General features: G+C 67.1%; 50 protein-coding genes and 1 pseudogene (2 of these 51 cut by a window edge). 28 read left to right on the top strand and 23 right to left on the bottom strand.

The annotated features are described in order from the left end of the window. The 3 genes from OY559_RS01330 to arsN2 all read left to right on the top strand — a co-directional run. A protein-coding gene (locus OY559_RS01330) for an ArsJ-associated glyceraldehyde-3-phosphate dehydrogenase (protein ID WP_277728334.1) crosses the window boundary here: on the top strand, positions 1–15 show its end. The gene continues 990 nt to the left of window position 1, outside the view; the window shows 15 of its 1,005 coding nt (coding positions 991–1,005); its start codon lies off the left edge, out of view; its stop codon occupies positions 13–15. 5 nt (positions 16–20) lie between these two features. Continuing rightward, positions 21–1,241, top strand: coding sequence for an organoarsenical effux MFS transporter ArsJ (arsJ, locus tag OY559_RS01325; protein WP_277728332.1), 1,221 nt, complete (start codon positions 21–23; stop codon positions 1,239–1,241). Positions 1,242–1,318: 77 nt separating this feature from the next. After that, positions 1,319–1,750, top strand: coding sequence for an arsenic resistance N-acetyltransferase ArsN2 (gene arsN2 / locus OY559_RS01320; RefSeq protein WP_277728330.1), 432 nt, complete (start codon positions 1,319–1,321; stop codon positions 1,748–1,750). Between the two features lie 38 nt (positions 1,751–1,788). Here the strand turns inward: arsN2 and OY559_RS01315 are convergent, their stop codons facing one another. Next, a complete protein-coding gene (locus tag OY559_RS01315; RefSeq protein ID WP_277728328.1) occupies positions 1,789–3,153 on the bottom strand; it encodes a glutamate--cysteine ligase in 1,365 nt (454 codons plus the stop codon). A gap of 169 nt (positions 3,154–3,322) precedes the next feature. Between OY559_RS01315 and OY559_RS01310 the strand changes: the two genes are divergently transcribed. Further along, positions 3,323–4,039: a VIT1/CCC1 transporter family protein gene (locus tag OY559_RS01310; protein WP_277728326.1), complete on the top strand. Its 717-nt coding sequence runs from the start codon at positions 3,323–3,325 to the stop codon at positions 4,037–4,039. A gap of 3 nt (positions 4,040–4,042) precedes the next feature. On the opposite strand, the gene yihA is transcribed toward OY559_RS01310, so the two are convergent. Continuing rightward, positions 4,043–4,642, bottom strand: coding sequence for a ribosome biogenesis GTP-binding protein YihA/YsxC (gene yihA, locus OY559_RS01305; RefSeq protein ID WP_142123064.1), 600 nt, complete (start codon positions 4,640–4,642; stop codon positions 4,043–4,045). Between the two features lie 141 nt (positions 4,643–4,783). Between yihA and OY559_RS01300 the strand changes: the two genes are divergently transcribed. The 4 genes from OY559_RS01300 (at position 4,784) to OY559_RS01285 (ending at position 8,068) form a co-directional block, all read left to right on the top strand. Next, positions 4,784–5,566 (top strand): c-type cytochrome, encoded by a 783-nt coding sequence (locus OY559_RS01300; protein WP_142123063.1) that lies wholly within the window; start codon positions 4,784–4,786, stop codon positions 5,564–5,566. A 132-nt stretch (positions 5,567–5,698) separates the two neighbouring features. Next, the gene (locus tag OY559_RS01295) at positions 5,699–6,349 is read left to right on the top strand and encodes a thiol:disulfide interchange protein DsbA/DsbL (RefSeq protein ID WP_277728324.1); all 651 of its coding nucleotides are present in this window, start codon (positions 5,699–5,701) and stop codon (positions 6,347–6,349) included. Between the two features lie 97 nt (positions 6,350–6,446). Continuing rightward, entirely contained in the window at positions 6,447–7,274 is an 828-nt protein-coding gene (locus OY559_RS01290; protein ID WP_277728322.1) for a thiol:disulfide interchange protein DsbA/DsbL, read from the top strand. A 23-nt stretch (positions 7,275–7,297) separates the two neighbouring features. Then, positions 7,298–8,068: an endonuclease/exonuclease/phosphatase family protein gene (locus OY559_RS01285; protein ID WP_277728321.1), complete on the top strand. Its 771-nt coding sequence runs from the start codon at positions 7,298–7,300 to the stop codon at positions 8,066–8,068. Between the two features lie 93 nt (positions 8,069–8,161). Here the strand turns inward: OY559_RS01285 and OY559_RS01280 are convergent, their stop codons facing one another. After that, entirely contained in the window at positions 8,162–11,002 is a 2,841-nt protein-coding gene (locus OY559_RS01280; protein WP_277728319.1) for a TonB-dependent receptor plug domain-containing protein, read from the bottom strand. Between the two features lie 213 nt (positions 11,003–11,215). Then, positions 11,216–12,004, bottom strand: a complete 789-nt coding sequence (locus OY559_RS01275; protein WP_277728318.1) for a sulfite exporter TauE/SafE family protein — start codon at positions 12,002–12,004, stop codon at positions 11,216–11,218. 70 nt (positions 12,005–12,074) lie between these two features. On the opposite strand from OY559_RS01275, the gene OY559_RS01270 reads away from it, so the two are divergent. From OY559_RS01270 to OY559_RS01260, 3 genes are all read left to right on the top strand, one after another. Further along, positions 12,075–14,036 carry a transglycosylase SLT domain-containing protein gene (locus OY559_RS01270; protein ID WP_277728316.1) on the top strand — a complete coding sequence of 654 codons (1,962 nt, stop codon included), beginning with the start codon at positions 12,075–12,077 and terminating at the stop codon, positions 14,034–14,036. Positions 14,037–14,236: 200 nt separating this feature from the next. Beyond that, on the top strand, positions 14,237–15,466 hold the full coding sequence (locus tag OY559_RS01265; protein ID WP_277728315.1) for a multifunctional CCA addition/repair protein: 1,230 nt from the start codon (positions 14,237–14,239) through the stop codon (positions 15,464–15,466). A gap of 92 nt (positions 15,467–15,558) precedes the next feature. Further along, a complete protein-coding gene (locus tag OY559_RS01260; protein WP_277728313.1) occupies positions 15,559–16,224 on the top strand; it encodes a DUF3011 domain-containing protein in 666 nt (221 codons plus the stop codon). A 51-nt stretch (positions 16,225–16,275) separates the two neighbouring features. Here OY559_RS01260 and OY559_RS01255 read toward each other — a convergent pair whose 3' ends face one another. The 3 genes from OY559_RS01255 to OY559_RS01245 form a co-directional block, all read right to left on the bottom strand. After that, complete coding sequence (locus OY559_RS01255; RefSeq protein WP_277728312.1) at positions 16,276–16,929, bottom strand: MliC family protein; 654 nt, start codon at positions 16,927–16,929, stop codon at positions 16,276–16,278. 61 nt (positions 16,930–16,990) lie between these two features. Continuing rightward, the gene (locus tag OY559_RS01250; RefSeq protein ID WP_277728311.1) at positions 16,991–18,250 is read right to left on the bottom strand and encodes a sensor histidine kinase; all 1,260 of its coding nucleotides are present in this window, start codon (positions 18,248–18,250) and stop codon (positions 16,991–16,993) included. Next, positions 18,247–18,939: a response regulator transcription factor gene (locus tag OY559_RS01245; protein ID WP_277729881.1), complete on the bottom strand. Its 693-nt coding sequence runs from the start codon at positions 18,937–18,939 to the stop codon at positions 18,247–18,249. Before OY559_RS01245 ends, OY559_RS01250 begins: the two co-directional genes overlap by 4 nt. A gap of 136 nt (positions 18,940–19,075) precedes the next feature. Here OY559_RS01245 and OY559_RS01240 point away from each other — a divergent pair, with 136 nt between their 5' ends. From OY559_RS01240 to OY559_RS01220, 5 genes are all read left to right on the top strand, one after another. Next, positions 19,076–20,782 (top strand): ArnT family glycosyltransferase, encoded by a 1,707-nt coding sequence (locus OY559_RS01240; RefSeq protein WP_277729880.1) that lies wholly within the window; start codon positions 19,076–19,078, stop codon positions 20,780–20,782. Between the two features lie 197 nt (positions 20,783–20,979). After that, positions 20,980–21,633 carry a phosphatase PAP2 family protein gene (locus tag OY559_RS01235; protein WP_277728310.1) on the top strand — a complete coding sequence of 218 codons (654 nt, stop codon included), beginning with the start codon at positions 20,980–20,982 and terminating at the stop codon, positions 21,631–21,633. After that, positions 21,630–23,297: a phosphoethanolamine transferase gene (locus OY559_RS01230; RefSeq protein WP_277728308.1), complete on the top strand. Its 1,668-nt coding sequence runs from the start codon at positions 21,630–21,632 to the stop codon at positions 23,295–23,297. Before OY559_RS01235 ends, OY559_RS01230 begins: the two co-directional genes overlap by 4 nt. A 22-nt stretch (positions 23,298–23,319) precedes the next feature. After that, positions 23,320–24,054 carry a glycosyltransferase family 2 protein gene (locus OY559_RS01225; protein WP_277728305.1) on the top strand — a complete coding sequence of 245 codons (735 nt, stop codon included), beginning with the start codon at positions 23,320–23,322 and terminating at the stop codon, positions 24,052–24,054. Next, entirely contained in the window at positions 24,051–24,389 is a 339-nt protein-coding gene (locus OY559_RS01220; protein WP_277728304.1) for a lipid-A-disaccharide synthase N-terminal domain-containing protein, read from the top strand. Before OY559_RS01225 ends, OY559_RS01220 begins: the two co-directional genes overlap by 4 nt. Here the strand turns inward: OY559_RS01220 and OY559_RS01215 are convergent, their stop codons facing one another. From OY559_RS01215 to OY559_RS01190, 6 genes are all read right to left on the bottom strand, one after another. Beyond that, a complete protein-coding gene (locus tag OY559_RS01215; protein WP_277729879.1) occupies positions 24,390–25,469 on the bottom strand; it encodes a PQQ-dependent sugar dehydrogenase in 1,080 nt (359 codons plus the stop codon). A 265-nt stretch (positions 25,470–25,734) separates the two neighbouring features. After that, a complete protein-coding gene (locus OY559_RS01210; protein ID WP_277728303.1) occupies positions 25,735–26,805 on the bottom strand; it encodes an acyltransferase family protein in 1,071 nt (356 codons plus the stop codon). 10 nt (positions 26,806–26,815) lie between these two features. After that, positions 26,816–27,952, bottom strand: coding sequence for an N-acetylglucosamine-6-phosphate deacetylase (gene nagA, locus OY559_RS01205; RefSeq protein ID WP_277728302.1), 1,137 nt, complete (start codon positions 27,950–27,952; stop codon positions 26,816–26,818). Between the two features lie 123 nt (positions 27,953–28,075). Then, a complete protein-coding gene (locus OY559_RS01200) occupies positions 28,076–29,113 on the bottom strand; it encodes an SIS domain-containing protein (RefSeq protein WP_277728300.1) in 1,038 nt (345 codons plus the stop codon). Continuing rightward, positions 29,110–30,177 (bottom strand): LacI family DNA-binding transcriptional regulator, encoded by a 1,068-nt coding sequence (locus tag OY559_RS01195; protein ID WP_192199775.1) that lies wholly within the window; start codon positions 30,175–30,177, stop codon positions 29,110–29,112. The genes OY559_RS01200 and OY559_RS01195 overlap by 4 nt, the downstream gene beginning before the upstream one ends. An 11-nt stretch (positions 30,178–30,188) precedes the next feature. After that, the gene (locus OY559_RS01190) at positions 30,189–31,505 is read right to left on the bottom strand and encodes a sugar MFS transporter (RefSeq protein WP_277728296.1); all 1,317 of its coding nucleotides are present in this window, start codon (positions 31,503–31,505) and stop codon (positions 30,189–30,191) included. A 381-nt stretch (positions 31,506–31,886) separates the two neighbouring features. Here OY559_RS01190 and OY559_RS01185 point away from each other — a divergent pair, with 381 nt between their 5' ends. The 4 genes from OY559_RS01185 to OY559_RS01170 all read left to right on the top strand — a co-directional run bounded on the left by OY559_RS01185 (position 31,887) and on the right by OY559_RS01170 (position 41,166). After that, positions 31,887–32,921: a glucokinase family protein gene (locus OY559_RS01185; protein WP_277728294.1), complete on the top strand. Its 1,035-nt coding sequence runs from the start codon at positions 31,887–31,889 to the stop codon at positions 32,919–32,921. A 137-nt stretch (positions 32,922–33,058) separates the two neighbouring features. Continuing rightward, entirely contained in the window at positions 33,059–35,743 is a 2,685-nt protein-coding gene (locus OY559_RS01180; RefSeq protein ID WP_277728293.1) for a TonB-dependent receptor, read from the top strand. 201 nt (positions 35,744–35,944) lie between these two features. After that, positions 35,945–38,725 carry a TonB-dependent receptor gene (locus OY559_RS01175; protein ID WP_277728291.1) on the top strand — a complete coding sequence of 927 codons (2,781 nt, stop codon included), beginning with the start codon at positions 35,945–35,947 and terminating at the stop codon, positions 38,723–38,725. A 104-nt stretch (positions 38,726–38,829) separates the two neighbouring features. Further along, a complete protein-coding gene (locus tag OY559_RS01170) occupies positions 38,830–41,166 on the top strand; it encodes a beta-N-acetylhexosaminidase (RefSeq protein ID WP_277728290.1) in 2,337 nt (778 codons plus the stop codon). Positions 41,167–41,207: 41 nt separating this feature from the next. Here OY559_RS01170 and OY559_RS01165 read toward each other — a convergent pair whose 3' ends face one another. Further along, positions 41,208–41,591 (bottom strand): VanZ family protein, encoded by a 384-nt coding sequence (locus OY559_RS01165; protein ID WP_277729878.1) that lies wholly within the window; start codon positions 41,589–41,591, stop codon positions 41,208–41,210. Between the two features lie 5 nt (positions 41,592–41,596). Continuing rightward, positions 41,597–42,781: a class I SAM-dependent methyltransferase gene (locus OY559_RS01160; RefSeq protein ID WP_277728288.1), complete on the bottom strand. Its 1,185-nt coding sequence runs from the start codon at positions 42,779–42,781 to the stop codon at positions 41,597–41,599. Positions 42,782–42,900: 119 nt separating this feature from the next. On the opposite strand from OY559_RS01160, the gene OY559_RS01155 reads away from it, so the two are divergent. Further along, complete coding sequence (locus OY559_RS01155; RefSeq protein WP_277728287.1) at positions 42,901–43,731, top strand: proteasome-type protease; 831 nt, start codon at positions 42,901–42,903, stop codon at positions 43,729–43,731. Positions 43,732–43,901: 170 nt separating this feature from the next. On the opposite strand, the gene OY559_RS01150 is transcribed toward OY559_RS01155, so the two are convergent. Both OY559_RS01150 and OY559_RS01145 read right to left on the bottom strand, forming a co-directional pair. Then, a complete protein-coding gene (locus tag OY559_RS01150) occupies positions 43,902–44,843 on the bottom strand; it encodes an alpha-E domain-containing protein (protein ID WP_277728285.1) in 942 nt (313 codons plus the stop codon). Further along, positions 44,843–46,300: a circularly permuted type 2 ATP-grasp protein gene (locus tag OY559_RS01145; RefSeq protein WP_277728284.1), complete on the bottom strand. Its 1,458-nt coding sequence runs from the start codon at positions 46,298–46,300 to the stop codon at positions 44,843–44,845. Before OY559_RS01145 ends, OY559_RS01150 begins: the two co-directional genes overlap by 1 nt. Before the next feature lie 184 nt (positions 46,301–46,484). Here OY559_RS01145 and OY559_RS01140 point away from each other — a divergent pair, with 184 nt between their 5' ends. Beyond that, entirely contained in the window at positions 46,485–47,225 is a 741-nt protein-coding gene (locus OY559_RS01140) for a pteridine reductase (protein ID WP_277728282.1), read from the top strand. Between the two features lie 92 nt (positions 47,226–47,317). Here the strand turns inward: OY559_RS01140 and folK are convergent, their stop codons facing one another. The 3 genes from folK to tsaD form a co-directional block, all read right to left on the bottom strand. Beyond that, positions 47,318–47,815 (bottom strand): 2-amino-4-hydroxy-6-hydroxymethyldihydropteridine diphosphokinase, encoded by a 498-nt coding sequence (gene folK / locus OY559_RS01135; RefSeq protein WP_277728281.1) that lies wholly within the window; start codon positions 47,813–47,815, stop codon positions 47,318–47,320. 4 nt (positions 47,816–47,819) lie between these two features. Then, complete coding sequence (gene folB / locus OY559_RS01130; protein ID WP_277728279.1) at positions 47,820–48,179, bottom strand: dihydroneopterin aldolase; 360 nt, start codon at positions 48,177–48,179, stop codon at positions 47,820–47,822. 77 nt (positions 48,180–48,256) lie between these two features. Then, positions 48,257–49,294 (bottom strand): tRNA (adenosine(37)-N6)-threonylcarbamoyltransferase complex transferase subunit TsaD, encoded by a 1,038-nt coding sequence (tsaD, locus tag OY559_RS01125; RefSeq protein WP_277728278.1) that lies wholly within the window; start codon positions 49,292–49,294, stop codon positions 48,257–48,259. Between the two features lie 122 nt (positions 49,295–49,416). Between tsaD and rpsU the strand changes: the two genes are divergently transcribed. From rpsU to OY559_RS01105, 4 genes and pseudogenes are all read left to right on the top strand, one after another. Then, positions 49,417–49,632 carry a 30S ribosomal protein S21 gene (rpsU, locus tag OY559_RS01120; protein ID WP_002808376.1) on the top strand — a complete coding sequence of 72 codons (216 nt, stop codon included), beginning with the start codon at positions 49,417–49,419 and terminating at the stop codon, positions 49,630–49,632. Positions 49,633–49,741: 109 nt separating this feature from the next. Next, entirely contained in the window at positions 49,742–50,188 is a 447-nt protein-coding gene (locus OY559_RS01115; RefSeq protein WP_277728276.1) for a GatB/YqeY domain-containing protein, read from the top strand. Between the two features lie 59 nt (positions 50,189–50,247). Beyond that, positions 50,248–50,742, top strand: a complete 495-nt coding sequence (locus OY559_RS01110; RefSeq protein ID WP_277728275.1) for a GNAT family N-acetyltransferase — start codon at positions 50,248–50,250, stop codon at positions 50,740–50,742. A gap of 58 nt (positions 50,743–50,800) precedes the next feature. Beyond that, positions 50,801–51,652, top strand: a pseudogene (locus OY559_RS01105) (YihY/virulence factor BrkB family protein); the annotation flags it as partial. Between the two features lie 60 nt (positions 51,653–51,712). Here OY559_RS01105 and dld read toward each other — a convergent pair. Beyond that, positions 51,713–53,434: a D-lactate dehydrogenase gene (gene dld, locus OY559_RS01100; protein WP_277728273.1), complete on the bottom strand. Its 1,722-nt coding sequence runs from the start codon at positions 53,432–53,434 to the stop codon at positions 51,713–51,715. A 54-nt stretch (positions 53,435–53,488) separates the two neighbouring features. Between dld and dnaG the strand changes: the two genes are divergently transcribed. Next, entirely contained in the window at positions 53,489–55,216 is a 1,728-nt protein-coding gene (gene dnaG, locus OY559_RS01095; protein WP_277728272.1) for a DNA primase, read from the top strand. A 10-nt stretch (positions 55,217–55,226) separates the two neighbouring features. Next, on the top strand, positions 55,227–55,736 hold the full coding sequence (locus OY559_RS01090) for a protein tyrosine phosphatase family protein (protein WP_277728271.1): 510 nt from the start codon (positions 55,227–55,229) through the stop codon (positions 55,734–55,736). A 124-nt stretch (positions 55,737–55,860) separates the two neighbouring features. Here OY559_RS01090 and cyoE read toward each other — a convergent pair whose 3' ends face one another. Both cyoE and OY559_RS01080 read right to left on the bottom strand, forming a co-directional pair. Continuing rightward, the gene (gene cyoE, locus OY559_RS01085) at positions 55,861–56,799 is read right to left on the bottom strand and encodes a heme o synthase (protein WP_277728269.1); all 939 of its coding nucleotides are present in this window, start codon (positions 56,797–56,799) and stop codon (positions 55,861–55,863) included. Position 56,800: 1 nt separating this feature from the next. Further along, positions 56,801–57,671: the 3' portion of a COX15/CtaA family protein gene (locus OY559_RS01080; protein ID WP_277728267.1), read on the bottom strand. The gene runs 275 nt beyond the window's last position; 871 of the gene's 1,146 nt are visible here — the last part of the coding sequence; its start codon lies beyond the right edge, outside the window; it ends in the stop codon at positions 56,801–56,803.

The following is a 57,671-nucleotide window of genomic DNA, read 5'->3' as shown; positions in this document are numbered from 1 at the left end:
GGCAAGGCGGGCTGACCTACATGCTCGCGCGCCTGTCGGCCGATGTACGCCAGTACCTGCTGATCACCGGTAACTACTGGGCTTTTACCCTGACCGACGGCGCGCTGCGCATGCTGGTGGTGCTGCATTTCCACCAGCTGGGCTACAGCCCGCTGCAGATCGCGATGTTGTTCCTGTTCTACGAAGTCTTCGGCGTCATCACCAATCTGGTGGGCGGATGGCTGGGCGCCAGGATCGGACTCAACCGGACCATGAACATCGGGCTGGCGATGCAGGTCATCGCGCTGTCGATGCTGCTGGTGCCGGCTGTCTGGCTGACGGTGCCGTGGGTGATGTCGGCGCAGGCGCTGTCCGGCATCGCCAAGGACCTCAACAAGATGAGCGCCAAGAGCAGCATCAAGCTGCTGGTGCCGGGCGACCGGCAGGGCACCCTCTACCGCTGGGTCGCCGCATTGACCGGCTCGAAGAATGCGCTGAAGGGCATCGGGTTCTTCCTTGGCGGCGCGCTGCTGGCCACCGTGGGCTTCGCGGCGGCGGTGGCGATCATGGCCGGCGCACTGCTGCTGGTGTGGCTGCTGAGCCTGTTGCTGCTCAAGCGCGACCTGGGCAAGGCCAAGGCCAAGCCGAAATTCCGCGAGATCTTTTCGAAGAGCCGCGCCATCAACCTGCTGTCGGCCGCGCGAATGTTCCTCTTCGGTGCGCGCGATGTCTGGTTCGTGGTGGCGCTGCCGGTGTTCCTGGCTTCCACGCTGGGCTGGGATTTCTGGCAGGTGGGCGGATTCCTTGCGGCGTGGATCATCGGCTACGGGCTGGTGCAATCGTTCGCACCGCACATTACCGGGCGCGCCACGGGTCGCTTGCCCGATGGGCGCTCGGCCAGCGCGTGGGCCGTGCTGCTCGCCATGGTGCCGGCAGCGATGGCGGTTCTGCTGGTCTACCGCGTGCCGGCGGCGTGGGTGCTGATCGTCGGGCTGACGGTCTTCGGCGTGCTGTTCGCGCTGAATTCTGCACTGCACAGCTATCTGATCGTCAGCTATGCCAGCGAAGACGGTGTATCGCTGGACGTCGGTTTCTACTACATGGCCAATGCCATGGGACGCCTGCTGGGCACGGTGCTGTCGGGCTGGGTCTTCCAGCGATGGGGCCTGGCCGCCTGCCTGGCGATCTCCGCCGCGCTGATCGCCGTGGCGGCAGCGGTGTCGGTGGCGCTTCCACGATCGACCATGCACGTGAGAGGCTGAGCAGGAGGCTTCCGGCTGCCGCATCGGCTTCGAGGCATCATCGCCCTTGCGCACCGTACGACACCCCGGGAAACACCATGACTTCGATACGCCCTTCCCGCGCCGACGACATCGACGCCATCACCGCACTGCTGGAAACGCACGCCTTGCCGACGGCCGACCTTGCCGCCTCGCAGGTGGCCTTCTGGGTTGAGGAGGAGGATGGTCGCATCGCGGCCGTGATCGGCATGGAACAACGTGGCGGGACGGGCTTGCTGCGCTCGCTGGCGGTGTCGCCCCTGCACCAGGGCAAAGGCCATGGCCAACGGCTCGTGCAGTCCCTGGAAGCCGAGGCGCGCAGGCGCGGCATCACCGGGATCGTGTTGCTGACGCAGACAGCGGATGCCTTCTTCGCACGGCTGGGCTACGACGTGGTCGCGCGCGACACCGTGCCCGATGCCGTGCGCGACAGCGCGGAGTTCCGGTCGCTGTGCCCTGCCAGCGCCATCTGCATGCTCAAGCCGCTGTAGTCATCGCGGAACGGCCTGGTGTCCGGGTGCAGGATGGGCTAGTACGCGAACTCGCGGAACACGCGATCGATGTCGCCGTTCCACTCACCATTGAACAGCGCCAGTTTGCGCTCGGCTGGGGTTTCGTTCGCCTCGACGATCTCAACCAGCGCATCCAGGAAGCCGGCTTCATCAACGCCCTTGCTGTTGAGCCGCGCGCGGCGCTGCAGGCCGCCGATGGCGATCTTCACCGCCTCGCGAGCCAGCTCGCGCACCGTGCCGCCCCGGAACGGCAGCTTCAGCGCGTGTTTCGGCACACCATCGCGCAGGGCGTGACGCTCGGCCAGCGAGAAGTCCTTGACCAGGTCCCACGCGGCATCGAGCGCAGCGTCGTCGTACAGCAGGCCCACCCAGAACGCCGGCAGCGCGCAGATGCGGTTCCACGGACCGCTGTCGGCGCCGCGCATTTCCAGGAACTTCTTCATCCGCACTTCCGGGAACGCGGTGGTCATGTGGTCGGACCAGTCGCGCAGCGTCGGCAGCGCGCCGGGCAGCACGTCCAGTTCGCCGCGCAGAAACTTGCGGAACGACTTGCCGCTGGCGTCGTGGTAGATGCCGTCGCGGTAGCTGAAGTACATCGGCACATCGAGCAGGTAGTCGACGTAGCGTTCGTAGCCGAAGCCATCCTCGAACACGAAATCGAGCATGCCGGTGCGGTCGCCGTCAGTATCGGTCCAGATGTGCGAGCGGTAACTCTGGTAGCCGTTCGGCTTGCCTTCGGTGAACGGCGAGTCGGCGAACAGCGCGGTGGCCACCGGCTGCAGCGCCAGCGACACGCGGAACTTCTTGATCATGTCCGCTTCGCTGGCGTAGTCCAGGTTGACCTGCACGGTGCAGGTGCGCGTCATCATGTCCAGGCCCAGCTGGCCGACCTTGGGCATGTACGACTTCATGATCTGGTAGCGGCCCTTGGGCATCCACGGCATCTCGTCGCGGCGCCACTTGGGTTGGAAGCCCATGCCCAGGAAACCGAGCTGCAGTTCGTCGGCGACCTGCTTCACTTCCTTGAGATGCGTGCCCACTTCCACGCAGGTCTGGTGGAGGGTTTCCACCGCCGCGCCGGACAGTTCCAGCTGGCCGGCCGGTTCGAGCGTGACCGACGCGCCATCCTTCGTCAGTGCGATGACGCGCCCCTTCTCCTCGATCGCTTCCCAGCCGAAACGTGTCAGGCCCTTCAGCAGCGCCTCGATGCCGCGGTCGCCATCGAAGGTCGGCGGGCGCAGGTCGTCCAGGCGGAAGCCGAACTTCTCGTGCTCGGTGCCGATGCGCCAATCCTGCGCGGGCTTCTCACCCGAGGCGATGTATTCGACCAACTGCGCGCGATCAGTGATCAGCGTGTCGGCAACGTGGCTGGGGCTGGACAAGGGCAGGCTCGCGCGAAGGGAGAGGCCACGACGTGGAGACGGAGCCCCGCTGTCGCAAGGCCGGCACTATAACGTGACCGGGTGCACGCCAGCATGGCCATCCAGGCGCCGCAGCATCCCATCCGTGGTGCACATCGACGCGTGTCCGGACGTGGACTACGCTGCGTCCATGCCCTCGCATCCCCGCTCGCCCCAGGCCCGCCATCGCGAACGTCATCGCACCGATCGCGTGGGCTGGTTGCGCGCCTCTGTGCTGGGCATCAACGACGGCATCGTGTCGGTCGCCGGCCTGGTGGTAGGCGTGGCCGCGAGTGGCGCGACACCTTCTACGATCCTGCTGACCGGCGTGGCCGGCACGGTGGCGGGCGCCATGTCGATGGCCGCAGGCGAATACGTCTCCGTGCAGTCGCAGGCCGATACCGAGGCAGCCGACCTCGCGGTGGAGACCCGCGAGTTGCGGGACACGCCGGAGAGCGAGTTGCTGGAACTGGCCCAGATCTACGTGCAGCGCGGCCTGTCGCCCACGCTTGCGCGCCAGGTGGCGGAACAGCTGACCGCGCACGATGCGCTGGAAGCCCATGCGCGCGACGAGCTCGGCATCACCGAGGCCCTGCGTGCCCGCCCGGTACAGGCGGCGATCGCTTCGGCGGGTGCGTTCACGGTGGGCGCACTGCTGCCGATTGCGACCACGCTATTGGCGCCCGCTGGAGACGTCGCCATGGTGACGACCGTGGCGACCCTGGTGGGGCTGGTGCTGTCGGGGGCGCTTGCGGCCCGGGTCGGCGGCGCACCGATGCTGCGCGGCGCGCTGCGGGTCGGCTTCTGGGGTGCCATGGCGATGGGCGCGGCGGCGCTGGTGGGCCGCCTGTTCCATGTCGCCGTGTGATGCCTATACCGCCAGCCAGTTGCCCACGATCATCCGTGCCTCGTCCACGCCCTGCTTGGACTCGGCCGAGAAGGTCTGCACGCTGACGGTATCGCCGAAGGCGGAGAACAGCTCCTTCTTCACCGCCTGCAATGCGTTGCCCTGCTGGCCACGGCCCAGCTTGTCGGCCTTGGTCAGCAACGCGTGGGCCGGCAGTCCGCGCTGGACGGCATAGCCCAGCATCTGGCGGTCGTAGTCCTTCAGCGGATGGCGGATGTCCATCACCACCACCAGGCCCTTGAGCGCTTCGCGGGTGCGGAAGTAGCGGTCGATGAAGGCCTGCCAGTGCGCCTGGAGATCCTGCGGCACCTTGGCGTAACCGTAGCCCGGAAGATCCACCAGATAGCGTTCCGGCTGGACCTGGAAGAACACCAGCTGCTGGGTGCGGCCGGGGGTCTTGGAGACCCGCGCCAGGCGGTTGTGGTTGACCAGCGCATTGAGGGCGCTGGACTTGCCGGCATTGGAGCGGCCGGCGAAGGCCACTTCGAATCCACCATCTTCCGGCAGTTGGCGCGGGGTGTGGGCGGAAAGCAGGTAGGTGGCGGAATTCAGGGGGTTCGACATGGCACTAGCATGGCATGTGCCGGCCCCGGGGACATGCCGGAAGCCCGTTGAATTGACCGGACAGCCCCGGCGCAGGGATAATTCAACGGTTTCGCGGCTGCATTCTGCGCCGCGTATCGTCTAGGGTTTCGGAGCTTTAGCATGCGCCACGCTCGCGTTATGGGACTTGCCGGACTGGCCGTATTGGCCGTGGGCGCAGTCGCTTTTGCACAGACCACCGTGGTTCCGGTGCCGGACAATGCACCGGTCGAGACCGCGCCGCTGGACATCAACCTCGCCAAGACCACCTGGGGCGATGCCAAGGCCGGCCAGACCAAGGCGGCCGCCTGCGCGGCCTGCCACGGCGCCGACGGCAACCCCAGCGATCCGCAGTACCCGCGCATCGCCGGCCAGAGCGAGCGCTACATCGCGCACCAGCTCGCGCTGTTCGCCTCGGGCGAGCGCAACACCGGCATGGCGGCCGTGATGGCCCCGTTCGCCCAGACCCTCAATGCGCAGGACATGCGCGATGTCGGCGCGTATTTCGCCACCCAGAAGTCGGGCGCCGGCCTGGCCGACGACAGCATCGTCGCCGAGGGTCCCTACAAGGACATGAAGTTCTACGAAGTGGGCCAGCAGCTGTACCGCAACGGCGACGCCGCGCGCGGCGTGCCAGCGTGCATGGCGTGCCACGGCCCCACCGGCGCCGGCAATCCCGGCCCGGCCTACCCGCACATCGGCGGCCAGATGCAGGACTACACCGTGCGTCGCCTGCAGGAATACAAGGCCGGCACCACCACGCTGAAGGACCCGACCCTGCACAACATCATGGCGCAGGTCGCCGCGCCGCTGACCGAGCAGGAAATCCAGGCGCTGGCCAGCTACCTGCAAGGCCTGCATGCGCGCGCCGACGACGTGGCCGCCGCCAAGGCCGGCAGCAAGTAATTCCGCACCCGGTCGCGTCGCGCGGCCGGAAGTGCAAGCTCCTGTTCATCGCGCCGGCCCCACCATGGCCGGCGTTTCTTTTTTCCGCGACGCCCCGGGACGGGACGTCCCGTTCCCGCCTGGAGAATCCCGATGGTCTCGCGTCTGCTGCCCGTGCTGATCACCCTGCTTGCCCTGCTGCCTGCCGCCACCCTTGCCGCACCGCCCGCATCGGCCCCGTTGATCGAGGGGCAGGACTACGAAGTGATTCCGGACGGCAAGCCGTTCGCACCCGCCAAGGGCAAGATCGAAGTCGTCGAGGTCTTCGGCTACACCTGCATCCACTGCGCCCACCTGGAGCCCACGCTCGCCGCATGGAAGAAGAAGCTGCCGCGCGACGTGCAGCTGACGCCCGTCCCGGCTGCGTTCGGTGGCTACTGGATTCCGTATGCGCGCGCCTTCTATGCCGCGCAGCAGCTCGGCGTGCAGGAGCGCACCCACCAGGCGGTGTTCGATGCCCTGCACAAGACCGGCAACCTGCCCATCCAGAACGCATCCGCCGAGGAAATCGCCGGGTTCTATGCCAGCCAGGGCGTGGACCGCGCGAAGTTCATTGCCGCGCTGCGCGGCCCGGTCGTCGACCAACAACTGGCCAAGGCACGGGACTGGGTGGCCGCCGCCGGCGTGGAAGGCACGCCGACGATCATCGTCAACGGCAAGTACCGCGTCACCGGTGGCGGCAACTACAGCGACAGGCTGAAGATCGCCGACCGGCTCGTCGCCCGGGAACGCGGCCGCAAGTGACGATCCCGTCATGGCGGTCGTTGCGGACGCCATGCAGAATGTGATGTCCCCCGGCCCGGCCGGCACCTTTTTCCTCTGATCCATTGGAGCTCGCGCGATGAAGTCCCGTCACGTCCTGATGCTGTCCCTGCTGCTGCCCGTGCTGGCAGCCTGTGGTCCGAAGCCGGCCACCGACACCACGCCGGCCGCCGAGGCGCCTGCCGCACCGGCGACCACGACCGATGCCACCACCGCGCCTGCGGCGGACGCACCGGCAACGCCCGCCGATGCCGCGACCGCAGCGCCTGCCGACGGTGCCGACAGCACGGCGACCGCCAACACCAACCCCGTCCTGCCGCCACAGGGCCCCGCACCGATCGCCGGCACGGACTACGTCGAGATCCCCAATGGCCAGCCGTATGCGCCGCTCAACGGCCAGGTCGAGGTCGTCGAGGTGTTCGGCTACGTCTGCCCGGGCTGCGCGCGCTTCGCGCCCGAAGTCTCGGCGTGGAAGAAGAAGCAACCGGCGGACGTGCGCGTGAGCTACGTGCCGGTGGTGTTCCGCGACACTTGGGCGCCCTACGGCAAGGCGTTCTATGCGGCGCAGGCGAAGGGCCTGGTCGACAGGACCCACGATGCCGTCTTCGCCGCCATCCACCTGCAGCGCGCGCTGCCGGGTGAAGGCCAGCCGCCGGCAGATCCCGCGCAGATCGCGCAGTGGTACGCCAAGTACGGCGTAGATGCCAAGGAATTCGTGTCGCTGATGAACAGCTTCGGCACCAACTCGCAGATCGCCCGCGGTATGCAGTTCGCCAAGAACGCCGGCGTGGAAAGCACCCCCACCATCATCGTCAACGGCAAGTACCGCGTCACCGGCGGCCAGACCTACGCCGACGTACTGCGCATCGCCGACCACCTGGTCGCGATGGAACGCGCACGCCGCTGAACGCCACGGAAGCCCCCACTTCCATGATCGACGCTCCGGCCACGCGGCGGCTGCGGCTGCTCAGCGCCAACATCCAGGCCGGCTCCAGCACCCGCCGCTACAGCGACTATGTGACCCGCAGCTGGTCGCATGCGCTGCCGGCGGGCAACAAGCGCGGCAGCCTGGACCTGATCGCGCAGCTGGCCGGAGAGCACGATATCGTCGGCCTGCAGGAGGCCGATCCCGGCAGCCTGCGCTCGGGCTTCACCAACCAGACGCATTACCTGGCCGAGCGCGCCGGCTTCGACTACTGGACGCACCAGCCCAACCGCAATGTCGCGCGGGTCGCCGGCAGCGCCAACGGCCTGCTCAGCAAACTTGAACCGGTGGAAGTCACCGACCACAGCCTGCCCGGCCGCATCAGCGGCCGCGGCGTGCTGATGGCGCGCTTCGGCGAAGGTGGCGAAGGGCTCACGGTTGCCGTCGCGCACCTGTCGCTGGGTGCCAACTCGCGTCGCTCGCAATTGGCCTTCATCGGCGAACTGCTGTCGGACCATCCGCATGCGGTGCTGATGGGCGACTTCAACTGCGTGCCCGATACGCCGGAAATGGAACTGCTCTACAAGCGCACCCGCCTGCGCCCACCGGCATTCTGCGTGCCCACGTTCCCCAGTTGGCGCCCGCAGCGTGCCATCGACCACATCCTGGTCAGCGAAGGCCTGCGCACCGACAACGCCCGCGCCATGCCCGCAGCGAATTCTGACCATCTAGCCTTGGCGATGGACATCGACGTGCCGGACATCGCGTTGCGCTGATACGGCGCCGGATGCCCGGGCCAAGGATCGCGGCACGCCACAGGAAGAAGCCGGCAAACGCCGGCTTCTTCGCTCTGCGGACAACGCGATATCTCAGAACCGCAGATTGGCCCGCACGTAGAAGAAACGTCCGCCCGGGATATCGTAGGTCGAAGCTTCATAGCCGTTGAGCGAGCACGACGTGCACACCGGCGGGTCCTCGTCGAACACGTTGTTGACACCGCCGGTCAGCTGCAGGCCCTTGAACCATTCGAACTCATAGCCCAGTTGCAGGTCGTGGTAGGTCGTGGCGGCCAGCGTGTTGCGGGTCGGCGTGTCGCAGAACGCGGACGGATCCGCGGCCAGGCAGGCTTCCTCCATCTCGGACAGGTGGCGGATGCTCCACGCGGCATTCCAGTTGCCCAGCTTCCAGTCCAGCGTCGCGGTCGACGTCCACTCGGGGATCGCGGTGTCGTTGACCACGATGCCCGGGGCCTGTGGCTGCAACTGGCCACCCGCACCGCGGGCTTCGTAACGGGTCACGATGGTGTTCTGCCAGCTCAGCTTGAAGCGGCCGATCGAGCTCTCCGGCAACGTCCAGAACACGTCCGCATCCCAGCCATCCGTCTTGATCGAGCCGAGATTGATCAGGAAGTTGGCGAAGGTATCGATCTCGCCCGATGCCAGTCGGTTGATGCCGGTGCAGTACTGCGGATCCTGCGTGGTCGCACACAGATCCAGCTGCGTCTGCGCGTCGATGGCCTGGATGGCGCCTTCCAGGTTGTGCCGGTAGTACGTCACCTCGAAGTCCAGCTTGTCCGACCATGCCACGTCTTCCGCGAACGAAGGACTGAACACCAGTCCGGCACTGAAGCTGCGCGCGGTTTCAGGCTGCAGGTCCGGGTTGCCGCCGGTCAGCACCGGGATCTGCGGATCATTCTGCCGTGCGCCCACCGGCACGCCCGGGCATGCGACCGGCGCGACGGAGCCGGCCGGTGCGCTGGGCGGTACCAGGCAAGGATCTACCAGCAGGGCATCGAAGCGGCTCTGCGAGCCGTACAGCTCACCGATCGACGGCGCGCGGAACCCTTCCGCATACGTCGCGCGCAGCACCAGGTCCTCGGCCACCTGCCAGCGCAGGCCGTACTTCGGCGTGAACTCGCCGCCGAAGGTCGAGTAGTCCGAATAGCGGCCAGCCAGGCTCAGGTCGAGCTTGCCCGCGCCATCCTGTTGCGCGTACAGCGGCACGTTCAATTCCACGTACGCTTCATTGACGTCGTACTCGCCGGATGTCGGCAGCGACGGCACGCCGTTGTACTCGCCGGCCACCGTCTGCGGATCCGGGTTGTAGCTGCCTTCGTACTTGCGGTACTCGACGCCCGCCGCGAACTCCACATCACCCGCCCATGCCGGGAACAGCGCGCCGCTCAGATTGGCGGTGACCTGGGTCAGCTTCTGCTCGCTGCGATCGCGGAACAAGGGGCTGATGTAGGCGAGCATCGCGGGCGTGATGGTGTCGAAGCCGAAGATATCCAGCGGGGTACACCCATTCGTGGCCGCGCAGACCGCGGGATCGCCCAGGGCCGTGGCGATGTTGCGCGCGTTGTAGCTGCCGTGATTGGTCTGGTCCGCTTCGTTCTTGCTGAAGGCCGCGTTGACGTCCCAGAAGAACTGGCGCTCGCCGCCGAAGGAACCTTCGAGCCCGGCCGCGATGTACTGCGTATCGACCTCCTGCTCGAAAATGCGGGGACCGCCTTCCAGGGGGCGACGGCGGATGGTGCCGATGTTGCCGCCGGGCCCACCCACCAGATCGAAGCCGAACGGGTTGTAGGGATGGTTGGCCGGTATGACCAGGTCGGCCGTGTAGCTGGTGCCCGCGCCGGGCCCGAGGTCGATCGGCTCCGGTGCCGCCTGGTTGGTGGATTCGCGACGGTTGTACAGCGCTTTCGCATAGAAATTCAGCTGCTCGGTGATCGAGAAGCGGTACTGACCGAACACGCCCATGCGCTTGGACGGCGTGATGAGCAGGTTGTACGGCGCATAGTTGAAGGCATCGCGTCCGAAGTCGAAGCACTGGAACCCGTCCGTGCGCGCAACACCCGAAGCGCAGTCCGGCAGGTTGGGCGTATAGACAGGGTTGGTCTGTCCGGGCTTCACCGACAGGTCGTACTCGTTGCCGTTCGGATCCGTGAAGGCGTAGCGGCCGCCGAGGATGCGCGAGCTGCCGCCCTGGATCGGAATGGAAGAGATGTAGCGGTCCGCCGAGCTGACCTCCTTCTGCTCGGTGTAGCTCAGGCTCAGGAACAGGTTGCTGCGCTCGGTGTCGAAGCCCCACGCAAAATCGGCACCGGTGATCTCGCCGTCACCCTTGTCGTACTGGCCGTAGTTGAGCGTGACCTGCCCGCCATCGAAGTTTCGCCGGGTGATGATGTTGACCACACCGGCGATGGCATCGGAACCGTACAGCGACGACGCGCCGTCTTCGAGCACTTCGATGCGCTCCACCAGCGCCAGCGGAATGGTGTTGAGATCGACCGCCGCGGAAACACCGGAAGCCGACGACTCGTTGACCCAGCGCATCCCGTCCACCAGCACCAGCACGCGCTTCGGGCCCAGGTTGCGCAGGTCCACCTGTGCCGAGCCGGCGCCCACACCATCGCCATTGGGCGAGAAGCCGAAGTTGCCGGAGGAGTTGAACTTGGTGTTGAGGGCCGAACCGGAACCGGTGAGTTCCTGCAGGATGTCGCCGATGGAGGTCAGGCCGGAACGCTCGATGTCTTCGCGCGACAGCGTCTGCACCGGTACGCGGCCCTCCATCTCGGCGCGCTTGATGCGGCTGCCGGTCACGGTGACCGTGTCCAGCGTGGTGGCCTCCTGGGCCAGGACGGTGGCGGGCAACGCGAGAAGCACTGCGAGTTGTATGGCCGAAGCCAGTTTGTGGCGGCGTGCGTTCATGGATTCTCTCTCCGGAAGGGTTGGGCCGCGCGGCCGATGCCTAAAGCGGCTTGCCCATCGTTGTAAAGAATCGGTAAAACACCCACAACGGAAACAAGTCACCGTTTTGAAAAAGGTAACGGCGATTATCTGGATATAAACATATTTACATCGAGTTTCTACACACCGCCGTCACGATGATTAACAAGTAAATGCGTGTAGAAAATCCCGGCGTCAGCCACTGGCGATGATCGCCATGCCCATCACCACCATGAAGACGGCGAACACCCGCTTCAATGCTTTGCCGCCGATGCGATGCGCCAGTCGCGTGCCGTAGGGTGCGGCCAGGACGGAGGCGACAGCCACCCCGATCGCGGCTGGCAGATAGATGTAACCCACCGCATGCGCCGGCAACGCGCCCGGCGGCGCATGCAGCGCATAACCCGCTGCACTTGCCAGACCGATGGCCACGCCGCAGGCACTGGACGTGCCGACCGCGCGCACCGGCTGCACGCCGCGCCACACCAGCAGCGGCACCGTCATGCTGCCGCCCCCGATGCCGACCACCGCCGATACCGCACCGATCACCGTGCCCGCCGCGCTCATGCCGGCGCCACGCGGGGCGGGCACGCCACGCCCTTCGGGGTGTGCATTGCCGCCGGTCAGCATCTGCGCACCTGCGATGAAGCAATAGCCGGCCACGATCCAGCGCAGCACGTCGTCATCCAGGTACACCGCCAGGCCGCTGCCGGCCCAACCGCCCAGCAGCAGGCCCGGCACCATCCACGCCACCGTGGGCCACAACACACTGCTGCGGCGATGGTGCGCGTATGCGGACGACGTGGCCGTCAGCACGATGCTTGCCAATGAACTGGCGAGCGCCGCGTGCATCGCGGCTTCTTTCGGAATGCCGTGCATCGGCAATATCCACGCGAGTGCGGCCACCAGCACCAGGCCACCCCCGATGCCGAGCAGCCCCGCCAGGATGCCGGCCAGCACGCCCAGCACAGGGAAAATCCACACACCCTCCACGCATCACCTCGTCATCGTCCGTCTACAGGGAGGTTCAGCCGGCTTGGGTATAGTCCCCGCCATGATTCGCATCCCCCCTGTCATCGTACTCGCTGCCCTCGCGGGCCTGTGCATCGCGCCGATATCGCGCGCGCAATCGCTCGACACCCAACGTCCTGTCGTCCGCGACGCGCTCGCTGCAGCGGAAGCCGGTCGCCTCGATGGTGCTGCGTCGTCCGCCCTCTCCCGTCATCCGTTGTCTGGCTGGGTCGAATTCGCCTCGCTGCGCCGCCAGATCGACACGGTGTCGACTCAGCAGGCGCAGGCCTTCCTGAAACGCCATGAAGGCCAGGCCGTGGCCGAACAATTCCGTTCCCTGTGGCTGGCGGCATTGGCGCGGCGCCAGGAGTGGCCCACGTTTCTCGCCGCGTGGAAGCCCACCGAGAACCTCGCCCTGCAATGCGCACACCTGCAGGCACGCCAAGCCACCGGCCGCACCGATGCCGCGTGGACGCAGCAGGCACAGGCGATCTGGCGCAAGGGCGCGAAGTCGCTGCCCGATGGCTGCGATCCGGTCTTCAATCTGCTCGCGAGCCAGGGCGGACTTGCCCCCGCGCTGCGCTGGGAACGCATCGAGGCGGCCGCCGCGGAACGCCAGACCGGCGTGATGCGCTCGGCTGCCCGCGGACTTCCCGCGGAGGACGCCGCGCTGGCCGCCGACTACGCCGCCTTCATCGACGCCATCCATCCGCGCGCGTTGAACTGGCCGAAGACCGAGCGCAGCCGGCGGATGGCCGCGCATGGACTGGCCAGGCTGGCCCAGAACGATCCCGACACCGCCGAGCGTCTGTTGCCGCAATACGCCGATGCGTTGGGGATGGGCGAATCCGAGCGCGGACAGGTGCTGTACCAGATTGCGCTGTGGACGGTCGCCTCGTATGGGCCGGATTCCGCGCGCCGGCTGGGCAACGTGCCCGAGTCCGCCTACGACGAACGCCTGCACGAATGGCGCGTGCGCGACGCCCTGTCGCGCGGTGACTGGCCGGCCGCGCTGGCGGCGTTGAAGAAGATGCCGCCTGCACAGCGCGCGGATTCGCGCTGGCGTTATTTCGAAGCGCGCATGTCCGAGAAGACCGGCGACCGCGCCAGCGCGCAACGCCTGTTCCGGGAGACCGCCGCCAGCCCCACGTTCCATGGCTTCCTGGCGGCCGACCGCCTGGAGCAGCCCTACGCGCTGTGCGCCTGGATCCCGAATGATCCCGCCACCGCAAAGCAGATCGTCGCGCGCGATCCGGCCATCGTCCGCGCGATGGAGCTGTGGCAACTGGAACGTCCCGGTTGGGCGACTGCCGAATGGAACGAGGCGCTGTCGCGCTTCGACGATACCCAGCGCCGTATCGCGGTAGAGGTGGCGCGCGACAACGGCTGGTTCGACCGCGCCGTGTTCTCGCTCGGCAGGCAGCCGGACGAGCAGCGCCTGTATGCGCTCCGCTTCCCGTTGCACCACGACGAGACCATCAAGCGCGAAGCAACCAGGCACAGCATCGATCCGGCCTGGGTCGCGGCCGAGATCCGCGCCGAGAGCATCTTCAACCCGAAGGCGCGCTCCGGCGCCAACGCCATGGGGCTGATGCAGGTGCTCCCCGGCACGGGCGCCGGCGTTGCCAAGCGATGGGGCATCCCGTATGCGGGCGCGGCGAGCCTGTACGACTCGGACACCAACATCGCCATCGGCACCGCCTACCTGCGCGAGATGGAGGACAAGTACGGCGTGCCCTACATCGCCATCGCCGCCTACAACGCCGGTCCGACACCGACCGCACGCTGGCAGTCGCAGCGGCCGGGCTTCGATCCCGACATCTGGATCGAGACCATCAGCTACAAGGAAACCCGTGAGTACGTGGCGCGCGTGCTCGCCTTCAGCGTGATCTACGACTGGCGACTCAACGGCACCGCCCTGCCGGTGACCGACCGGATGATGGGACGCGTACAGGCCAAGCGCAAAGCCTTCACTTGCCCGACGGCGCAGATGCCGAAGAGCTGAAGGCGGGTGCGCTCCTTATAGGAGCGACGTCAGTCGCGACCGCCCCCCTTGCGCCCAGAGGTGTGCGGACGCTCCCCTGCGAGTCAGGGGCAGTCGCTCTATCAAGCGTCACATCGTTCCGCTTTTCCGGTCGCGACTCACGTCGCTCCTACAGGGGTCGAAAGCAGACGATGGACGCACCAATCCGGCATCATGCCGGCATGAAGATCTATCTCGTCGGCGGCGCGGTGCGCGACCGGTTGCTGGGGCTGGCACCCGGCGACCGCGACTGGGTCGTGGTCGGTGCCACCCAGGCGGCGATGGAGGCGCAGGGATTCAAGGCGGTCGGGCGCGACTTCCCGGTGTTCCTGCACCCCGATACGGGCGAGGAGTACGCGCTCGCGCGCACGGAACGCAAGAGTGGACGGGGCTATCGTGGTTTCGTGGTCGATGCCGATCCATCCGTGACGCTGGAAGACGACCTGCAGCGGCGCGACTTCACGCTCAATGCCATCGCGCAGGACGCCGATGGGACGCTGGTGGATCCGTATGGCGGCGCGCGCGACATCGACGCGCGCGTGCTGCGGCACGTGAGCCAGGCCTTCATCGAAGACCCCCTGCGCGTGCTGCGCGCGGCGCGATTCATGGCACGCTTCGCATCGCTGGGTTTCACCATCGCACCGGAGACGATGGCGCTGATGCGCGAACTGGTCGCCAGTGGCGAGCTCGACGCACTGGTGCCGGAGCGGGTGTGGCAGGAACTCAAACGCGCGCTGGCGTCCACGAAGCCTTCCGCCTTCCTTTCCACGCTGCGTGCCTGCGGAGCGCTGGCCGTGGTGCTGCCCGAGGTGGATGCGCTGTACGGTGTTCCGCAGCGCGCGGAGTACCACCCGGAAGTGGACACGGGCGTGCACCAGGAGATGGTCAGCGACATGGCCGCACGCCTCGCGCCCGGTGATGCGTGCATCGGATTCGCCGCGTTGACCCACGACCTGGGCAAGGCCTTGACGCCGGCCGACATGTTGCCGAAGCACATCGGGCACGAACACGCCGGCGTCAAGCCCGTGCTGGCCCTGTGCGAGCGCCTGAAGGTCCCCGCCGACTACCGCGAGCTGGCGGTGATGGCGTGCCGCGAGCATCTCAACGTGCATCGCCTGGCAGAACTGCGCGATGCCACGGTCGTGGAGCTGCTCACGCGCTGCGATGCCTTCCGCCGACCCGAGCGCATTCCGTGGCTGGCCACGGTCTGCGAGGCGGACAAGCGCGGACGTGGCGACCATGCAGAGGCGGACTATCCGCAGGGCCGGGAACTGGTACGCCTGCACCAGGCGGCCCGGCAGGTCAGCACCCGCGACGTGGCCTGTGACGGCATGACCGGCCCGCAGATCGGCGACGCCATCCGCGCCGCACGGGTTGCCGCCGTGCAGCAGGCCCGTCGGATCAACGGCTGATCCACGCGCATCACCTTTCACGTATGAACGGGTATTGTCGCGTTCGCGGCAAGGGAACCGCATCACGCCATCCCATCAACCGAGGGTCCGTCATGGAATGCACGCGCACCATTCTGTACCTCTGCCTGGCCGGCGCCGGCCTCTGGGGCTCCGAAGCCCGGGCCGACGATGACTACGTCACCTGCGAAAGCCGCAACGACCGCTACCAGAGTTGCCCGATCTCCACATCGGCCTACGTCACCCTGGACCGCCAGTTGTCCAGCACCTCGTGCGTCCAAGGCCGCAGCTGGGACTACAACCGCCGCGAGATCTGGGTGGACGACGGCTGCCGCGCGACCTTCCGCGTGCACACGAGTTCGTCCGGCCATCATGACGGCAACAAGGATGCCAAGGTGGCGGCCGGGGTCCTCATCGGCGCGGCCATCCTCGGCGCCATCGCCGCCAACGCGGACAAGAAGGACGACAAGTACGACGACGACCGTTACCAGGGGCCGCGGCATACGTCCTATGTCCCGGGCTGGATGATCGGCACGTTCGAAGGCTACAACCCGATGTACAACAGCGACGTGACCCTGACGATCGACTCCGATGGCCGCGCAAGAGCCCGTTCCGGCGGCCAGACCGTGAATGGCTGGATCAACGACGGCCGGCTCAACGTGGGCAACACCACCTTCGACATCGACCAGTCCCGCGACGGTCTGGTCACCTCGCAGGTCGGTGACCGCCACAACGAGGTGCGCTACCGCCGCGTTCGCTGAAAGGCGTACATCCGTGGAGGAAGAAGGACGCCTGGCGTCCTTCCCTCATGGTCACGGGACAGGCCGGCAGCTGAGCTTGTTGCCGAAGAAGTCCACACGGGCTTCGCCCTGGTGTTCCCGATACTCGATGCCACTGCGGCCGTACCTGGCACCGCTGGCGGCCGGCTGCGGGAAGACGATGGCCTGGTCGTTGCCCCATGTCATCACGGCCGCCTGCGGATCGAGGTCGTTGTAGTAGGTCATCGTGAACGGCTTGCTGTTGTCGTCGCAGCGGTATTCCACCGCCTTGGGCACCACAACGCCGGGGGCATGGATCGCCAGCTCGACCAGGCGGGTCCTGTAGGACTCCAGCACGCACAGGCGCGCATCGTCCGCCTTCCAGCATTCGTCGCGCCCCTTCACCCAGCCGCGCTGCACGGCGGGATCGGCGCCCTTCGCTTCCACGTAGCGCGCGGCAAGCTGACGGTCGAGCGCGGCCAGTTCGGCGTCGGTGCAGACCAGCTTCTCTGCCTCGCTCGCGGCCTTGGCGCAATCGAACGAGGGCGGTGCCAGCGCGGGAGCGGTGTCCGGACGCGTCACGGTCGCAGCGGGCGCCTCCGTGGCCGCGGACTCGGGCGCAGCAGGCGCGGTATCGGCAGGCGCAGGCGATTCGGGCGCGCAGGCCGCCAGCAGGAACAGAGGGAGGCACAACAGGGGCGACTTCATCGACGGTCTCCGCGGCACGGGGTGCGGCGCATGCTAGCGCCGATCGCGTGAAGGCGTGCCGTCAGCGCGAAAGGCGCAGGCGGCTGATCGTGCCGCGTCCCGGTGCGGACTGGATCGACAACGTCCAGCCCAGGTGTTCGCACAGGCGTGCCAGCAGGTCCAGTCCGATGCCGCCGCCTTCGCGACTGCCGCCGCGCGCCAGCTGTGCGTAGATGCGGCTGATGTCTTCGGGCGTCATCCCGTGCCCGGGATCCTGCAGGGTGACGGTGGCATCGGCATCCAGGCGGACGTGGATCTCACCGCGGTCGCTGTTCTCGATGGCGTTGCGCAGCAGGTTGCCGACGGCCGCCTGGACAATGTGCAGCGGCGCGGACACCGTGCATGGCCGCAGCTCGTCGACCACGATGGAAAGATCCTTGCCCGCCAGCAGGTGGCGGTGGTCGTCGATGATGTCGGGCAGCAGCTCATGCAGCATCACCACTTCGTTGCTGCGCGACAAGCGTGCCGGGTCCTTGGCCAGCGTCAGCAGCAGGGCGATCAGGCGCTCCACGTCACGGGCCGTGCGATGGATGCGTTGCACCTGCTGGCGCGCCGGTGCCGGCAGGCCGGGTTGCCCCAGCGCCAGTTCGCTGGCGCCGGCCATGATGGCGATGGGCGTACGCAGCTCGTGGCTGGCGGTGTCGATGAAGATGCGCTCGCGCTCGACGAAGTCATCCTGGCGGCGCAGGTAGTCGTTCAGGGCGTTGGTGATGACATGCAGCTCGGAGCTGGCGCCATCCGCCACGACCACGCGCTGGCCGGCATGATCGGGAGAAAGCGTGCCGATGTCGTTCGCCAGGTCGGACAGGGGGCGCAGCGCGGTCCGCACGCCCCGGGCGACCATCACCCCGATGACCACCAGTGCGACGAACGCCAGGCCCAGTGATCCCAGGAGCAGGGCGTCCTCGATGGTCTCGATCCCGGTGATATCGCGCACGACGAAGTAGTCCACGCCCTGCACACGCTGGACCAGCACCACGTTCTCGCGCCCGCCGAACCAGAAATCATCGTGCACGCCCTGCGGCAGCATCGACAGGCCGGGCGGAGGCAGGCGGCCCGGCACGCTGTAGAGCTGGATCTCATCGCTGTCACGCCATGCGTGGCCCGGGTCCGCGGCCTTCTGCTGCACGTAGTGCACGATCTCCTGCTGGAGCAGCAACTTCCAGACCCAGTCCTCGAGGAAATCATCCGCGAAGACCAGGATGATGATGGCGGCCAGCAACACCGCGTACCCACCAAGCAGCCGCCTGATTTCCGCATGCAGGCTACGGTGGCGCTTCATGCGTCCTTCGCCTCGTGCGGCACCGCCAACCGGTAGCCGGTGCGCGGAAGCGTCTGGATCAACTTGACCGGAAACGGACCATCGACGCTGCGCCGCAGTTCATAGATGTGCGAACGGAGCATGTCGCCATCCGGTGGATCGTCGCCCCACAGGGCATGCTCCAGCTGCTGACGGGTGACCGCGGCGGGACTGGCCTGCATCAGTGTCTCGAGCAACTTGCGGCACGCGGGATACAGGTGCAGGGGCCGGCCATCGCGCGTGACTTCCAATGTGGCCAGATCGAGCTTGAGGTCGTGCACTTCCAGCACCTTGCGCCGCTGCCGGCCATGCATCCGCGCCATCAGCGCCTCAAGCCGCACTTCGAGTTCCGGCAGGTCGAACGGCTTGGTCAGGTAATCGTCGGCGCCCGCGCGGAAACCGATGATCTTGTCGGGCAGCTCGTCGCGTGCCGTCAGCATGATGACCGGGATGTCGGATGCGTGTTCCTCGCGCAGCCGGCGCAGCACCTCCGGGCCTTCCAGGCGCGGCAGCATCCAGTCCAGCACGATGGCGTCATAGGCCTGGGTGCCGGCCAGGTGCAGGCCGGTCACGCCATCGGGCGCCGCGTCCAGGGTATGGCCGCGCGCCTCGAAGTAGTCGAACAGGTTCGCTACCAGGTTCCGGTTGTCTTCGATGACCAGCAGCCGCATCGGCAGGGCCCGCGCCAGCAGGGGAAGGACCGGCAGCATCGCAGGCCGGACGTCGAAGCGCCGTCGGAATTCCGACGAATCTCCTACGCCCCATCATCCACGATCATGCGCCGCGTTGCAGACCGGCATGCCCTCCATGCACCCGATGCGCCTTCGACACGCCCCCGGCTGGCAGGCGCCGCTGCTGCTCGTGCTGATGGTCTGGGCGCTGCTGGCGGGACTGGGCATGCGCGAGCCGATGCCGGCGGACGAACCGCGCTTCGTGCTGGCCGCGCGGACGATGGTGGAGACCGGCCAGTGGCTGTTCCCGCACCGTGGCGTGGAGCTGTATGCCGAGAAGCCACCGACATTCATGTGGCTGCAGGCCGCCAGCTACCTGCTGGTGCGCGACTGGCAGGTGGCGTTCCTGCTGCCCTCGCTGCTGGCCGCGCTGCTGACGCTCTGGCTGTCCGGTGACCTGGCACGCCGCCTGTGGGGCCGGCGCGCGATGCCCTATGCCGTCTTCGGCCTGTTCGTCTGCCTGCAGTTCGCCCTGCAGGCCAAGCGCGCGCAGATCGACATGGTGCTGGTGGCCATGACCACGCTGTCGCTGTGGGCGCTGCTGCGCTATCTGCTGGAGAAGCCGAGTCCGTGGCTGCTGGCGCTCGGCACGTTCGCCGCGGGCCTGGGCACAGTGACCAAGGGGGTCGGCTTCCTGCCGCTGCTGGTGTTCCTGCCGTGGCTGTGGGTGCGCTGGACATCCCCCGGGACGCTGCCCGCGCAGCGTGGCGTCCATGCGCTCGCGGGCGTTGCGGGCTTCCTGCTGGGTGCGGGTACCTGGCTGTTGCCGATGCTGGCCACGGCATTGTCGTCGAGCGACCCCGCGCTGCAGGGATATGCGCGCGAGATGCTGTTCAAGCAGACCGGCACGCGCTATGCCAATGCATGGCATCACGTGAAGCCGGCGTGGTACTACCTGCAAGCGATGCTGACGCTGTGGCTGCCCGGCGTGCTGCTGGCGCCGTGGCTGCTGCCCGCGTGGTGGCGACGCGTGCGCCGGCCGGACGCGCGCCATGTCCTGCTGCTGGGTTGGGCGGCGCTGGTACTGGTGTTCTTCAGCGCCAGCCCGGGCAAGCGCGAGGTCTACATCTTCCCCATGCTGCCGGCGCTGACGGTGGCCGCCGCGCCGTTGCTCGCGGGCCTGTTGCGACGGCGCGCGGTGCGCGCAGTACTGTGGTCATACATGGCCGTGCTGGCATTGGTCGCAGGCGTGCTGGGCGCGTGGCTGTCGATGGCGTCCCCCGAGCGCCTGCACGCACTGCTCGACGGTCGCGGCACGGACATGGCGACGGTCGCGCAGCTGAGCCGATGGCTGCTGGGATTCGCCGTCGTGGCCATCGCTGCCATGGTCGTCGCGCGACGGCATGTGGCGGTGGCGCTGGTCGCCGTGACGGCCGCCCTGTGGACGGCGTATGGCATGGGCTTCATGCCGGCGCTCAGTCCGGACAGCTCGGCCAAGGCGCTGATGCAGCGCGTCGGCGAGCGGATCGGTCCGGAGGCCGAACTGGCCATGCTGGGCTGGCGCGAACAGCATCTGCTGCAGGCGGACCGGCCCGTGACCGACTTCGGGTTCAAGCAACCCTGGGCGGACCAGTGGCAACACGCGCACGCGTGGCTGTTGGAAGCGCCGGCGAAGCGCTGGCTGTTCCTGCGCAGCGAAGCCATCGGCCCGTGCCTGGATCCGGCGAAGGTGGTCGACATCGGCGCGTCCAATCGGCGCAACTGGATCCTCGCACCAGGCGACGCATGGATCGATGGCTGCGATGTGCCGGCCGACTGGGCGGCGAACGTCGGCGAAGACTGAACCCGAAGCAACGCCACGTGCAGGCGGGAATCATTCGCGCGTGATTTAACGCGGTTCCGACGACTGTCCGACCGCGCTACGACATCGCGGCCACGAGCATGCGTGCACTTTCCTGCCGCCACATCCGCATGCCTGTTCCATCGCTTCCGCGCTCTCCTTCGACGGCAGGTTCCTGGCCGCGCCTCGCATTGGTTTCCTTGCCCCTGCTGCTGATCGCATGGCTGCTGGCGTGCCGTATCGACATGCCTTGGGCGGGTTGGCTGTTCCATTGGGAAGGCGATGCGTGGTCGTTGAAGCGCAGCGTGCTGCTGGAAACCGTGCTGCATCGTGGCGGCCGCACCGCGAGCCTGCTGGCCTGGCTTGGCCTGCTGGCCGCCACCCTGGCGCACTGGGCGAAGCCTGCATCGGCCGCATGGACGCGTCCTGCCGCTCGCCTGCTGCTGGCGCTGCTGGCGTCCACGGCATGCGTGGCCCTGTTGAAGTCGGTCACGCAGGTGGATTGCCCGTGGGATCTGGCGGGACTCGGCGGCCAGCGCGCGTACGTGCCGCTGCTGGCACCGCGCCCGGCTTCGTTGGGCCACGCCGCCTGCTTTCCCGCCGCGCATGCCGCCAGCGGTTACGCCTGGGTGGCGTTGTACTTTTTCTTCCTGCACGTCGCGCCCGGATGGCGGCATGCAGGGCTCGCGATCGGGCTGCTGGCAGGTGGCGTCTTCGGCCTGGCGCAGCAACTGCGCGGTGCGCACTTCCTGTCGCACGACGTCGCCAGCCTGGCGGTGTGCTGGACCATCGCCTGCGGTGTCGAGGCACTCGGCGCACGACGCAGCCTCACGGCGGCGGAGGCGCAGGCATGAGCGCCCACGTCCTCGATCACGCTTCCGCTACCACCCGCTGGCAACGCCTGCGTGCCGCGCTGGCGGTCCGCCCGCTGGTCGGCACGGAAACACTGATCCTGGCGGCCTGCCTTTACTTCAGCCTGTTCGCGAACGCGGTCTTCTGGCGTGCAGCGTCCCCGCAACCCTGGGCACAGGGAACCTGGACGCTGTCGTTGTTCCTGCTGGTCACCGCGGTGCACGGGATCGTGCTGTCGCTGCTGGTATGGCGCCGCACCGCGCGCGTGGTGCTGTCATTGCTGGTGGTGGTCGCGGCGTTGGCCGGGCACTACATGGCGGCGTACGGCATCTACATCGACGCCGACATGGTCCGCAACGTCCTGCACACCGACTGGCGCGAAGCCACCGACCTCGCCGGCCCGGATGCGCTGCTGCCATTGCTGGCGGCGGTGCCGCCTCTGTTCGTGGTGTGGCGCGTGCGCCTGCGGCCGCGCGGGGTTGCACGCGCAGTGCTGGCGCGCATCGTCTTCCTCCTCGGCATGGTCCTGGTCGGGCTGGTCGGCGTGCTGCCTTCCCTGCAGCCGCTTACCGCCTTCCTGCGCAACCAGCGCGAAGTGCGCTACCTCGTCACGCCCGCCAACGTACTTGTATCGCTGTCGAAGGTGGTCAGCGAAGACTCGCCCGGTCGCACCCATACCCAGCTTCCCATCGGGGAGGACGCCGTGCAGTCGCCTGCCGCCACGATGCGGCGGCCGCGCCTGCTGGTGCTGGTGGTGGGCGAGACCGCGCGTGCCGCCAATTGGGGCCTCAACGGTTACGCACGCCAGACCACGCCGGAACTGGCGGCACGCGGCGTGCTCAACTTCCCGCACGTCAGTGCGTGCGGAAGCAGCACCGAAGTCTCGCTGCCCTGCATGTTCTCCCCGTGGGGACGCGAACGCTACGACGAAAAGGCGATCCGCAGCCACCAGTCGTTGCTGCATGTCCTGCAGCGCGCGGGCGTGGCCACGGTGTGGCGCGAGAACCAGTCCGGTTGCAAGGGCGTCTGCACCGGACTGCCGGTCGAAGACCTGCATGCACGCAAGGATCCCGCACTCTGCGACGGGACGCGCTGCTTCGACGGCATCCTGCTTGAAGGGCTGGAAGAAACCGTCGCGCGCAACACGGGCGACCAGGTGATCGTGCTGCACATGCTGGGCAACCACGGCCCGACCTACTTCGAGCGCTACCCTCCTGCTTTCCGCCGCTTCACGCCTGTCTGCGAGACCTCGGACCTGGGGCGCTGCAGCCGCGTGCAGATCGTCAACGCATACGACAACGCGCTCGCCTACACGGACCACGTGCTGGCGGGCGCGATCGATCGCCTGTCGACGCTCCCCGGCTACGACACGGCGCTGATCTACGTCTCCGACCATGGCGAATCGCTGGGCGAGAAGGGCCTTTACCTGCACGGCATGCCCTATGCCATCGCGCCACGCGAGCAGCTCGACGTGCCGATGGTCGCGTGGTTCTCGCCCTCGTGGCGGCAATCCACGCACCTGGATCCGCAGTGCCTGCGCGACCGCACGGGCAGGCAGGCCAGCCACGACCAGCTTTTCCACACCGTCCTGGGGCTCACCGACGTGAAGACATCGCTGTACCGACCGGACCACGACATTTTCCTGACCTGCCGGAGCGCACGCTGACATGGTCGAGACGAGCACTGCCATGACAAGCCTTTCCGTCGTCATCCCTGTTTTCAACGAAGCCGGCAACATCGCGCCGCTGGTGCGCGAAGTGGTCCAGCACCTGCGTGGCCGCATTGTGTTCGACATCGTCTGCGTGGACGACCAGTCCGAAGACGACACCCGCGATGTGCTCACGGCACTGAAGGCCGAAGTGCCGGAGTTGCGCGTTGTGGTGCATCACTGCCGCAGCGGCCAGAGCGCCGCCGTCCGCACCGGCGTGAAGCATGCGCTGTCGCCGTGGATCGTCACCCTCGACGGTGACGGCCAGAACGATCCCGGCGACATCCTCAAGCTGCTGGCGGCACGCGAGGCCGGCAACCCGCAGACCAAGCTCTACGCGGGCTGGCGGGTGGATCGCAAGGACACCAGCAGCAAGCGCTGGGCGTCGCGCTGGGCCAACCGCATCCGCCAGTGGCTCCTGCATGACGACACGCCCGACACCGGCTGCGGCATCAAGCTGTTCGAGCGTGCGGCATTCCTCGATCTTCCCTATTTCGACCACATGCACCGTTACCTGCCCGCGCTCATGCAGCGCGCGGGCTGGATGACGGTCAGCGTGCCGGTGTCGCATCGGCCGCGCGGGTCCGGCCAATCGAAGTACACCAATCTGGGCCGCGCACTGGTCGGCATCCGCGATCTGATGGGCGTATCGTGGCTGATCCGCCGCAGCCACGTGACCGCGGTCAGCGAAGTCCACATGGGGCGCAAACCATGAGCATGATGGACCAGGAAATCGTCTGGCTGGGCTGGACCGGCCTGCACATGACGCCGTGGAAACTGATCGGCCTGACCGGCGCGGCCCTGTTCGGCGCGCGCTGGCTGGTCCAGTTCGTCGCATCGCGGCGCGCACGCCGTCCGGTGATCCCGCGCCTGTTCTGGTACATGAGCCTGTGCGGCAGCCTGATGGCGCTGAGCTACTTCCTGTTCTCGTCCAAGCAGGATGCGGTGGGCGTGCTGCAGAACCTGCTGCCCGCCTTTACCGCCGCCTACAGCCTCTACCTGGACGTCCGTCACCAGCGCCAGCAGCGGGCGCTGGGAAGCACGCCCTGATCAGCTGCGATTGGGCGTCAGCTTCAACAGGCGGCCACCATTGCCGTCTTCCAGCAGCCACAGCGCGCCATCCGGCCCCTGTTCGACTTCGCGGATGCGGCGGCCCATCGGATAGCGACGCGCCTCGCGTGCCTGCGTGCCGTCGAACTCGATCTCGATCAGCGCCTGCGAGGCGAGCCCGCCCATGAAGCCCTTCCCGCGGTACCACGGGAACAGATTGCCCGAGTAGATGACGAAGCCCGCCGGCGCGATCACCGGTGTCCACCACGCTTCCGGCGCATTGAATTCCGGGCGTGTCGGGTGATCGGGAATCGGCGTGCCACCGTAGTGGTCGCCATTGGAGACCACCGGCCAACCGTAGTTGCTGCCGCGCTCGATCAGATTGAGCTCGTCGCCGCCCGCCGGTCCCATCTCGTGGGTCCACAAACGCCCACTGCCGTCGAAGGCGATACCCAGCAGGTTGCGATGCCCGAGCGTCCATACCTGCGCGGCGATACCGCCCTGCGCGGCGAACGGATTGTCCGGTGGCACGCTGCCATCGTCGTTGAGGCGGATCAGCTTTCCGAGCGACGACTGCAGGTCCTGCGCCGGCGCCATCGCCTGGCGGTCGCTGGACGTGATCCACAGCTTGCCATCCGCACCGAAGGCAAGCCGGTGTCCGTAGTGCGCGTCGCCGCTGACCTTCGGCAACTGCCGCCACACCACCTGCAGGTTCGACAGGCTGCCGCCATTGCCGCTGGCGTCCAGCACCAGCGTCGCACGCGCCACCGCGGCGCCGCGCGTGCCGCCGCTGCCGGCTTCGGCATAGCTGAGGTAGACCAGCCGGTTGTCGGCGAAACGCGGATGCGGCAGCACGTCACCGAATCCGCCCTGCCCCCCGTACGCGACGGTGGGCACGCCGATGATTTCGCCGACCTGGCCCGTGGCGACATCGGCCAGTCGCAGCCTGCCGGATTTTTCCGTCACCAGCAGGCGGCCATCCGGCAGGAACGTCATCGCCCAGGGCTCGTTGAACGTGGCCACCGGCGTGCTCGTGAAGGGCGGGTCCGGCACCGCGCGTGCACGCGACAGGCCCGCCATGGTGCGGCCGGTTCCCGAAGCGGAAGCCTCGGGTGCCGGCGACACCACTGGCGCAATGCCTGCGACCGGTCCGGATGCCACGGAGCCCGTGCGTGAAGCGACAACGACCTTCACGCCCTGGTCGTCCACCGTGGCCCGCTGGCATGCGGACAGGCTCAGGCAACAGGCGAGCAGCAACGACATCCTCATGCGGGCGGCATCCGGCGGGTGACTGGCTGCCGTTGTACTCCCGCGCGATGAAGAAAAGCGTGATGGTTCCTGTGCTTCAGACCTTCAGGTACCAGCGCTGGCGGTCCATCAGGCACACGACCAGCCACCACACACCGACGAACGCCAGCGCGAACGCCAGCGACGGCACGTAGGGACCGAATCGCGGCGTCATCCATCCGGCAAAGCCCATCTGGTAGATCGGCCCCATCCAGCCCATGCCGAGCAACACGTAGGTCATGACCGCCGCACCGACGTAGGCGGCAATGGCATTGATGCCGAAGCGGCGACCCAGCGCCGGCCAGCCATGCCGATCCACCAGCAGATGGCACGCCGCCAGCGCCAGCGTCGCGCAGCCGGCGGTGAACAGCACGTAGGACGATGTCCAGAGCGCCTTGTTCAATGGAAATAACGGCGCCCAGCCCAGGCCCAGCGCGACCGCGAGCACGCCCGCGACCGCAAGTGATTTCACCGCGCCCGCACGCAACGCTTCGCCCGCACGCACTCCGAGCAGCGTGGTGGCGATGGCCGGCAACGTGCTGAGCAATCCTTCAGGATCCTGCCCGCGTCCCGTCGCGGGGTCCCACTGGTACAGCCAGTGTCCGGACAGCGCGGTGTCCACGCGCGCCGGAAGATGCTCGAAAGGGACATAACCCCACGGCGCCAACAGCGCCCAGTAACCGAGCAGCGTGCTCACGACCACCGCCCATTGCAGGCGCGGTTTCAGGTACAGCGCGATCATTCCACCAGCCGCGAAACAGAGCCCGATCCGCTGCAGCACGCCCCACGGACGGAACTGCGGGCGATCCAGCAACCAGAATGCGAGCAGGTGCAGGGCCAGTCCCAGCGCGATGATCTTCGTCGCCCGCCACAGCACGGCACGCACCAGCACCTCGCGCTCCACGCCCGCCTCCATGCGCGGTACGACACCCAGCGCGATCGACACGCCGACGATGAAGAGGAAGAACGGGAACACCAGGTCGGTCGGCGTGACGCCATGCCATTCTGCATGCAGCAGGGGCGGGTACACATGCGACCAGTCGCCGGGCGTATTGACCATCAGCATCGCGGCGACGGTCAGGCCACGCAGCGCGTCGACGGAGGCGAAGCGGGCCGGCGTGGCGCTCATGCGTGCGGCGTCACGCGCCACCGATCCAGGTGCCGACCACCTGCAGGCCGTCGTCCAGCGCGACCAGGTCGGCGGGATAGCCGGGTGCGATCCGACCATGCGTGCTGCCCAGACCGAGGAAATCGGCGGGATACGTGGAGGCCATGCGCGCCGCTTCTTCCAGCGGCAGCCCCAGCAGCCGCACGCAGTTGCGCACGGCAGTCGCCATGTCCAGCGCCGATCCCGCCAGTGCACCGGCCGCGTTGCGTACTACGCCGTCGACAGCGGTGATGGTTTCGCCATACAGGTCGAACGATGGATCGTCCGATCCGACCATCGGCATCGCATCGGTGACCAGGAACACCTTGCCGCGCGGCTTGGCCGCCAGCGCCACGCGCAGGCTGGCCGGGTGCACGTGCACGCCATCGACGATCACGCCGCACCAGCAGGCGTCGTCTTCGAGGGCGGCGCCGACCGCGCCGGGTTCGCGGCCCTGCAGGGGCGACATCGCGTTGTAGAGATGGGTGAAGCCACACACGCCGGCCTCGATGCCGGCACGGGCCTGCTCATACGTTGCCGCCGTGTGCCCGGCGACGACGATCGCGCCGCGCGCCACCATCGCGCGGATGGTCTCGGCCGGCACCTGCTCCGGCGCCAGCGTCAGCAGGGTGACCCCGTTGTCGAGCGAGGTCGCCATCGCGACTTCATCCGCGCCCGGCACGCGGAACTTGGCCGCATCGTGCGTGCCCTTGCGCGCCGGCGCGATGTACGGGCCTTCCAGGTGGATACCGAGCACGCCCGGCACGCCCTGCGCGATGGCGTCACGCGTGGCGGCAACGGCACGCGCCATCACGTCGGCATCGTCGCTGATCAGCGTCGGCAGCAGGCCGGTGGTGCCGAAGCGCCGGTGCGCCAGCGCGATGGTGCGTATCGCCTCGACGCTGGTGTCGTTGTTGAACAACGCACCACCGCCCCCGTTGACCTGCGCATCGATGAAGCCGGGCAACAGGTAACCGCCGCCCAGGTCGCGGACGTCATCGGCATGTCGCGCCGCCCGGGACGCATCGACCAGCGCGGAAACCCTGCCGCCTTCGACCAGGACCGCGAGGTCGGAACGGAATCCGTCGTCCGTAAGCACGTGGGTATTGACGATCGCAAAGGTGGACATGCGGTTTCAGACCTGGGAAATCGGGGGAATCGCCATCCCGGCGAACGCCGGGATCCATCTTGATTCTGCATGACAACCGCAAAGCAGAATGGATTCCGGCTTCCGCCGGAATGACCGCGTGGATCAGACTGTCTCGGTGACTTTGTTCAGGTGCGGCGGCACATCGGGATTGTGGCCGCGATGCAGCGCCAGCGCATTGATCGCGCGATAGAAACTCTGGATGGTCAGCAGCGGTGCGCACGCCGGATGCGGTGCTTCGACCAGCGGCAGATCGCCTTGCCGCGACGCCACCCACACCTGCGCGCCGCGACCGCGGAACTCCTGCGCCAGCGCCAGCGTGCCGGCCTCGGTTTCATCGGGTTGTGCGAAACAGAGCACGGGGAAGCCCGGCCCCACCAGCGCCATCGGCCCGTGCTTCACTTCGGCGGAACTGTAGGCTTCCGCATGCAGGCCGCAGGTTTCCTTGAACTTCAGCGCGGCTTCCTGCGCGGCGGCCAGGCCCAATCCGCGGCCGAGCACGAACAGGTTGTGCGCGCCGACCAACCCCTCCACCAACGGCGACCAGTCGGCCTGCCATGCGCGCCGCAGCGCGTCCGGCAGCGCCTCCGTCGCCGCATGCAACGGTGCTTCGTCCTTCCAGTACGCGGCCAGTTGCAGGATGGCTGCCAGCGAACCGAGATAACTCTTGGTCGCCGCGACGCTGCGCTCGGGGCCGGCGCGCAGCGGCAGCACGGTGTCGGCGAGTTGCGCCAGCGGGGAGTCCTCCACGTTGACCAGCGCCACCACGCGCGCGCCGGCCTCCTTCGCCTGCGTCGCGTTGCGCAGCAGATCCGGGCTCTTGCCCGACTGCGAAACCACCACATACAGCGCGCCTTGCAGCCGCTGCTTCGCTTCGTAGACCGAACCCACCGACGGCGAAGCCGATGCGGTCACCACGCCCAGCTGCGTTTCGAACAGGTACTTCGCATAGGTGGCCGCATGGTCGGAGCTGCCACGCGCGCAGGTGACCACGAAGGGTGGCGGATTGCGGCGCAGGTCGTCGGCCAGCGCCTTCACCGTGGCGGCGTTGCGGGCGAACTGGTCGGCGACGATGTCGGCGGTCTGGGCCGCCTCCTGGTGCATCAGCGTATCGGAGGGTGCGGGCAACGAAGTGTCGTTCATGGGGATGTCGGTTCGGGTCGGTCCGCGCGCGGCCTGACCGGCGCAGTGGAGCCCCGCACCACCAGTTGCGGCACGAAGCCCTGGTTGTGCACGGGCGAAGGATTGTCGTCGTAGGCGTCCTGGCGCAGGCCGGCGATCAGCAGGCGTGCGGCCTGTTTCGCGATGTCCTGCGTGGCCTGCTTGGCGGTGGTCAGCGGCGGCCACGACTGCTTGGAGAACGGGCTGTCTTCGAAGCCGGCGATGGACAGGTCGTAAGGCACGTTCATGCCGGTGGACTTCGCGGCGGCCAGCACGCCGGCCGCGATTTCGTCGTTGGAACCGAAGATCGCCGTCGGCGGTTCACGCAGGGCGAGCAGGCGGCGCGCCCCGCGGAAACCATCGTCGAAGGTGTAGTCGCCCGGCACGACAAGATGCTTGTCGAGCTGGATGCCGTAATCCTTGAGCGCCTTCTCGTAGCCCGCATAGCGCTCCGTGCTGGAGCGATGCGCCAGGCCTCCCCACAGGAAGCCGATGCGCTGGTGGCCCAGCTGGATCAGGTGTTCGGTGATCTCGTACGCCGCGTCACGGTCGTCGACGTAGACGCACGGCAAGCCATCGTCCGGATCTTCGGTGGCCGCGATGATGCGCACCAGCTTCACCCCGCGCGCGGCCAACGCCGTGACCAGATCGGCACGCTCCGACATCGGCGCGGTCAGCACCAGCCCGGCCAGGCGCGAGCGTTGCACGAACTCGACCAGTTCCTCCGCCAGCAGCGGCGAGGTGGAATCGACCGGATGGATCTGCAGGCCGAAGCCGGTTTCCTTGCACGCCGCCAGCACGCCGTTCTGCACGCCGATGATGTGGTACGGGTTGGGGTTGTCGTACACCAGCCCGATCACGAACGGCGTGCCGCTGCGCAGGTTGCGCGCGGACTGGTCCGGCTCGTAGTCCAGTTCGGCGATGGCGTGCAGCACGCGCGCACGCGTGCCCTGCAGCACCGAGGGTTCGTTGTTGATGACCCGGGACACGGTCTTCAGCGAGACCTTCGCGCGTTCGGCGACGTCCTTGATGGTGGGTCGGCGCATGGGCGTTTCCGTCATGGAGGCGAGTCCGCCATGATGCCGCGTTCCGGCACCGCCGTCGCCGGCCGCGACCGGCCCACCCGGTGCCCGGCCAGCGCGTAGTACAGGATGTACAGGTACCCCGGCACGGCCAGCCCGGCGAACACGGCCTGGAAGTCGTAATGCTGCTTCAGTACCGCGAACGCCTGCGGCAGGATCGCGCCACCGGCGATGCCCATGATCAGCAGGGCCGAACCCGTCTCGGTATGCCGGCCCAGGCCCTTGATCGCCAGCGGGAAGATCGCCGGCCACATCATCGCGTTGGCGAAGCCCAGTGCGGCGACGAAGCCGACCGATACGTAGCCGTGCGTCAACAGCGCGCCAAGCGCGAACAGCACGCCCAGCGTCGCGGAGATGGCCAGATAGCGTTCCTGCGACACGAAGCGCGGGATCGCGACCAGTCCGGCCACATAGCCGATCAGCATCGCCGTCAGCGTGAATGACGTGAAGAACTTGGTCTGGTCCAGCGACAGGCCGAAGCCGTTGCCGTAGGCGCCGATGGCATCGCCCGCCAGCACTTCCACGCCCACGTAGACGAACAGGCAGAGCACGCCCAGCCACAGGTGCGGGAACCGCGCCAGGCCACGCTCGCCGTCCGCGGCATCGTCCACCGGCGCGGCGTTGGCCTCCGACGGCTTCACCTCCGGCAGCGGCGAAAACAGAATGCCGATGGCGACCACCACCAGGATGCCGGCCATCACCAGGTACGGCAGGTGGATCTTCGCCGCGAACGCATCCAGCAGCGCCGCCTTGCCGGCGGCATCCGCGGTCTCCACCTGCGCGGCCAGATCACCCACGCCGTGCAGCACCAGCGTGCCGATCACGATGGGCGCCAGGACACCGGCGACCTTGTTGCAGATGCCCATCAACGCGATGCGCTGCGCCGCACTCTCGATGGGGCCGAGGATGCTGACGTAGGGATTCACCGCGGTCTGCAGCAGCGCCAGCCCACCGCCGATCACGAACAGGCCGGCCAGTGCGCCCGGATACCAGCGCTGGGTGGAGAACTCGCCGAACATCGCCGCACCCACCGCCATCACGAACAGGCTGATGGCCAGCCCCTTCTTCATGCCGGTGCGCTTGAGCAGCGCGGCCGCCGGCAGGGCGAGGAAGAAGTACGACAGGTAGAACACCATCAGCACGAGGAAGGCGTTCACCTCGTCCAGGTCGAAGGCCAGCCTGACGAAGGTGATCAGCGGTCCGTTGATCCAGGTGAAGAACCCGATGATGAAGAACAGCAGGCCGACGATGGCCAGTGAGCGAAGCGGGTTGGAGCCGGGTGCGATGGTCATGGGAATCCCCTCTGGCTGGCCGATGGGCGGGGTCCGGAACCGGCCCGACATCGGGAACAACGTTGTCAAAGATTTCGTGGAAGAACACCTGGATCGGTAATCGAGGCGACGGTACGACCCCTTCTGTGAGCGCCAAGGCCTCGTGCGCTGCAACATGAAGTCCTGCGAGACTTCAGGAAAATTGGCCTTCATATTCAACAATTAACGCCATAAGTGGAGTTAATCTATTCCTGAATGCGCCAATTGCTTCCGTTTCGCTACACCGGACTGCGTGCCAGACGCCTATTTGATGACAGAGTCTTGACAACGTTGTCAAACACTTTCCACACTCGGGCCATATCGGGATGCGGGAGTCCCGGCCGCGAACATGTGGGGAGACGTGTGGTCGCCATAGCAAATCCACTACCGGCAGATGCCATCCGCAGGGCGGAAGACGCCTTCATTGCGGCGGACGTCGGTGGCACGCATGTACGCATCGGCCTGGTCCGCGGCAGCGGCGATCCGGGTGCGCCGGTCAGCGTGCTCGAGTACCGCAAGTACGTCTGCGCCGACCACGCGGGCCTGGGGGACATCGTCGGCGACTTCCTTGCCCGACTGGGTCCGGCCCGGGCAACGCGTGCCGTGATCGCCAGCGCCGGCTACGCGCTGGAAGACGGCACCGTCATCACCAACAACCTGCCGTGGCGACTGTCTCCGAACGAACTGCGCGCGCAGCTCGGTTTCGACGACGTCCGCCTGGTCAACGATTTCGAAGCCGTGGCGCACGCGGCGGCACAGATGGACGCCAGCGAAGTGCTGCAGCTGGCCGGGCCGGCGATCGCGCCGAAGCACGGGCCCACGTTGATCCTCGGGCCCGGCACCGGCCTGGGCGCCGCGGTCTGGATTCCGACCGGCAAGCGCGCCGTGGTGCTGGCGACCGAGGCCGGCCAGGCCGCGCTGACCGCCGGCAACGCACTGGAGATGGCGCTACTCACCGAGATGCTGAAGACCCGCACGCACGTGCCGGTCGAGCAGGCCCTCTCCGGCCCCGGCCTGATGAACCTGCATGCTGCGCTGTGCGCGGTGCGTGGCGCAGCGCCTTCGACCTATGCGCGCCCCGGCGACATCACCGCCGCGGCGTTGTCCGGCAGCGACCCGATGGCGCGCGAGAGCCTGGACGTGTTCTGCGGCCTGCTGGGCAGCGTGGTTGGCGACATGGCGCTGCTCTACGGCGTGCAGGGCGGCGTGTACCTGGCCGGCGGCATCCTGCCGAAGATCCGCGATTTCCTGATCCAGAGCAGCTTCGTGCCGCGGTTCCTCAACAAGGGATCGATGCGCGAGGCGCTGGAACGCATTCCCGTGAAGCTGGTGGAGCACGGGCAGTTGGGCGTGATCGGTGCGGCCCGCTGGTACCTGGACCACGACGACGGCAATTGAGTGGAAGCGCCGGTACAGGCGCCGCATTACCGATGACGCCAGGGCTGGCGCATCGCCCCGCAAACCGGAACCAACCAAGCACGGCGGAACAGCGCGAGCGAGCTGCCGAAAACTCAGAAAATGATGGGAGAGACGTCATGAAGCACCGCAGATCCATTCTTTCCGCCGCCGTCGCGACCTGCCTCGGCATGGCCGTGCAGGCCCATGCGCAGGACGCTCAACCGGCCGATCCGCAAGCGACAGACCTCGATACGGTGATCGTCACCGGCATCCGGGGCAGCATCGAGAAAGCGCTCGACGCGAAACGCGACGCCGCTACGCACGTCGAAGTCGTAACCGCCGAAGATGTAGGCAAGCTGCCGGCCAAGAACGTGGCCGACACCTTGCGCCAGCTTCCCGGCGTCAACATTGCATCGTCCAGCGCCAGCGAAGGCGGCTTCGACGAGGCCGACCGCGTCAGCCTGCGCGGCACCAACCCCAGCCTCACCCAGACCCTCGTCAACGGCCACACCATCGGCACCGGCGACTGGTTCGTGCTCAGCCAGGTGGCCAATGTCGGCCGCAGCGTGAGCTATTCGCTGTATCCGTCCGAGATCGTGGACCGCGTCGTGGTGCACAAGACCTCCGAAGCGAAGCTGGTCGAAGGCGGCACCGCCGGCTCGGTGAACATCATCACCCGCCGCCCGCTGCAGTTCGCCGATCCACTCACCATCCAGGGCTCCATCGGCGCGGTGCATTCCGATCTGCCGGGCGACACCAAGCCGCAGTTCGACGCACTGCTGAACTGGCGTAACGAAGAGCGTACAGCCGGCTTCATGATTCAAGTGTTCAACGAAGAACGCAGCCTTCGCCGCGACGGCCAGGAAGTGGTGGGTGGCTATGGCACCATCAGCTCAAGCAACCCCGAACTCGATGGCGTGCTTTACCCCAATCTGATCGGCGCCGCGTTCTTCGAGCAGGTACGCAAGCGCAAGGGCGGTGTGGCCAACATCGAAGCGAAGGTCACCGACAACCTGACCCTCAACGTCAACGCGTTCTACTCCCGTCTGGAAGCGGACAACTACAACCGCAACTACATGATGTGGGCCAGCCAGTTCGTCAACTCGCAGACGCCCAGCAGCTATACGGTGCAGAACGGCGTGCTGACCAGCGCCACCTATGACCCGGTCACCTCCACCACGGTCACGCCTTACGGCGTGTACGACATGATCTCCCGCCCCGGCGCGGTCTCCACCTCGAAGTACATCGCGCTGGACGCAGAGTGGAATGCCAGCGATGCGCTGAAATTCGTGTTCCAGGCCGGCACCACCAAGGGCAGCGGCTCCAGTCCAACGCAGGACGTCCTGGAAACCGGCCTGGCCGGCAATGCCGGTGCCAGCTGGAGCATGAATGGCGCCGGCAATCCCATCGACTGGTCGCTGGGCGGCACCAACACGGCGGCGAACCATCTGCCGCAGAACGGCTGGATCTTCGGTGACCAGGGCATCGACGTGCTGGACAAGGAAGACTGGGGCTCGGTGGACGGCCAGTTCTTCTTCGATGGCGACGTCCTGTCCTCGCTGGACTTCGGTTATCGCCGCGCCACCCACGAGCGCAGCAACGACATGTCCATCGGCCAGGGCCCGAACTGGGCCAGCAACTGGCAGGACATCACCGCCTATCCGGGCGCGGGTGGCGCCTACCCGGGTGATTTCGGCATCGGCGGCAACGTGCCGTCCGGGATCTGGTACTACACGCCGGCGCAGCTGGCGGAAATCAATGCGCGCTTCGCCAATCGCGCCAATCCGGGACGCTTCAACTTCAGCAACGTCTATGGCGTGGACGAAGACATCGATGCGGCCTATGCGCAGCTGAACTTCCGTGGCGACCGCTGGAGCGGCAACGCCGGCCTGCGCTATGTGCGCACGCAGACCAACGTGCTGTACAACCAGTCCGTCGCCCCGGGCGTGCCCGGCGCAATCGGTGGCTCGGATTTCGGCGCCTACCTGCCGGTGCGGGTGGACAACGATTACAACGAGCTGCTGCCCAGCGTGAACTTCCGGTTCGAACTGACCGACGCACTGGTGGGACGCCTGTCGGCAAGCAAGACCATGACCCGCCCGGACTTCTCGGCCCTGGCTGGCGCACTCTCGCTGAACGACCTGACCCACGAAGGCAGCGGCGGAAACCCGAACCTCGACCCTCTGGTGTCGACGAACTTCGACGCTTCGCTGGAGTGGTACTTCGCACCACGCGCGCTTCTGGCGGCCAGCCTGTTCTCGATGGATCTGGATGGCTACGTGGATTTCGGCAACACGATCATCCAGTACAAGGACCAGCAAGCCAGCATCGACGCCGGCATGGATGTCTACGCCGACTACCTGGTCTCGGTTCCGGTCAATTCCAGCGGCAAGGTCAAGGGCGTCGAACTGACTTACGAACAGCCCATCGGCGACAACTTCGGCATCAACGCCAACTACACCTACGTGGATGGCGAAGCCCGCGGTGGCAAGCCGCTCAACGGCACCTCCGAGAACACCTGGAACCTGTCGGCCTGGTACGAGAACGATCGCTTCAACGCCCGCGTGAACTACAGCTATCGCAGCTCGTTCTATGCCGGCGTGAGCCGCGCCGACAACTTCTACCAGGATGATTTCGGCACGCTCTCCGCCTCGCTGGGATTCAAGGCCACCGACTGGCTGACGATCAGCCTGGACGGCTTGAACCTCAACGATCCGGAGCTGAAGTACTACACCGAGAACGATGCCGTTCCCGGCTACCTGCCGCATGCCTTCTACAAGAACGGTCGCCAGTACTACCTGAATTTCCGCTTCAAGTTCTGATGGGGACATCCGCCGGCAGGCCTCCTGGCCTGCCGGCGGCGGTCTGTCGCTTTACGCACGGCCAAGCGCCGGCATGGGAGAAAACCAGGGGAGCGCCGGGACAGGCGCATCACGGGCATGGCGTGGGGACGCCACCCGGCACATCGCAAGCGGCCGCGGGACCGGGCCGCACATTCTTCGAGCAATGATGGGAGAGACATCATGAAGCATCGCAAGACCGTTCTATCCGCCGCCATCGTGACGTGCCTTGGCTTCGCCATGCATGCGCAGGCGCAGGAGGCCACAGCACCTGCTGCAGCCAGCAGTGACGAAGCCACCGAGCTGGACCGTGTCACCGTGGTCGGTATCCGCGCCAGCCTTCAGCAGGCACTGGATACCAAGCGCAACGCCGACGCCATCATCGACGTGATCACCGCGGAAGATGTGGGCAAGTTCCCGGCCACCAACGTGGCCGAAGCGATGACGATCATCCCGGGCGTGACCATCGACAAGGCCTTCGGCCAGGGCGAGAAAGTCAGCATCCTGGGTACGGATCCCGCCCTGAACCGCACGCTGCTCAATGGCCAGACGGTCGCGTCGGCAGACTGGTTCATCGCCGACCAGCCAGGCCGCACGTTCAACTATTCGCTGCTGGCGCCGCAGATCGTCGGCAAGGTCGAGGTCTACAAGTCGCCCGAAGCGCACATCGACGAGGGTTCGATCGGCGGCACGGTGATCGTCACCACGCGCAAGCCACTGGACCTGGAAGCCAACAGCGTGTCCGGCCAGGTCAGCTACCTGTGGAACGACCGGGTGAAGGAGAACGACCCGCAGGCATCGCTGATGTACAGTTGGAAGAACGATGCCAGCACCTTCGGCGTGCTTGTCTCTGCGCAGACCTCCACCGAGAACATCCGCCGCGACGGCGTTGAGTCCTACGGTTCCGTCAGCGCACTCGACTACCGCGATGGCCAGGGCGGCGGCGGTTCGGTCAACAACCGTCCGATGGACTGGTCCGTCGGCGCTCCGAAACCGCAGGTCTGCGTGGACGCATGCGAAGACGCGCTGCAGAACAACCTCACCGCCCGTGGCCCGAACTCGCTGAGCGCGCACTACTTCGAGCAGGAGCGCAAACGCGACACCTACTCGCTGGCGCTGCAGTTCAAGCCGGTCGAAGAGCTGGACATCGAGTTCAACGCGCTGAAGGTCAAAGCCGGCTACGACAACATGAGCCATTCCATGTTCGCCTTCATGGGCAATGCATGGAACGGCCTGATGAACCTCACCGACGTCACCATCGAAGACGGCGTCATCACCCGCGGCACGTTCGACAACGCGCTGGTGGTCTACGACCTGATCAACCGCAAGGCGACGGTCGAAACCGACTCCTACGATCTGAAGGCCAAGTGGAACGCCGAGCGCTGGTTCGTCTCCACCGAACTCGGCACCAGCGAGGCCACGGGCGGAACCGGCCAGCAGGTGTTCGGCGAGTTCCTCAACTGGTCGGACTACACCTACGACATCAGCGGCGCGCCGGGCAATCCGGGCAGCGTGGTGTTCCATGGCACCAATCCCTTCCTGGACCCGAGCGCATTCCGCATGGATGGCGGCTGGGGCAGCGACCCGAACAGTGCCGCGACGTGGAACCCGGGCTGGGGCGGCAACATCGTCTTCAAGCCGACGAAGGACGAGGAAACGTACGGGCAGGTCGACTTCGGCATCAAGCTGGATTCGCCGTTCTACCTGTTGCGCTTCGGCTACAAGCAGCGCAGCCATGAAACCTCGCAGGTGATGGGTGGCGTATCGCTGGCCGCGGTGGCGGGTTACGGCGATGCCTCGGCCGCGCAGTTCGATCCTCGCCCGCTTCCGAGCAACTACCTGAGCGGCTTCAACGGCGTGGGCGACCTCAACAACCGCTTCACCATCGACGGTTGGGCACTGGCCGACTACATCCTCAGCGGCGACTGGCTGGCGCCGTGGCAGACCATGCCGACGCCGAGCACGTTCAACGACCCCTCCTTCGCCGCGAATACCTGGACCATCGAAGAGGACATCAAGGCCGCCTACGTGCAGGCCGACTTCAGCTGGGAGCGACTGCGCGGCAATGTCGGCGTGCGCTACGTGCAGACCGAGTCGGACAGTGGCAGCTGGGCATGCACCGTCAACGTCAGCCCGTGCCCGGCCACGTCCTACGCCTGGGCGAGCACCAGGAAGAAGTACAACGACTTCCTGCCCAACGTGAACCTGGTGTTCGAAGCTACCGACGAACTGGTTCTGCGCGCGTCGGCGGCCAAGGTCATCTCGCGTCCGAACTACGGCGACATGTCGACCTACCTATGGCTGGGCGACCAGACGCTGACCGGCGGCGGCGGCAATCCGGACCTTGACCCGTATGAATCCACCAACCTGGATGCCGCGGCCGAGTGGTATTTCGCCGAGAACGCGATCCTTTCCGGCTCGGTGTTCTACAAGGACATCGGCAGCTACATCCTGGTGTCGACGCGCCCGGAAGTGCATTTCAACCAGGCGCAGCAGGCCGACACCACCTACCAGGTGGCCCGTCCCTTCAACGCCGGCTCGGCCAAGGTCAAGGGCGTCGCGCTGGCGTATCAGCAGAACTTCGACAACGGCCTGGGCGTGATCGCCAACTACACCTACGCCGACGCAGAATCGGATACAGGTCGTCCATTGCCGTACAACTCGGAGAACCAGGTCAACATCAGCCCGTTCTTCGAGAACGACCGCTGGAATGCGCGCATCACCTACTCCTGGCGCTCCAAGTACTTCACCCAAGTGGACCGCGGTGACGACCTGTGGACCCGCGATTATGCGTCGCTGGATGCGTCGGTCGGCTTCAAGATCAACGACTACATGACGGTCAGCCTCGAAGGCATGAACCTGCTGGACGAGGTCTACCACAGCTATGCCACGGACGAACGCCTGACCCGCGGCGCCTACCGCACGGGTCGTCGCTACATGGCGTCGCTGCGCTTCCAGTTCTGAGTTCTCTCCACCGCTCCGGCGGATTGCAGTTCCCTCACGGGCCTGGACTTGTCCGGGCCCGCTTTTTTTTCGGCATGCTGTGCCCATCGCTACCGAGGACACCGATGAAACGACCCATCGCCCATCGCGCCCTGGCCGGACTGGCCTTCGCCCTGCTCGCCCTGACCGGCTGCTCGCCGAAGGCGGGTGACGACACCGACGCGACCACGTCTGCGCCCATCACTCCGTCACTGATCCCCGCGCCTGCCGCACTGCAGACGGGCGAAGGTGCCTTTGCCATCACTGCGGACACGCGCCTGGCCGCCAGCGGCGAAGCCGCAACGCGCGTCGCACGGCAATTCGCGGCCTATCTGCAGTCGGCAGGTGGGCCCGCACTGGCCACCACGCAGGACGAGGGCAAGGGCGTGATCCGCTTCGTGCTGGAGTCGGCCAGCACGGATAAGCAGAACCCGGAAGCCTACTCGCTCGACGTCACGCCCGACGGCATCACCGTGAAGGCGCACGACGAGCGTGGCCTGTTCTACGGTGCGGTCACGCTGTGGCAGCTCGCCACCCAGGGCGACAAGGGCGGCGTTACGCTGCCGGCGCTGCATATCGAGGACGCGCCCCGCTTCGGCTGGCGCGGCTTCATGCTGGACCCGGCACGCCATTTCCAGCAGGTCGATGACGTCAAGAAGATCATCGACGCGATGGCCCTGCACAAGCTCAATACCCTGCACTGGCACCTGACCGACGACCAGGGCTGGCGCATCGAGATCAAGCAGTATCCCAAGCTCACCGGAATCGGTGGCTGCCGCATCCCCGCCGGTGATGGCGGCAAGGACCCGAAGACGGGCGAGCCACGCCCGTACTGCGGCTTCTACACGCAGGACCAGATCCGCGACGTGGTGAAGTATGCCGCCGAGCGCCACATCACCGTGGTGCCGGAAATCAACGTGCCTGGCCACGCGACCGCCGCCATTGCGGCCTATCCGGAGCTGGGCTCGATCGACTCGCCGCTGGTGCCGTCGAACGAATGGGGCGTGTTCCCGAACCTGGTCAATGTCGAAGAAGGCACCATCACCTTCCTTGAGAACGTACTGGGCGAAGTGGTCACGCTGTTCCCCGGCACCTACGTGCACATCGGCGGCGACGAAGCGGTGAAGGACCAGTGGGAAGCTTCCGCGCGCGAACAGGCCCGCATGCGCCAGGTCGGCGCGAAGACCGAAATGGACCTGCAGGGGTATCTGGTCGAACGCCTGGAGAAGTACCTCGCCTCGCACGGCAAGCGCCTGATCGGCTGGGACGAGATCCTGGAGGCCAAGCTGCCGCCCGAAGCCACGGTGATGTCGTGGCGCGGCATCGAAGGCGGCCTGCAGGCCGCACGCCAGGGCCACGACGTGGTGATGTCGCCGTCCAACAAGACCTACCTCGACTATCTGCAGACCGCCTCGCCGAACGAACCCCCGGGTCGCCCCGCACTGATCACGCTGCAGGATGTCTACGGCTTCGACCCGGTGCCGCCGGCACTGGAAGCAAGCCAGCGCCACCACATCCTCGGCATCCAGGCCAACCTGTGGACCGAACACACGCGTACCTTCGCCCGCCTGCAGCACAACGCCTTCCCACGGCTGGCCGCCGTGGCGGAAACCGGTTGGACCCCGGCCGCGAAGAAGGACTTCGCCAGCTTCACCGCCCGCCTGCCCACGCAGTTGAAGCGGTACGACGCCATCGGACTGGGCTATGCGAAGACGCCGTTCGAGCCGCTGATCGCCATCGACGAAGACCGCAAGGCCGGCACTGCGAAGGTCACGCTGTCCAACCCGCTCGACTACCCCGTGCACTACACCACCGATGGCAGCGAACCGACGCAGGCGTCGGCGACATTCGCCGCGCCGCTGGAGCTGAAACTGCCGGCCACCGTGCGCGCCGCCGCATTCGCCGACGGTCGCGCGCTGGCATCGCCTTCCACGTTCGAGATCACGCCGGCGTCACTGATGACGCGCACCGACGAGGCGATGGCCGTCTGTCCGGACGCCGGACGCCTGCTGCTGCGGCTGGAAGACGACGGCCCGGCGGACGGCGAGCGGGCGATCTTCAACGCGACGATCTTCTATCCGTGCTGGCAGTGGAACCAGGCCAACCTGGACGGCATCGCGTCGATCAAGGTGCGCGCGGGCCGCATCCCGTACTACTTCCAGCTGGCGCACGACGAGCCGCACCGCACGTTCGAACCGGCGAAGTCGCCACTGGGCGAACTTGAGATCCTGGGCGGCGGCTGCAAGGGCCATACGCTGGCGACGGTGGCATTGCCTGCTGCACCGAACGCCGATGGTTTCCTCGATCTAGAAGCACCGTTGCCGTCCGGCACGTCCGGCAAGCAGGACCTGTGCGTGCGTTTCACCGGCGACACGCGCCCACAGATGTGGGTCCTGGACCGGATCACGCTGCAGCCCCGTTAACCTTCATGACCCTGCAGGAGGGGCTTCAGCCCCTCCTGCCATCATCCGCGCAGGCGGAGCAGCAGGTCGCGCAGCGGCGTGATCATCGTCGCTAGGCCCGCCAGCACGCCCAGCGTGTTCGCCACCGCATCACGCGGGTCGGCCATGCGCGTGCTGGTCAGCATTCCTTGCGCGAACTCCAGGCCGATCCCCAGCGCGACCAGCAGCAGGGCGATGAGCAGGCACGCGCGGCGTTTGGCGAACAGTTGCACGGACGACGCGGAAAGCAGTGCGTACGCCAGGAAGTGCTCCACCTTGTCGCCGCCTTCCGGCACCGGCGGCAATCCACTGAGATTCACCAGCGACAGCACGACCACCGTCGTGACCGCCACCAACCACAGCGCCAGCCACAGCCGCGGACGGCGAAATGGCTTGAACACGAATATCCCGCTCACAGGCGCCAGCTCAGATCGTTGAACAGGAACGCCACGCCGAACTCCACGTCGCGCGAAAAACCCATCACCTGGAACCGTTCCCCCATCTCGCTGGGCAGGGTCAACCGCTTGGCTTCGTTGCGCAGGCGCAACAACGTGGTCTCGTCCGCGCGCGCTTCGGCTTCGTTCAATCGCTCCTGCAGACCGTTGCCGAGCAGGAAATTGGCCTGCGTGGTGTAACCCGCCATGTCGAAGCCTGCCTGCGTACCGGCTTCCGCCAACGCGGTGAAATCCACCGAGGCGGTGATGTCCTGAAGGCCCGGCCACAGGTAGGCATCGTTGTGCACGCGGTGCCGGTAATACGCACGCAGGGTGCCGTCGTCGCGGTCGGGCTGGTAGAACTCGCGGCGCGTGTAGCCGTAATCGGCGAACAGCATCGCGCCGCGATCCAGTCCCCCCATCACCGCCTGGATCCAGTACGGCAGCTGCGGCAGCAATTCCGAACGGTAGCCATCGGGAAACGGTTGTTCGAGATAGCGCTCGACGTGCCGTACGGCCGCGGCGAGCAATGCATCGGCCGGGCGATCGGTGCGCATGAAACGCCCTGCGCCATCCAGCGCGACGGCTTCCTCGAACACTTCGCCATCGCGCAGCGTGAAGCGCGGCGTCGGCAGGGCGTCGATCACTTCGTTGGCGAACAACACGCCATCCCAGGTTTCGGACGGCGGACCGTCGAGCCATTCGAGCAGGTCGAAGACCGGCGGAATCAGGCGTTGCTCCAGTCGCTCGCGCTGGCGCTCGCGCAGATCGGCGCTGGGTTCGAGGATCGCGTAGCGCGCAGGCAGCGCATCCAGCTCCAGCAACCGCTTGAGCATGATCTCGGCGAAGGCGCCGCTGCCGCCGCCGATCTCCACGAATCCGGCCTCCGGACCCAGTTGCTGCAACACCGGCGCCACCGCCTGCGCCACGCAACTGGCGAACAGCGGCCCCAACTCCGGCGCCGTCGTGAAATCACCGGCCTCGCCGAACTTGGTGCTGCCCGCGCTGTAGTAGCCCAGTCCGGGCGCGTAGAGGCTGCGCTCCATGAACCGTGAGAACGGCATGCTGCCGCCCTCTGCGGCGATTTCGGCGCGGATCAGCGCAGCCAGGCGCTCGCTATGGGCCTGTGCCGCATCGTCGGGAACGGGTAGATCAGCCTGCATGACGCACCTGGAGCGGGAAACCACGTCATTGTACGGGCCGATTCACATTGGCACCGCAGCCCTAGCCAACCCCCGGGGCCACGCATAGAATCGTGGTGCACAGCAGCAACGGACACGCCATGACCTATTGCGTCGGCATCGAAGTCAACGAAGGCCTGGTCTTCGCCGCGGATACCCGCACCAGCGCTTCGTTCGACGATGTGCGCGTGTACCGCAAGCTGCACGTGTTCGAATGGCCGGGCGACCGCGTATTCGTCATCATGTCGGCCGGCAACCTGGCCACCACCCAGCTCACGTTGTCCAAGCTGCAGCGCGACGTGGACGATCCGCATGCGCCGCGCAGCCTGCGCACGTTCTCGCACCTGTACGAAGTGGCCGAATATGTCGGCGAAACCCTGGTCACCAGCCAGGCGCGGGTGATCGACGATGCCCAGCAGAGCGGCGTCAACGTGCAATCCACGTTGATCCTGGGTGGCCAGATCGCGGGCGAACGGCCCGGCCTGTACATGGTCTATCCGCTGGGCAACTGCATCGCCACGTCACCGGAAACGCCGTACCTCCAGATCGGCGAATCGAAGTACGGCAAGCCCATCCTCGACCGCATCATCCGGCCCGAGACCTCGCTGGAAGATGCCGCACGCTGCGCACTGGTGTCGCTGGATTCCACCATCCGCTCCAACCTGTCGGTCGGCATGCCGGTGGACATGGCGCTGCTGCGCGCAGGCGATCTGAAGATCAGCCAGAAGGTGCGGCTGGAAGCGGACACGCCGCTGTACGCCGAGATCCACGACACGTGGTCGCGCAAGCTGGAGGCGGCCGTGCACAGCCTGCCGCGGTTTCCCTGGGAACCGCAGCAGGAGCGCGAAGCGCCCACGGGCCCGCTGCCAGCGATGCCGCCGCGGCGCGCACCGTCGCGGCAGGATCCCGGCGACGCACAGGGGCAGCAGTAACGTCCCCGCGATTGTAGGAGCGACGTAAGTCGCGACCGCACGGCCGATGCTTTCGCCAACGTTTGGATCATGCGCAGCAGCCGGTCGTCCGGCGCTCTCGCTTGGTCGCGGTGCCGGGACGATTGGGCGTGCGGTCGCGACTTACGTCGCTCCTACAGAATGCCGCGTCCTCACCCATGGAAATAGCCTTCCGCGATGGCCGCATGCAGGGAACTCAGATGCACCTGGATCTGGTCCATGAAGGGCGCAGGATTGCGTGCCGCGAGCGAAACCGGATCGGCATTGCGGGTCATGCCGATCAGGCGGTTGAGATGACGGTCCACGCCGGGGCGTGGCGGCATGGTGGGCAGCACGCTCTGAGCGCGCGTCAGGCAGAACTGCACGCTGCGCGGAAACTCGTTGTTCTGCAGCAGGAAGCGCAGTGCCAGTTCGGCGGTGACGCGCTGGCGCACGTGGCGACGGAACATCTGGTAGCCGGCCAGCGAGCGCAGCACGCTCATCCACTGCATGTTCTGGAAGGCCTCACGGTCATCCTCGTTGCGCGGCGTCACCAGCCCCGACGCGCCGGCATCGATGATGCGCGTGGTCATGTCGGCCTGTTCCAGCGCCGTGCCGAGGCGCAGGAATTGGTAGCCGATGTCGCGGCTGACATTCGCGCTGAGCAGGCCCGACACCTTCAGGCAGCCATCGATGATGCGATTGAGGAACTCGATGCGGTAGCGCCGGCTCAGGCTGCGCTCGCCGTGTGCGCCGATGTACAGGTGCAGGTCGTTGATGGCTTCCCACACATCCTGCGGCAGGCTGTCGCGGATGCTGCGCAGGATCTCGCGCGCCGAATCCACCGAGGTGCGCAGCGACGACGGATTGCGTTCGTCCAGCAGCAGGAAATGGATCACGTCCACGTCGGCGGCATCATGGCCGGCGCCGGGATGGCATTCCTCGAAATACGGCCCGGCGCCGACGGTATCGATCATCGGCCGCCATGTGAAGCGGACAGAGCGCGGCATGTCCAGTTGCAACTGGCTGCCCACGCCCACCAGGCGCGCGGTGTTCTCGGCGCGCCGCACGTAGCGGCTGAACCAGAACAGGTTGTCGGCGACGCGCGACAGCATCAGGCGGCCTCCTCGTCGTGGTCGGACAGATCGACCACCCAGGTGTCCTTCGCGCCGCCACCCTGCGATGAATTGACCACCAGCGAGCCCTTCACCATCGCCACGCGCGTCAGCCCTCCCGTGGTGACGTAAGTGTCCTCGCGCGACAGGACGAACGGCCGCAGGTCGATGTGGCGGGGCGAAGGCCCCTGCTTGGTGACGATGGGCGCGGTGGACAGCGCCAGCGTGGGCTGCGCCATGTAGTTGCGCGGATTCGCCTCGATCAGCGCCTTGAACTTCTCGCGCTGGCGCTTGGTCGAGCGCGGGCCGATCAGCATGCCGTAACCGCCGGATTCGTTCGCCGGCTTCACCACCAGCTTCTCGATGTTCTCCAGCACGTACTTGCGCTCCTTCGCGTTGTGGCACAGGTAGCTGGGCACGTTGGGCAGGATGGGGTCCTCGTCCAGGTAGTACTTGATCATCTTCGGCACGTAGGCGAAGACCACCTTGTCGTCGGCCACGCCGGCACCGGGCGCGTTCGCCAGCGCCACCTTGCCCGCGCGCCAGCTGCGGATCAGTCCAGGCACGCCGAGCACGGATTCGGGATGGAATACGTCCGGATCGATGAACAGGTCATCGACCCGGCGATAGATCACGTCCACGCGTTGCGGACCGTATACGGTCCGCATGTAGGTGCAGTCATCGTCGGCGACGAACAGGTCGCTGCCTTCGACCAGTTCGATGCCCATGGCCTGCGCGAGGTAGGCATGCTCGAAGTACGCACTGTTGAACACGCCCGGTGTCAGCAGCGCGATGACGGGGGTGTTGCCGGGGCGTGGCGACAAGGCCGCCAGGGTGTCGTACAGCTGCGACGGATACTCGTCCACCGGCAGGATCGAGCTGGTCCCGAACAGCTCCGGGAACACCCGCTTGGCCACCATGCGGTTTTCCAGCATGTAGCTGACGCCGGACGGGATGCGCAGGTTGTCTTCCAGCGCGTACAGCGTGCCATCGCCGTCGCGCACCAGGTCCGAACCGCAGATGTGCGCCCATACGCCAAGTGGCGGCGTGACACCGACGCACTGCTCGCGGAAGTTCACCGAGTCCTTCAGCAGCATCGCCGGGAACACCTTGTCCTTGACGATCTGCTGCTTGCCGTAGATGTCGCCGATGAACAGGTTCAGCGCGCGCATGCGCTGTTTCAGCCCGGCCTCGGTGCGTTGCCACTCGCTGAGCGGGATGATGCGCGGGATCAGGTCGAACGGCAGCGTGCGGTCGACGTTGCGGCCATCGGAATACACGGTGAAGGTGATGCCCTGCACGCGCGCCACCACGTCGGCGGCGAGCTGGCGTTCGGCCAGTTCGCGACCGGAGAGACCCGCCAGGTACTCCACCAACCGGCGTGCGGCCGGACGCGGCCGTCCATCGGCCTGGATGAGTTCGTCAAAGGTCGTGGTGCGGTACTTCGCCCAGTCCATTCGCCCTTTCCGTTGTCCCTGGCCGGCGCATCCGGCGAAGGGTGATGCATCGCAACATGCACGCTAACCGTGCACGTCGTCAAGCTTCCGCGGCGGGATGGATTCGACTCACATTCCTGGCCGCCTGATTGCGCCATTGCGGTGCAAAGCAGGGACAATGCCGGCTCCCGCCATGGAATCCGTCATGCCCACATCGCGCCGCGTCGTCCTGGTCACCGGTGCCGCCCGTCGCGTGGGCGCGGCGATTGCGCGACGGCTGCATGCCGAAGGCTGTGACCTCGCCCTGCACTACCGCGGCTCGATCGACGACATGCGCTCGCTGGTCGCAGAGTTGGAAACGACGCGCAGCGGCAGCACCCTGATGCTGCAGGCGGACCTGGCCGTGTTCGACCGCCTGCCGGAGCTGGTGGCGAAGACCGTGGGCCACTTCGGCCGCATGGACGCGCTGGTCAACAACGCATCGGCGTTCTATCCCACGCCGGCCGGCACCGCCACGCCGGCGCAATGGGAAGACTTGTTCGCGGTGAACGCGCGCGCGCCGTTCTTCCTGTCGCAAGCGGCGGCGCCGCACCTGCGTGCCGCACGCGGCGCGATCATCAACATCGCCGACGTCTATGCCGAGAAGCCACGCGCGGACCTGGCGGTGTATGCCGCATCCAAGGCGGCGCTGCTGGCGGTGTCGCGCGGACTGGCGGTGTCGCTGGCACCGGATGTGCGGGTGAATGCGGTGTCGCCCGGCGCGATCCTGTGGCCGGATGCCGGGATCGATCCCGACGTGCAGGCGCGCTTGCTGGCGCTGACGCCGCTGGGTCGCGTCGGGAATCCGGACGATATCGCCGGCACGGTGGCGTGGCTGCTGGGCGACGCCGCCGGCTACGTCACCGGACAGGTGATCCACGTGGACGGCGGACGCTCGATCGGCTGAGCCCGGAACCCTCACCGGCCGCCACCGTAGCGCGGAGCTTGCTCCGCTGCGCCCATCGAGCCCCAGGATCGAGGAGCCGAGCAAGCCCGGCCCTACGGGGTTGCGTTGTCCAGTGGTACGGCCTGCGGGGGCACCTCGTGTTCCGGGTGTTCGCGCCACAGCGCCGCGAGCGTGCGCCCACTGCGCGGATCGACCATGTCGGGCGCGATGTCGACCAGCGGCAGCAGCACGAAGGCATGCTTCAGTTCGTCGCGCGGCAGGCGCAGGTTGCCCGGCCCCTGCATCACCAGGTCGTCGTAGAACACGATATCGATGTCGAGCGTGCGGTCGGAGAAGCGCGGACCGCTGCGGTCGCGACCGTGCGCGTCTTCGAGCGCATGCAACCAGTCGTTCAATGCGAGCGGATCCAGATCGCTGTCGATCACGGCGGCGGCGTTGAGGAAGTCGGTGCCATCGAAGCCGACCGAGCGTGTGCGGTAGATCGGCGACAGGCGGATGTCCCCGAAGCGTTCGCGCAGCGCCGCAATGGCAGCATGGAGGTGGCGTTCGGGCTCGACGTTGCTGCCCAGGCTCAGGTAGGCGGTTCCCACGGCGTCAGACCGGGCGCGTGCCGCGTTCGATCAGCACACCGACGTTGCGCGCACCCGTGACCGCGCCGGGCTTGCTCAGCTTCAACCGCACCCAGGCCACGCCGAACTCGTCGCGGATGATCGCCGCGCACTGCTCCGCGAGGGTCTCGACCAGGCCGAAGCTTGCCTCCTCCACGAAGGAGATCAGCCGCTTCGACACCGCCTTGTAGTCCAGCGTCAGTGCGATGTCATCGCGGGCGGCGGGCACGCGGTTGTCGAATGCCATCTCCACGTCCAGCGCCACGGTCTGGCGGATTTCGCGCTCCCAGTCGTAGATGCCGATGACGGTCTCGATGCGCAGGTCTTCGATGAAAACGGTGTCCATGGATGAAAGCCGTGATGGGTGATGGGTGATCGGTGGGACACAGGCTACGTGGAGTCCCGGCTTTTACCAATCACGAATCACAGACTCCGGCTCACGGGCGGCAGCGCCGCCATGTCCCAGCGTGGCGTGACCTTCACCTCTGCGGTCTCGTGCTGGCCCGCTTCAAGGCGCAGCGCACCGGCGAAGGCGATCATCGCGCCGTTGTCGGTGCACAGCGACGGCCGCGGGAAGCAGGCACGGCCGCCGCGCCTCGCGGCCATCGCCTGCAGCTTGGCGCGCAGCCGCTTGTTGGCGCCCACGCCGCCGGCGATGACGATGACATCGCTGCCGGCTTCGTCCAGTGCGCGTTCGCACTTGATGGCAAGCGTGTCGACCACCGCATCCTCGAACCCGCGCGCGATGTCGGCCCGGGTCTGTTCCGACTGGTCGCTGTCGCGCCAGGCCAACAGGACCTGCGTCTTCAGGCCGGAGAAGCTGAAGTCCAGTCCCGGCCGGTCGGTCATCGGACGCGCGAACCTGAAGCGGCCCGGGGTGCCTTTTTCCGCCAGGGCGGCCAGTTGCGGACCGCCGGGATACGGCAGCCCCATCATCTTGGCGGTCTTGTCGAAGGCTTCGCCGGCCGCATCGTCCAGCGTTTCACCCAGCAGCCGGTAACGGCCGATGGCGTCCACGGCCACCAGCTGGGTATGCCCGCCCGAGACCAGCAGGGCGACGAACGGCGCCTCCGGCGGATCGTCCTCCATCAGCGGGGCCAGCAGATGGCCTTCCATGTGGTGGACGCCGACGGCGGGGAGTTCCAGTGCCCAGGCCAGCGACCGGGCCACGCCGGCCCCGACCAGCAGCGCACCGACCAGCCCGGGCCCGGCGGTATAGGCCACGCCATCGAGGTCCGCCGTGGTCAGGCCGGCTTCGGCCAGGGTCTGGCGGATCAGCGGCAGCAGCTTGCGGACGTGGTCGCGGCTGGCCAGCTCGGGCACCACCCCGCCGTACTCGGCATGCAGGGCGATCTGGCTGTAGACCGCATGGGCGCGCAGGCCGGCGGCGCCGGACAGACCGGTGTCGTAGACGGCCACGCCGGTTTCGTCGCAGCTGGTTTCGATGCCGAGGACTTTCATGACGGGGATCTGGGGCTCCTGGAGGGCAGGGACAAGCCGGGTGGGTTGCAGCGCCGGAGTCAGCCGCTATAATACGCGGCTCACCCGGCGTGCCCGGGCCGTTTACTTCACCGAGATTACGTATGCCCAGCGTCAAAGTCCGCGAAAACGAGCCGTTTGAGTTTGCGCTGCGTCGCTTCAAGCGCACCTGCGAGAAGGCCGGCGTCCTGGCCGAAACCCGCAAGCGCGAGTTCTACGAGAAGCCGACCCAGGAGCGCAAGCGCAAGGCCGCCGCTGCGGTGAAGCGCCAGCTGCGCCGCAGCTCGCGCGACGTCACCAAGCGCCAGCGCCTGTACTGAGCCGCGTCGCTTCGCACGAAGCCGGCACGCGCGAGCGTCGCCGGCTTTTTGTGTTTTTGGCGCCTCACGGCCCCGTGCCACGCCCCTACCTGTTCCCCCGGAGCACACCATGTCCCTGAAACAGCAGCTTACCGACGACATGAAGGCCGCCATGAAGGCGGGCGAGAAGGACCGCCTGGCGGTCATCCGCCTGATCAATGCCGCCATCAAGCAGCGCGAAGTGGACGAGCGCATCGAACTGGATGACGCCGCCGTGCTGGCCGTGCTGGAAAAGATGGTCAAGCAGCGCAAGGATTCGGTGAACCAGTTCGAAGCCGCCAGCCGCGAGGACCTGGCCGCCATCGAGCGCGCCGAGATCGTGGTGATCGAAGCCTACCTGCCGGCGAAGCTGGGCGAGGCCGAGATCCTGGCCGCCATCGAGGCCGCCATCACCGAAACCGGCGCCACCGGCCCGGCCGACATGGGCAAGCTGATGGGCGTGCTGAAGCCACGCCTCGCTGGCCAGGCCGACATGGGCCAGGTCTCCGCGCTGATCAAGAAGAAGCTCGCGGGCTGAACCCGCCGCGTGGCGCCAGGCATCCTGGCGTCACGCCCCATCCGTGGCATCCTCGCGCCATGGATACCCCAGCCATCACCCTGCGCCCGGCCACCCGCGCCGACATCCCGCAGATCCTCGCCTTCATCCGCGGCCTGGCCGAGTACGAAAAGCTCGCGCACGAAGCCGTCGCCACGCCAGCCTTGCTCGAAACGCACCTCTTCGGTGAGCGCCCCGCCGCCGAAGTCGTGATCGCCGAGGCCGATGGCACGCCTGCCGGCTTCGCCCTGTTCTTCCACTCCTTCTCGACCTTCCTGGGCCAGCCCGGCCTGTACCTCGAAGACCTCTTCGTGGTGCCGCACTCCCGCGGACTCGGTATTGGAAGGCGGCTGATGGTGCATCTCGCGCAACTGGCCGTGGCGCGTGGCTGCGGCCGCTTCGAATGGTCGGTGCTGGACTGGAACGAACCCGCGATCCGCCTCTACCGAAGCCTCGGCGCGGTAGGCCTGGACGAATGGACCGTGCAGCGCGTCAGCGGCGACGCGCTGCAGGCGCTCGCGCGCGGCGATGCGTGAACATCGCGGGCACGCCACCATAACGACCTGCTGACATGCCCCGCGCCACGCTCGGCGCATGGAACATCGAACCTCCTTCAGCGCGCTCCGCGCACGGGCGCGCGATGCCGGCGGGCGCGTCCGTCGCAGCCTGCCCATCGCGCTGGTGCGGCGCTTCATCGAGACCGACCTGATGACGCAGGCCGCGTCGCTGTCGTTCTACGCGCTGCTGTCGCTGGCGCCGCTGCTGGTCCTGCTGCTGTGGCTGACCGCCTCGCTCTACCCGCCGGCGCAGCAGTCGCTGCTCGATCAGATCCACCAGCTGGCGGGCCCCAGCGCCGCCACGGTCGCCGAGACGGTGATCCGCAATGCCAGCGAACGGCCGGACGTCGGATCGCTGGCGGGCTGGTGGAGCACCTCGCTCCTGTTTGTCGGCGCCACGGTGGTGTTCGCGCAGCTGCAGGGCGCGCTGAACCTGATCTTCCGCACCGATGCCCAGCGGCTGGATGGTCCGCTCGCATGGGTGAAGAAGCGGGTGTTCTCGCTCGGCGTCGTGTTGGCGATCGGCTTCCTGCTGGTCGTGTCGATGGTCGCCACCACCGCATTGCAGGTGGTCTTCGCGCGCCTGCCCTCACTGCTGCCCGCGCTTGGCTACACGACGACCCTGCTGCTGTACGCGCTGGCGTTCGCCTTCTTCTACCACTACCTGCCGGACCGTCGCGTCGCGTGGCGGCAGGCGTTCCTCGGCGGCGCGATCACCTCGCTGCTGTTCGCGACCGGCCGCTACCTGATCGGCCTGTACCTCGCCGAAGCCGCGCCCGGCAGCGCGTACGGCTCGATGGGTGCGCTGGTCCTGCTGCTGGTCTGGATCTACTACGCCAGCGTGGTGTTCTTCGCCGGCGCGCTGATCACGGCGGTGATCGATGAGCGCAGGACTGTGGGCGAGAAGCGAGTGGAGCCGAATGAGGAGTGAGGACAAGTGGCTCTTCGCTCACACCTCACGCCGCTCCGCTCGCTCCTTCCAGCCCGCCTGCTTGCTGGTCATCCCGATACCCGGATTGAAGGTATTGGTGGGGTCCAGGCGGCGATAGAAGTCGGTCAGCGCCGGCTTGGCGCGGTAGAGATGGCCGACGTTGTGCTCGGCCGGATACTCGGCACCGCGCGCATCGAGCAGCGACCACAGCCGGTGTTCGACGGCCAGGGGGTCCACGCCCTTCTTCACGATGTAGTCCTGGTGGAAGACATGGCAGAAGAAGTGCCCGTAGTAGAGCCGCGCGATCATCGTGCCGGCGACGTCCGCCGGCAGAGCTTCCACCCACGCGCGGTCGTCGCGCCGCAGGGCGACGTCCAGCGCGACGATGTCCTCCACCTGTCCTGCATGCACGGCGCGGTAGCGCACCGCCGCGCCGGCAACGGCGAAGCGCAGCAGGAACGCCTTGCGCCCCTCATCGGCATCGCAGGCGAAGAACGCACCATCGCGCTGCGCGAAGAAGTCGGCGAGGAACGCATGCGTGGCGTCCGCGTCACGCCGCGAGACCTTCAGCAGCAGATGGTGTTCGTAGCGGTCGCGGTAGGTGCGCAACCGGGGCGGCAGGTGGTCCGGCAGCCATGCGGTGACAGACTGCAGCACGCGGTCCGCCAGACCGCGCAGGCCGAACCGCTCGCACCAGCCATCCACGCGACTCTTCAGCGCGAACGCCGCGGGTACCCTGTCGGTGCCGAAGCGGTCGATCAGCAGGAAGGTGTCCTTGCCGTAGCGGTCACCGATGTCGAAAGCGTCGCGATGCAGGTACTCGCCCGCGATCGGCAGGCGCTCGGACGCCGTCAGCAGGTGGCGGCGCACGCCGGTGAGATCGTCCGGATCGTTGCTGCCGATGTAGAAAACCGACGCGGCCTCTCTCTCGAAGGTGTCCAGGCGCACGGCGAACACGGCCAGCCGTCCCGCACAGCCGGACGCCTCGTGCAGGCGCGAGGGGTCGGCGTTGTAGCGCGCGGGCGTGGGCGCATCGACCTGCCGGACGTGCGCCGCATAGTGCGGGTCGGACGCCGCGCGCGCCGGATCGTGGGTGATGGCATCCGGCGCATAGTCCCCGGCCTGGAGCCGCGTCAGGATCTCTTCCGGCGTGTCGCCCAGTGCGATGCCCAGGTGGTTGACCAGTCGCAACACCCGGTCGTCGCCCAGCTGTGCATACAACGCCAGCTCGGTGTATGCGGGTCCCCGTCGCACCAGCGCGCCACCGGAATTGTTGCAGACCCCGCCGAGGACGGATGCCCCGATGCAGGAAGAGCCGATCACCGAATGCGGCTCGCGACCCAGCGGCGCAAGCACCTTCTCCAGCACATCCAGCGTCGCGCCGGGCAAGCACACCACCTGGCGACCGTCATCGAGCAACTGCACGCCGGCGAGGCGCATCGTGCTGACCAGCACGATGCCGCGATCGTAGTCATCCCCGTCCGGGGTGGAACCCCCGGTCAGGCCGGTATTGGCCGCCTGCAGCAGCACGATCCGGCCGGCCGCCACCGTGGCCTGCAACACCCACCACAACTCCAGCAACGTGCCCGGGCGCGCCACGGCGAGCACCGGGCCGTCGCCGAAGCGGTAGCCCTTCCTGTACCGCCGTGTGGCACGGGCGCCCGTCAGGACATGGCCACGGCCGACGGCCTCGCGCAACTGCGCCAGCAGGGCGTCATCGGAAGGGGCGTCAGCAGGCATGCCCGCATGGTAACGCGGCGGCCACACGGCCCGCCGTGGCATCCTATGCGATCCATGGCCCGCATCCCCGACGCTTTCATCGACGAACTGCTCGCCCGGACGGATATCGTCGAGGTGGTCGGGGGGCGCGTGCCGCTGAAACGGCAGGGCAAGGAATACTCGGCCTGCTGCCCGTTCCACGACGAGCGCTCGCCGTCCTTCACGGTGTCGCCCACCAAGCAGTTCTACCACTGCTTCGGCTGCGGCGCGCACGGCACCGCGCTGTCGTTCCTGATGAACTACGACCGCCTCGAGTTCCTCGATGCGGTGGAGGAGCTGGCGCGCCGCACCGGCATGGAAGTGCCGCGCGAAACGCAGCAGCGCAACGAGAACAACGATACCCGCGACCTGTTCAATGCGCTGGAAGCCGCGGCGCGCTTCTTCCAGCGCAACCTGGATACCAGCGACAAGGCCAAGGCCTATCTCGACGGCCGCGGCGTGGATGCGGCGATCCGCACGCAGTTCATGATCGGCTATGCGCCGGACGGCTATTCGGCGCTGAAGGATGCGCTGGGCACCGACGAGCGCCGGATGAAGCTGCTCGACCGCGCCGGCCTGTTCTCGAAGAATGATCGCGGCCACGTCTACGACAAGTTCCGCGACCGGGTGATGTTCCCCATCCACGACCGGCGTGGCCGCGTGATCGCCTTCGGCGGCCGCGTGCTGCAGAAGGATGATGGCCCGAAGTACCTCAACTCGCCCGAAACCGCGCTGTTCCACAAGGGCCGCGAGCTGTATGGCCTGTGGCAGGTGAAGCAGGCCAACCAGAAGATCGCGCGGCTTGTCGTGGTCGAAGGCTACATGGACGTGGTCTCGCTGTTCCAGTTCGGCGTGAAGGAAGCCGTCGCCACGCTGGGCACAGCCACCACGCCGGAGCACGCCGAGCTGCTGTTCCGCAACGCGCCCGACGTGTATTTCTGCTTCGACGGCGACGCCGCAGGCCAGCGCGCCGCATGGCGTGCGCTGGAATCGGTGCTGCCGCGCATGAAGGACGGACGGCAGGCCTTCTTCCTGTTCCTGCCCGACGGCGAAGACCCCGACACCATCGTGCGGCAGGAAGGTGCGGCCGGCTTCGATGCACGCCTGCAGCAGGCGACGCCGCTGTCGCAATTCTTCTTCGACGAACTGGCCAAGGACATCAAACTGTCCACGCTCGACGGCAAGGCACGCCTGGCCGAGCGGGCACGCCCGCTGCTCGCGCAGATCCCGGATGGTGCATTCGGCGACCTGATGCGACAGCGCCTCACCGAAATCACCGGCGTGGGCGCCGGCAGTACAACACCCTCCGCGCCACCGCCCGCACGCCGTCCTGCGCCTTCACACGCCGGCCAGAAACCGAGCCTTGTGCGCAGCATCATCGTGCGCCTCCTGCACAAGCCGGCGCTGGCGTTGTCGCTCGAATCCACGCACGGATTCTCGGCGTTGCGGCTGGCGGGCATGGATCTGTTGCTGGAGGTGATCGCGCTGGTGCACGCGCGCCCCGATATCACCACCGGGGTGCTGCTGGAGCATTTCGCCGAGCGCGAGGAAGTCGTCGCGCTGCAGAAGCTGGCGATGCAGGACCTGCCCGGCGACGAAGAGAACTGGCGCCTCGAAGTCCTCGATGCCGCCGTGCAACTGGAGAAGCAGATGCTGCAGCAGCGCCTGGACGAACTCCAGGCCAAGCAACGCAGCATGGGCCTGGACGAAGCCGACAAATACGAACTGCGCACCCTGCTGCAGGCCCGCATCGGCCGCCATTGAGGAGTCCGTGATGACACGTTTCGCGTTTTGCCTGTTCGCCACACTGCTGTGCGGCACCTCGCTCTCCACGCTGGCGGCGGAATTCACCCAGCCCCGTCCCGGCCTGCATACCGGCGGCCAGCCATCGCCGGAGGATCTGGCGCGCCTGCAGGCGCAGGGTGTCCGCGCGGTCATCGACCTGCGTGGCCCGCAGGAAGAACGCGGATACGATCAGGCCGCCGAAGTGCGCCGCCTCGGCATGGACTACATCACGCTGCCGATCGCCGGCAAGGACGATGTCACGCCAGCGAATGCCGCGGCCCTGCATGCCTTGCTGGATGCGCAGGACGGCGACGTGCTGCTGCACTGCGCCTCGGGCAACCGTGTCGGTGCGCTGCTCGCGCTGCGCGCGGCCGCCGCAGGCGTCCCGCATGAGGACGCGCTGGAACTGGGCCGGGAGGCGGGATTGAAGTCGCTGGAGCCGGTGGTGGTGGAGCGGCTGGCAGCGCCAGAGCAGACAGGGAGTACGACTGGCGACTGATCCCCTCTCTGTGGGAGCGACGCAAGTCGCGATCGCTTTCGATAAGGTCCCAGATGTCTTGAGTACCCAGCCTTCGGCATCGCGACTTGCGTCGGTCCCACACAGGCAGATCGATCGCCCTGAGCTATCCCGCCGGCACGAACTCGATACCGGCCGTCGCTGCCGCCGGCTGCAGCAGCGGCATCACCCAGTGGTCCACCAGCAGGAACGCGAACAGCGCCATCAGGTAGACGATGGAGTAGTTGAACACGCGCATGGCGAAGAACTCGTCCGGCGGATCCAGCAGGCGCCATGCGTACCAGAGGAACACCGCGCCCAGCACCAGCGCGCCGCCCAGGTAGAAGAAGCCGCTCATGCCGAACACCACCGGCAACACCGTCACTTCGACCAGCAGCACGGTGTAGAACAGGATCTGCCAGCGCGTGTAGGTCACGCCGTGCGTCACCGGCAGCATCGGCACCAGCGCGCGCGCATAGTCTTCGCGACGGAAGATCGCCAGCGCCCAGAAGTGCGGCGGCGTCCACACGAAGATGATGAGCACCAGCAGCAACGCGTGCGGCCAGTCCCACTCGCCTGTCATGCCGGTCATCGTGGCCCAGCCCAGCAGCGGCGGCGCCGCGCCGGCGATACCGCCGATGACGATGTTCTGCGGCGTGGCGCGCTTCAGGAACACGGTATAGATCACCGCGTAGCCGATCAGCGAGGCGAAGGTCAGGATTGCGGTGATCGTGTTGACCCATACCACCAGCACCGTCATCGACAGCGCCGCCAGCACCAGCGCGAACACCAGCGCCTGCCACGGTTTCACCTGTCCCTGCACCAGCGGACGCCAGGAGGTGCGCGCCATCTTCGCGTCGATGCGCGCGTCCAGCAGCTGGTTGATGGCAGCCGCGCTGGAAGCGGCCAGCCAGATGCCGAGGAAGCCCAATGCGCCGCGCAACAGCTGTGCGCCATCGGGCAGGCCGTCGATGGCGAGGAACATGCCGACGATCGCAGTGAACACGATCAGCGCCACGACGCGCGGCTTGGTCAACGCCCAGTACTGGCGGAACGTCGAGGCCATGTCAGTCGGGCCTGCGCAGGCGCGCGGTCAGCGAGACCAGGGTGAACAGCAGCAGCACCGCGCCACCGTTGTGCGCCACGGCTACCGGCAGCGGCAGGTTGAGCTTCACGTTGAGGATGCCCAGCGTGACCTGCGCGGCGATCAGCACCAGCAGCGTCAGCGCCCAGCTGCGCATGCCCGGGGTACGGAACAGGCGCCACGCGAGGGCCAGCACGTAGAGCGCGACGACCACCGCCATGATGCGGTGGGTCATCTGGATCGCGATGCGTGAGGCGCCATCCAGCACGCCGCCTTCATAGTCCACACCGATACCGCGCCACAGCACGAAGCCTTCGCGGAAATCCGCGGGTGGCCACCACTGGCCGACGCACTTCGGGAAATCCAGTCCGCACGCCAGTGCCGCGTAGTTGGCGCTGACCCAGCCACCGAGTGCGATCTGGATGCCGAGCAGCACCAGGCCACCGATCAGCCAGCGGCGCAGCACGATCGCATCGGCGAGCGTGATCGGCCGGTCGGTCGCACGCCACGCCATCCACGCCAGCAGCGAGAACGTGGTCAGGCCGCCGATCAGATGGCCCATCACCACGATGGGCTTGAGCAGCCAGGTGACCGTCCACATGCCCAGCAGCGCCTGGAAGATGATCACCGCCAGCGTCAGCGCACCCGCGCGCGCCAGATCGATGTTGGACCAGCGCAGCGCGGCGAACAGCAGGATCGCTTCACCGAGAATCGCCAGCGCCGAAGCCGCGCCGTGTTCGCCGTGCATGTACAGCGGGATCGCCGCGCCGACCAGCCCGGCGGCAACCAGGATCTGCGCGATGCCCCAGCGGCGGCGGCGCGCGGCGAGCAGTGCGAGCACCAGTACCAGCACG

It is taken from the genome of Pseudoxanthomonas sp. SE1 (assembly GCF_029542205.1).
In the GTDB taxonomy this organism is placed as follows: Bacteria; Pseudomonadota; Gammaproteobacteria; order Xanthomonadales; family Xanthomonadaceae; genus Pseudoxanthomonas_A.
This window is presented reverse-complemented; position numbering and strand designations above follow the sequence as displayed.

Bases quoted from the DNA above. Each gene is read 5' to 3' on its own strand.
- arsJ (WP_277728332.1), top strand. From the start codon at position 21: ATGCTCGCGCGCCTGTCGGCCGATGTACGCCAGTACCTGCTGATCACC.
- arsN2 (WP_277728330.1), top strand. From the start codon at position 1,319: ATGACTTCGATACGCCCTTCCCGCGCCGACGACATCGACGCCATCACC.
- OY559_RS01310 (WP_277728326.1), top strand. From the start codon at position 3,323: ATGCCCTCGCATCCCCGCTCGCCCCAGGCCCGCCATCGCGAACGTCAT.
- yihA (WP_142123064.1), bottom strand. From the start codon at position 4,642: ATGTCGAACCCCCTGAATTCCGCCACCTACCTGCTTTCCGCCCACACC.
- OY559_RS01300 (WP_142123063.1), top strand. From the start codon at position 4,784: ATGCGCCACGCTCGCGTTATGGGACTTGCCGGACTGGCCGTATTGGCC.
- OY559_RS01295 (WP_277728324.1), top strand. From the start codon at position 5,699: ATGGTCTCGCGTCTGCTGCCCGTGCTGATCACCCTGCTTGCCCTGCTG.
- OY559_RS01290 (WP_277728322.1), top strand. From the start codon at position 6,447: ATGAAGTCCCGTCACGTCCTGATGCTGTCCCTGCTGCTGCCCGTGCTG.
- OY559_RS01285 (WP_277728321.1), top strand. From the start codon at position 7,298: ATGATCGACGCTCCGGCCACGCGGCGGCTGCGGCTGCTCAGCGCCAAC.
- OY559_RS01280 (WP_277728319.1), bottom strand. From the start codon at position 11,002: ATGAACGCACGCCGCCACAAACTGGCTTCGGCCATACAACTCGCAGTG.
- OY559_RS01270 (WP_277728316.1), top strand. From the start codon at position 12,075: ATGATTCGCATCCCCCCTGTCATCGTACTCGCTGCCCTCGCGGGCCTG.
- OY559_RS01265 (WP_277728315.1), top strand. From the start codon at position 14,237: ATGAAGATCTATCTCGTCGGCGGCGCGGTGCGCGACCGGTTGCTGGGG.
- OY559_RS01260 (WP_277728313.1), top strand. From the start codon at position 15,559: ATGGAATGCACGCGCACCATTCTGTACCTCTGCCTGGCCGGCGCCGGC.
- OY559_RS01255 (WP_277728312.1), bottom strand. From the start codon at position 16,929: ATGAAGTCGCCCCTGTTGTGCCTCCCTCTGTTCCTGCTGGCGGCCTGC.
- OY559_RS01250 (WP_277728311.1), bottom strand. From the start codon at position 18,250: ATGAAGCGCCACCGTAGCCTGCATGCGGAAATCAGGCGGCTGCTTGGT.
- OY559_RS01245 (WP_277729881.1), bottom strand. From the start codon at position 18,939: ATGCGGCTGCTGGTCATCGAAGACAACCGGAACCTGGTAGCGAACCTG.
- OY559_RS01240 (WP_277729880.1), top strand. From the start codon at position 19,076: ATGCACCCGATGCGCCTTCGACACGCCCCCGGCTGGCAGGCGCCGCTG.
- OY559_RS01230 (WP_277728308.1), top strand. From the start codon at position 21,630: ATGAGCGCCCACGTCCTCGATCACGCTTCCGCTACCACCCGCTGGCAA.
- OY559_RS01225 (WP_277728305.1), top strand. From the start codon at position 23,320: ATGACAAGCCTTTCCGTCGTCATCCCTGTTTTCAACGAAGCCGGCAAC.
- OY559_RS01220 (WP_277728304.1), top strand. From the start codon at position 24,051: ATGAGCATGATGGACCAGGAAATCGTCTGGCTGGGCTGGACCGGCCTG.
- OY559_RS01215 (WP_277729879.1), bottom strand. From the start codon at position 25,469: ATGGCGGGCCTGTCGCGTGCACGCGCGGTGCCGGACCCGCCCTTCACG.
- OY559_RS01210 (WP_277728303.1), bottom strand. From the start codon at position 26,805: ATGAGCGCCACGCCGGCCCGCTTCGCCTCCGTCGACGCGCTGCGTGGC.
- nagA (WP_277728302.1), bottom strand. From the start codon at position 27,952: ATGTCCACCTTTGCGATCGTCAATACCCACGTGCTTACGGACGACGGA.
- OY559_RS01200 (WP_277728300.1), bottom strand. From the start codon at position 29,113: ATGAACGACACTTCGTTGCCCGCACCCTCCGATACGCTGATGCACCAG.
- OY559_RS01195 (WP_192199775.1), bottom strand. From the start codon at position 30,177: ATGCGCCGACCCACCATCAAGGACGTCGCCGAACGCGCGAAGGTCTCG.
- OY559_RS01190 (WP_277728296.1), bottom strand. From the start codon at position 31,505: ATGACCATCGCACCCGGCTCCAACCCGCTTCGCTCACTGGCCATCGTC.
- OY559_RS01180 (WP_277728293.1), top strand. From the start codon at position 33,059: ATGAAGCACCGCAGATCCATTCTTTCCGCCGCCGTCGCGACCTGCCTC.
- OY559_RS01175 (WP_277728291.1), top strand. From the start codon at position 35,945: ATGAAGCATCGCAAGACCGTTCTATCCGCCGCCATCGTGACGTGCCTT.
- OY559_RS01170 (WP_277728290.1), top strand. From the start codon at position 38,830: ATGAAACGACCCATCGCCCATCGCGCCCTGGCCGGACTGGCCTTCGCC.
- OY559_RS01160 (WP_277728288.1), bottom strand. From the start codon at position 42,781: ATGCAGGCTGATCTACCCGTTCCCGACGATGCGGCACAGGCCCATAGC.
- OY559_RS01155 (WP_277728287.1), top strand. From the start codon at position 42,901: ATGACCTATTGCGTCGGCATCGAAGTCAACGAAGGCCTGGTCTTCGCC.
- OY559_RS01150 (WP_277728285.1), bottom strand. From the start codon at position 44,843: ATGCTGTCGCGCGTCGCCGACAACCTGTTCTGGTTCAGCCGCTACGTG.
- OY559_RS01145 (WP_277728284.1), bottom strand. From the start codon at position 46,300: ATGGACTGGGCGAAGTACCGCACCACGACCTTTGACGAACTCATCCAG.
- OY559_RS01140 (WP_277728282.1), top strand. From the start codon at position 46,485: ATGCCCACATCGCGCCGCGTCGTCCTGGTCACCGGTGCCGCCCGTCGC.
- folB (WP_277728279.1), bottom strand. From the start codon at position 48,179: ATGGACACCGTTTTCATCGAAGACCTGCGCATCGAGACCGTCATCGGC.
- tsaD (WP_277728278.1), bottom strand. From the start codon at position 49,294: ATGAAAGTCCTCGGCATCGAAACCAGCTGCGACGAAACCGGCGTGGCC.
- rpsU (WP_002808376.1), top strand. From the start codon at position 49,417: ATGCCCAGCGTCAAAGTCCGCGAAAACGAGCCGTTTGAGTTTGCGCTG.
- OY559_RS01115 (WP_277728276.1), top strand. From the start codon at position 49,742: ATGTCCCTGAAACAGCAGCTTACCGACGACATGAAGGCCGCCATGAAG.
- OY559_RS01110 (WP_277728275.1), top strand. From the start codon at position 50,248: ATGGATACCCCAGCCATCACCCTGCGCCCGGCCACCCGCGCCGACATC.
- dld (WP_277728273.1), bottom strand. From the start codon at position 53,434: ATGCCTGCTGACGCCCCTTCCGATGACGCCCTGCTGGCGCAGTTGCGC.
- dnaG (WP_277728272.1), top strand. From the start codon at position 53,489: ATGGCCCGCATCCCCGACGCTTTCATCGACGAACTGCTCGCCCGGACG.
- OY559_RS01090 (WP_277728271.1), top strand. From the start codon at position 55,227: ATGACACGTTTCGCGTTTTGCCTGTTCGCCACACTGCTGTGCGGCACC.
- cyoE (WP_277728269.1), bottom strand. From the start codon at position 56,799: ATGGCCTCGACGTTCCGCCAGTACTGGGCGTTGACCAAGCCGCGCGTC.